The 57068-nt window shown below is 41.9% G+C and carries 64 protein-coding genes (1 of these 64 running past the window's edge); 43 read left to right on the forward strand and 21 right to left on the reverse strand.

From position 1 onward, the window contains the following. Both WC841_00005 and WC841_00010 read left to right on the forward strand, forming a co-directional pair. A partial coding sequence (locus WC841_00005; GenBank protein ID MFA5827730.1) for a MopE-related protein occupies positions 1 to 3566 on the forward strand: 3566 nt, incomplete at its 5' end. Continuing rightward, the gene (locus tag WC841_00010) at positions 3538 to 4149 is read left to right on the forward strand and encodes a sortase (GenBank protein MFA5827731.1); all 612 of its coding nucleotides are present in this window, start codon (positions 3538 to 3540) and stop codon (positions 4147 to 4149) included. The genes WC841_00005 and WC841_00010, both read left to right, overlap by 29 nt. 3 nt (positions 4150 to 4152) lie before the next feature. On the opposite strand, the gene WC841_00015 is transcribed toward WC841_00010, so the two are convergent. Together WC841_00015 and WC841_00020 are read right to left on the reverse strand one after the other, a co-directional pair. Further along, on the reverse strand, positions 4153 to 4791 hold the full coding sequence (locus WC841_00015; GenBank protein MFA5827732.1) for a SurA N-terminal domain-containing protein: 639 nt from the start codon (positions 4789 to 4791) through the stop codon (positions 4153 to 4155). 587 nt (positions 4792 to 5378) lie between these two features. Further along, positions 5379 to 6188: a hypothetical protein gene (locus WC841_00020; protein MFA5827733.1), complete on the reverse strand. Its 810-nt coding sequence runs from the start codon at positions 6186 to 6188 to the stop codon at positions 5379 to 5381. An 83-nt stretch (positions 6189 to 6271) separates the two neighbouring features. On the opposite strand from WC841_00020, the gene WC841_00025 reads away from it, so the two are divergent. From WC841_00025 to WC841_00035, 3 genes are all read left to right on the forward strand, one after another. Continuing rightward, positions 6272 to 6721, forward strand: a complete 450-nt coding sequence (locus WC841_00025; protein ID MFA5827734.1) for a GreA/GreB family elongation factor — start codon at positions 6272 to 6274, stop codon at positions 6719 to 6721. 29 nt (positions 6722 to 6750) lie between these two features. Next, positions 6751 to 7350 (forward strand): hypothetical protein, encoded by a 600-nt coding sequence (locus WC841_00030; protein MFA5827735.1) that lies wholly within the window; start codon positions 6751 to 6753, stop codon positions 7348 to 7350. A gap of 179 nt (positions 7351 to 7529) precedes the next feature. Further along, a complete protein-coding gene (locus WC841_00035) occupies positions 7530 to 8720 on the forward strand; it encodes a DEAD/DEAH box helicase (protein ID MFA5827736.1) in 1191 nt (396 codons plus the stop codon). Between the two features lie 78 nt (positions 8721 to 8798). Here WC841_00035 and WC841_00040 read toward each other — a convergent pair whose 3' ends face one another. The 5 genes from WC841_00040 to WC841_00060 are packed head-to-tail and all read right to left on the reverse strand — an operon-like array spanning position 8799 to position 10934. Beyond that, a complete protein-coding gene (locus tag WC841_00040; protein MFA5827737.1) occupies positions 8799 to 9479 on the reverse strand; it encodes a phosphatase PAP2 family protein in 681 nt (226 codons plus the stop codon). A gap of 19 nt (positions 9480 to 9498) precedes the next feature. After that, positions 9499 to 9756 carry a DUF4342 domain-containing protein gene (locus tag WC841_00045; GenBank protein MFA5827738.1) on the reverse strand — a complete coding sequence of 86 codons (258 nt, stop codon included), beginning with the start codon at positions 9754 to 9756 and terminating at the stop codon, positions 9499 to 9501. A gap of 1 nt (position 9757) precedes the next feature. Then, positions 9758 to 10180: a hypothetical protein gene (locus tag WC841_00050; protein MFA5827739.1), complete on the reverse strand. Its 423-nt coding sequence runs from the start codon at positions 10178 to 10180 to the stop codon at positions 9758 to 9760. Between the two features lie 6 nt (positions 10181 to 10186). Further along, entirely contained in the window at positions 10187 to 10375 is a 189-nt protein-coding gene (locus tag WC841_00055; protein ID MFA5827740.1) for a helix-turn-helix transcriptional regulator, read from the reverse strand. 4 nt (positions 10376 to 10379) lie between these two features. Beyond that, a complete protein-coding gene (locus WC841_00060) occupies positions 10380 to 10934 on the reverse strand; it encodes an AAA family ATPase (protein ID MFA5827741.1) in 555 nt (184 codons plus the stop codon). 111 nt (positions 10935 to 11045) lie between these two features. Here WC841_00060 and WC841_00065 point away from each other — a divergent pair, with 111 nt between their 5' ends. Genes WC841_00065 through WC841_00075 form a run of 3 tightly spaced genes read left to right on the forward strand, consistent with a single transcriptional unit; the run spans position 11046 to position 12934 of the window. Continuing rightward, on the forward strand, positions 11046 to 11417 hold the full coding sequence (locus WC841_00065) for a hypothetical protein (protein MFA5827742.1): 372 nt from the start codon (positions 11046 to 11048) through the stop codon (positions 11415 to 11417). Positions 11418 to 11431: 14 nt separating this feature from the next. Next, positions 11432 to 12415 (forward strand): amidophosphoribosyltransferase, encoded by a 984-nt coding sequence (locus WC841_00070; protein MFA5827743.1) that lies wholly within the window; start codon positions 11432 to 11434, stop codon positions 12413 to 12415. Between the two features lie 9 nt (positions 12416 to 12424). Continuing rightward, positions 12425 to 12934, forward strand: a complete 510-nt coding sequence (locus tag WC841_00075; protein MFA5827744.1) for a hypothetical protein — start codon at positions 12425 to 12427, stop codon at positions 12932 to 12934. Positions 12935 to 13007: 73 nt separating this feature from the next. Here the strand turns inward: WC841_00075 and WC841_00080 are convergent, their stop codons facing one another. Further along, positions 13008 to 13349 carry an RNA-binding protein gene (locus WC841_00080; GenBank protein ID MFA5827745.1) on the reverse strand — a complete coding sequence of 114 codons (342 nt, stop codon included), beginning with the start codon at positions 13347 to 13349 and terminating at the stop codon, positions 13008 to 13010. Positions 13350 to 13473: 124 nt separating this feature from the next. Continuing rightward, positions 13474 to 14364: a hypothetical protein gene (locus tag WC841_00085; protein MFA5827746.1), complete on the reverse strand. Its 891-nt coding sequence runs from the start codon at positions 14362 to 14364 to the stop codon at positions 13474 to 13476. 66 nt (positions 14365 to 14430) lie between these two features. Here WC841_00085 and queA point away from each other — a divergent pair, with 66 nt between their 5' ends. From queA to amrB, 4 genes are read left to right on the forward strand one after another with little or no spacing between them, the layout of a single operon-like run. Further along, the gene (gene queA, locus WC841_00090) at positions 14431 to 15501 is read left to right on the forward strand and encodes a tRNA preQ1(34) S-adenosylmethionine ribosyltransferase-isomerase QueA (protein MFA5827747.1); all 1071 of its coding nucleotides are present in this window, start codon (positions 14431 to 14433) and stop codon (positions 15499 to 15501) included. A 55-nt stretch (positions 15502 to 15556) separates the two neighbouring features. Then, the gene (locus WC841_00095) at positions 15557 to 16087 is read left to right on the forward strand and encodes a PDZ domain-containing protein (protein ID MFA5827748.1); all 531 of its coding nucleotides are present in this window, start codon (positions 15557 to 15559) and stop codon (positions 16085 to 16087) included. Between the two features lie 8 nt (positions 16088 to 16095). Then, complete coding sequence (locus WC841_00100; GenBank protein MFA5827749.1) at positions 16096 to 20928, forward strand: Ig-like domain-containing protein; 4833 nt, start codon at positions 16096 to 16098, stop codon at positions 20926 to 20928. Continuing rightward, positions 20891 to 21514 (forward strand): AmmeMemoRadiSam system protein B, encoded by a 624-nt coding sequence (gene amrB / locus WC841_00105; protein ID MFA5827750.1) that lies wholly within the window; start codon positions 20891 to 20893, stop codon positions 21512 to 21514. The genes WC841_00100 and amrB overlap by 38 nt, the downstream gene beginning before the upstream one ends. Here amrB and WC841_00110 read toward each other — a convergent pair whose 3' ends face one another. After that, a complete protein-coding gene (locus WC841_00110; GenBank protein ID MFA5827751.1) occupies positions 21515 to 22129 on the reverse strand; it encodes a hypothetical protein in 615 nt (204 codons plus the stop codon). Positions 22130 to 22153: 24 nt separating this feature from the next. On the opposite strand from WC841_00110, the gene WC841_00115 reads away from it, so the two are divergent. After that, a complete protein-coding gene (locus WC841_00115) occupies positions 22154 to 22582 on the forward strand; it encodes a hypothetical protein (protein ID MFA5827752.1) in 429 nt (142 codons plus the stop codon). Here WC841_00115 and WC841_00120 read toward each other — a convergent pair. Genes WC841_00120 through WC841_00130 form a run of 3 tightly spaced genes read right to left on the reverse strand, consistent with a single transcriptional unit; the run spans position 22579 to position 25027 of the window. Next, entirely contained in the window at positions 22579 to 22878 is a 300-nt protein-coding gene (locus tag WC841_00120; protein ID MFA5827753.1) for an OB-fold domain-containing protein, read from the reverse strand. The two genes, WC841_00115 and WC841_00120, sit on opposite strands and share 4 nt — an antisense overlap. Beyond that, complete coding sequence (locus tag WC841_00125) at positions 22875 to 23990, reverse strand: thiolase domain-containing protein (GenBank protein MFA5827754.1); 1116 nt, start codon at positions 23988 to 23990, stop codon at positions 22875 to 22877. Before WC841_00125 ends, WC841_00120 begins: the two co-directional genes overlap by 4 nt. Then, a complete protein-coding gene (locus tag WC841_00130; GenBank protein MFA5827755.1) occupies positions 23987 to 25027 on the reverse strand; it encodes a hydroxymethylglutaryl-CoA synthase in 1041 nt (346 codons plus the stop codon). The genes WC841_00125 and WC841_00130 overlap by 4 nt, the downstream gene beginning before the upstream one ends. A 65-nt stretch (positions 25028 to 25092) precedes the next feature. Between WC841_00130 and WC841_00135 the strand changes: the two genes are divergently transcribed. Beyond that, positions 25093 to 25554, forward strand: coding sequence for a hypothetical protein (locus WC841_00135; protein MFA5827756.1), 462 nt, complete (start codon positions 25093 to 25095; stop codon positions 25552 to 25554). A 74-nt stretch (positions 25555 to 25628) separates the two neighbouring features. Continuing rightward, positions 25629 to 26231, forward strand: a complete 603-nt coding sequence (locus tag WC841_00140) for a ribonuclease H-like domain-containing protein (protein ID MFA5827757.1) — start codon at positions 25629 to 25631, stop codon at positions 26229 to 26231. Here the strand turns inward: WC841_00140 and WC841_00145 are convergent. After that, positions 26228 to 26821: an HD domain-containing protein gene (locus WC841_00145; protein MFA5827758.1), complete on the reverse strand. Its 594-nt coding sequence runs from the start codon at positions 26819 to 26821 to the stop codon at positions 26228 to 26230. The genes WC841_00140 and WC841_00145 overlap by 4 nt on opposite strands. 21 nt (positions 26822 to 26842) lie before the next feature. Next, positions 26843 to 27724: a PD-(D/E)XK nuclease family protein gene (locus WC841_00150; protein MFA5827759.1), complete on the reverse strand. Its 882-nt coding sequence runs from the start codon at positions 27722 to 27724 to the stop codon at positions 26843 to 26845. Positions 27725 to 27732: 8 nt separating this feature from the next. On the opposite strand from WC841_00150, the gene WC841_00155 reads away from it, so the two are divergent. The 9 genes from WC841_00155 (at position 27733) to WC841_00195 (ending at position 35713) form a co-directional block, all read left to right on the forward strand. Continuing rightward, positions 27733 to 29217: a hypothetical protein gene (locus WC841_00155; GenBank protein MFA5827760.1), complete on the forward strand. Its 1485-nt coding sequence runs from the start codon at positions 27733 to 27735 to the stop codon at positions 29215 to 29217. Then, positions 29207 to 29917 carry a pseudouridine synthase gene (locus tag WC841_00160; protein MFA5827761.1) on the forward strand — a complete coding sequence of 237 codons (711 nt, stop codon included), beginning with the start codon at positions 29207 to 29209 and terminating at the stop codon, positions 29915 to 29917. The genes WC841_00155 and WC841_00160 overlap by 11 nt, the downstream gene beginning before the upstream one ends. Positions 29918 to 29933: 16 nt before the next feature. Beyond that, the gene (locus WC841_00165; GenBank protein MFA5827762.1) at positions 29934 to 30743 is read left to right on the forward strand and encodes a patatin-like phospholipase family protein; all 810 of its coding nucleotides are present in this window, start codon (positions 29934 to 29936) and stop codon (positions 30741 to 30743) included. Positions 30744 to 30766: 23 nt separating this feature from the next. Continuing rightward, positions 30767 to 31651, forward strand: a complete 885-nt coding sequence (locus WC841_00170) for a DUF4349 domain-containing protein (GenBank protein ID MFA5827763.1) — start codon at positions 30767 to 30769, stop codon at positions 31649 to 31651. Further along, the gene (locus WC841_00175) at positions 31648 to 32847 is read left to right on the forward strand and encodes an MFS transporter (GenBank protein MFA5827764.1); all 1200 of its coding nucleotides are present in this window, start codon (positions 31648 to 31650) and stop codon (positions 32845 to 32847) included. Before WC841_00170 ends, WC841_00175 begins: the two co-directional genes overlap by 4 nt. Before the next feature lie 154 nt (positions 32848 to 33001). Beyond that, positions 33002 to 34189: a replication-associated recombination protein A gene (locus tag WC841_00180; protein MFA5827765.1), complete on the forward strand. Its 1188-nt coding sequence runs from the start codon at positions 33002 to 33004 to the stop codon at positions 34187 to 34189. Between the two features lie 6 nt (positions 34190 to 34195). After that, positions 34196 to 34585: a hypothetical protein gene (locus tag WC841_00185; GenBank protein MFA5827766.1), complete on the forward strand. Its 390-nt coding sequence runs from the start codon at positions 34196 to 34198 to the stop codon at positions 34583 to 34585. Continuing rightward, the gene (locus WC841_00190; GenBank protein ID MFA5827767.1) at positions 34563 to 35063 is read left to right on the forward strand and encodes a hypothetical protein; all 501 of its coding nucleotides are present in this window, start codon (positions 34563 to 34565) and stop codon (positions 35061 to 35063) included. Before WC841_00185 ends, WC841_00190 begins: the two co-directional genes overlap by 23 nt. Next, the gene (locus WC841_00195) at positions 35060 to 35713 is read left to right on the forward strand and encodes a peptidase E (protein MFA5827768.1); all 654 of its coding nucleotides are present in this window, start codon (positions 35060 to 35062) and stop codon (positions 35711 to 35713) included. The genes WC841_00190 and WC841_00195 overlap by 4 nt, the downstream gene beginning before the upstream one ends. Here WC841_00195 and WC841_00200 read toward each other — a convergent pair. After that, positions 35710 to 36390: a M48 family metalloprotease gene (locus tag WC841_00200; protein ID MFA5827769.1), complete on the reverse strand. Its 681-nt coding sequence runs from the start codon at positions 36388 to 36390 to the stop codon at positions 35710 to 35712. The two genes, WC841_00195 and WC841_00200, sit on opposite strands and share 4 nt — an antisense overlap. Before the next feature lie 95 nt (positions 36391 to 36485). Here WC841_00200 and WC841_00205 point away from each other — a divergent pair, with 95 nt between their 5' ends. The 3 genes from WC841_00205 (at position 36486) to WC841_00215 (ending at position 38263) form a co-directional block, all read left to right on the forward strand. Continuing rightward, on the forward strand, positions 36486 to 37085 hold the full coding sequence (locus WC841_00205; GenBank protein MFA5827770.1) for a transposase: 600 nt from the start codon (positions 36486 to 36488) through the stop codon (positions 37083 to 37085). Positions 37086 to 37224: 139 nt separating this feature from the next. Further along, entirely contained in the window at positions 37225 to 37830 is a 606-nt protein-coding gene (locus WC841_00210; GenBank protein MFA5827771.1) for a Type 1 glutamine amidotransferase-like domain-containing protein, read from the forward strand. A gap of 7 nt (positions 37831 to 37837) precedes the next feature. Then, positions 37838 to 38263, forward strand: coding sequence for a pyridoxamine 5'-phosphate oxidase family protein (locus WC841_00215; GenBank protein MFA5827772.1), 426 nt, complete (start codon positions 37838 to 37840; stop codon positions 38261 to 38263). Between the two features lie 40 nt (positions 38264 to 38303). On the opposite strand, the gene WC841_00220 is transcribed toward WC841_00215, so the two are convergent. Continuing rightward, on the reverse strand, positions 38304 to 39452 hold the full coding sequence (locus WC841_00220) for an MFS transporter (protein ID MFA5827773.1): 1149 nt from the start codon (positions 39450 to 39452) through the stop codon (positions 38304 to 38306). A gap of 315 nt (positions 39453 to 39767) precedes the next feature. Here WC841_00220 and WC841_00225 point away from each other — a divergent pair, with 315 nt between their 5' ends. Then, positions 39768 to 40514, forward strand: coding sequence for a DNA alkylation repair protein (locus WC841_00225; GenBank protein ID MFA5827774.1), 747 nt, complete (start codon positions 39768 to 39770; stop codon positions 40512 to 40514). Here the strand turns inward: WC841_00225 and WC841_00230 are convergent. After that, positions 40507 to 40833, reverse strand: a complete 327-nt coding sequence (locus WC841_00230; GenBank protein MFA5827775.1) for a hypothetical protein — start codon at positions 40831 to 40833, stop codon at positions 40507 to 40509. The genes WC841_00225 and WC841_00230 overlap by 8 nt on opposite strands. A 266-nt stretch (positions 40834 to 41099) precedes the next feature. On the opposite strand from WC841_00230, the gene WC841_00235 reads away from it, so the two are divergent. The 7 genes from WC841_00235 to WC841_00265 are packed head-to-tail and all read left to right on the forward strand — an operon-like array spanning position 41100 to position 46690. Next, positions 41100 to 41357, forward strand: coding sequence for a GIY-YIG nuclease family protein (locus WC841_00235; GenBank protein ID MFA5827776.1), 258 nt, complete (start codon positions 41100 to 41102; stop codon positions 41355 to 41357). A 10-nt stretch (positions 41358 to 41367) separates the two neighbouring features. Then, positions 41368 to 42042: a response regulator transcription factor gene (locus WC841_00240; protein MFA5827777.1), complete on the forward strand. Its 675-nt coding sequence runs from the start codon at positions 41368 to 41370 to the stop codon at positions 42040 to 42042. Beyond that, positions 42035 to 43009: a HAMP domain-containing sensor histidine kinase gene (locus tag WC841_00245; GenBank protein MFA5827778.1), complete on the forward strand. Its 975-nt coding sequence runs from the start codon at positions 42035 to 42037 to the stop codon at positions 43007 to 43009. Before WC841_00240 ends, WC841_00245 begins: the two co-directional genes overlap by 8 nt. Before the next feature lie 29 nt (positions 43010 to 43038). Continuing rightward, positions 43039 to 44265 carry an efflux RND transporter periplasmic adaptor subunit gene (locus WC841_00250; GenBank protein MFA5827779.1) on the forward strand — a complete coding sequence of 409 codons (1227 nt, stop codon included), beginning with the start codon at positions 43039 to 43041 and terminating at the stop codon, positions 44263 to 44265. Between the two features lie 2 nt (positions 44266 to 44267). Further along, positions 44268 to 44972 carry an ABC transporter ATP-binding protein gene (locus WC841_00255; protein ID MFA5827780.1) on the forward strand — a complete coding sequence of 235 codons (705 nt, stop codon included), beginning with the start codon at positions 44268 to 44270 and terminating at the stop codon, positions 44970 to 44972. Beyond that, on the forward strand, positions 44969 to 46189 hold the full coding sequence (locus tag WC841_00260) for an ABC transporter permease (protein MFA5827781.1): 1221 nt from the start codon (positions 44969 to 44971) through the stop codon (positions 46187 to 46189). The genes WC841_00255 and WC841_00260 overlap by 4 nt, the downstream gene beginning before the upstream one ends. Positions 46190 to 46246: 57 nt before the next feature. After that, positions 46247 to 46690, forward strand: a complete 444-nt coding sequence (locus tag WC841_00265) for a DUF5666 domain-containing protein (GenBank protein ID MFA5827782.1) — start codon at positions 46247 to 46249, stop codon at positions 46688 to 46690. 4 nt (positions 46691 to 46694) lie between these two features. Here the strand turns inward: WC841_00265 and WC841_00270 are convergent, their stop codons facing one another. Both WC841_00270 and WC841_00275 read right to left on the reverse strand, forming a co-directional pair. Next, positions 46695 to 47192 carry a hypothetical protein gene (locus tag WC841_00270; GenBank protein ID MFA5827783.1) on the reverse strand — a complete coding sequence of 166 codons (498 nt, stop codon included), beginning with the start codon at positions 47190 to 47192 and terminating at the stop codon, positions 46695 to 46697. 69 nt (positions 47193 to 47261) lie between these two features. Then, entirely contained in the window at positions 47262 to 49028 is a 1767-nt protein-coding gene (locus WC841_00275) for an ABC transporter ATP-binding protein (GenBank protein MFA5827784.1), read from the reverse strand. A gap of 129 nt (positions 49029 to 49157) precedes the next feature. Between WC841_00275 and WC841_00280 the strand changes: the two genes are divergently transcribed. Together WC841_00280 and WC841_00285 are read left to right on the forward strand one after the other, a co-directional pair. After that, positions 49158 to 50837, forward strand: a complete 1680-nt coding sequence (locus tag WC841_00280; GenBank protein MFA5827785.1) for a 2-oxoacid:acceptor oxidoreductase subunit alpha — start codon at positions 49158 to 49160, stop codon at positions 50835 to 50837. Further along, positions 50834 to 51439, forward strand: a complete 606-nt coding sequence (locus WC841_00285; protein ID MFA5827786.1) for a thiamine pyrophosphate-dependent enzyme — start codon at positions 50834 to 50836, stop codon at positions 51437 to 51439. Before WC841_00280 ends, WC841_00285 begins: the two co-directional genes overlap by 4 nt. Positions 51440 to 51454: 15 nt before the next feature. Here the strand turns inward: WC841_00285 and WC841_00290 are convergent, their stop codons facing one another. Next, positions 51455 to 52210 (reverse strand): methyltransferase domain-containing protein, encoded by a 756-nt coding sequence (locus tag WC841_00290; GenBank protein ID MFA5827787.1) that lies wholly within the window; start codon positions 52208 to 52210, stop codon positions 51455 to 51457. A 43-nt stretch (positions 52211 to 52253) separates the two neighbouring features. Between WC841_00290 and WC841_00295 the strand changes: the two genes are divergently transcribed. The 6 genes in view from WC841_00295 to WC841_00320 are tightly spaced (at most 4 nt apart) and all read left to right on the forward strand, a layout consistent with a single transcriptional unit that may run on beyond the window. Further along, entirely contained in the window at positions 52254 to 52979 is a 726-nt protein-coding gene (locus WC841_00295; protein MFA5827788.1) for a hypothetical protein, read from the forward strand. A gap of 1 nt (position 52980) precedes the next feature. After that, entirely contained in the window at positions 52981 to 53616 is a 636-nt protein-coding gene (locus WC841_00300) for a DUF1648 domain-containing protein (protein ID MFA5827789.1), read from the forward strand. Then, positions 53606 to 54007 (forward strand): pyridoxamine 5'-phosphate oxidase family protein, encoded by a 402-nt coding sequence (locus WC841_00305; protein ID MFA5827790.1) that lies wholly within the window; start codon positions 53606 to 53608, stop codon positions 54005 to 54007. Before WC841_00300 ends, WC841_00305 begins: the two co-directional genes overlap by 11 nt. Next, a complete protein-coding gene (locus WC841_00310; protein ID MFA5827791.1) occupies positions 54008 to 54970 on the forward strand; it encodes a DUF362 domain-containing protein in 963 nt (320 codons plus the stop codon). Between the two features lie 4 nt (positions 54971 to 54974). After that, complete coding sequence (locus WC841_00315; GenBank protein ID MFA5827792.1) at positions 54975 to 55895, forward strand: NAD(P)-dependent oxidoreductase; 921 nt, start codon at positions 54975 to 54977, stop codon at positions 55893 to 55895. A 3-nt stretch (positions 55896 to 55898) separates the two neighbouring features. Next, positions 55899 to 57068, forward strand: the 5' portion of a protein-coding gene (locus WC841_00320; GenBank protein ID MFA5827793.1) for a bifunctional UDP-sugar hydrolase/5'-nucleotidase. The gene runs 294 nt beyond the window's last position; the window shows 1170 of its 1464 coding nt (coding positions 1–1170); the start codon lies at positions 55899 to 55901; its stop codon lies off the right edge, out of view.

The raw sequence follows: 57068 nt of genomic DNA on the forward strand, positions 1-57068 counted from the left end.
CTCAATCGTGTATTGCTCCGGTTGGATATGTCAGCGACCCCACCGATTGTAATGATCTAGATGCGGCAACCCATCCTGGTGCCATAGAAATATGTGACGGAATTGATAATGACTGTGATCAGGAAACAGACGAAGGTTGCAGTTCTGTCTGTGGAAATGCAATTACTGAAGCAGGTGAACAGTGTGATGACGGCAACCTCCAAAACGGTGATGGCTGTTCATCCGCTTGTCAAACTGAATCTCCACAAGTTGAGATCTGCGATGATGGATTCGATAATGATGGTGACGTATCCGTTGATTGTGCCGATTCTGATTGTTCCAATGATCCGATTTGCGCTACCCCGACAAATACTCCGACCCCAACCTCAACCCCGACTCCCGGTCAGTGTAATCCCGGGTGTTTCTCGGTTTGGATTGGTGATCAAGAATGTGATACTGTCTGCAATGTCGAGGTCTGTAATTATGATGGCGGTGACTGTAATGTTGCTCCCACCTCTACTCCAACCACGCAACCGACGTCTACTCCAACCCCGACCAGTACTCCCACCTCTACTCCAACCACGCAACCGACGTCTACTCCAACCCCGACAAACACCCCAACCAGTACTCCCACCGCCACTCCGACTCCTTCCTGTACCCCCACCGTCGATGTCTACGAAAAATCAAGTGATTTCTCCGATTCAAAGGTAATCATTGATTTCAAAGATGGCGATCGTGCTATCACAGTTAGTGCAAAAACCGGTTATTTGATAACCAAAGTTTGGCTAGATGTTGATGGTGATTTTTATTCGGGAAACCACCTATACTCCACCGGGCCTCTAACGAATTTCAATCCCCTGATCGGTGGCGACATCAATAAAGCCAAAGTCGAAGTTACCTCAGACTGTTCTGTCTGCGTTCCAACTTCAGAAACATACGAAAAAACAGCCGATTTTGAAAATGAAAAAGTCTATATAAATTTTTCCGATAGTGATCGGCATATTACCGTCTCTGCCAAATCAGGCTATCAGGTTGACAAGGTTTGGTTGGATGTTGCCAGTGATGGTCACACTGGTTATTATCAATATGCTACCGGGCCATTAAATAACTTCGACCCCAGTCCCGGTAATGATATTGACAAGGTAAAAGTTGAGCTGACTTCTCTCTGTTCGGATGTTACTCCGACTCCGACTTCATGTCATCCGACGGCCACTCCTACCCCCACCTCATGTCGTCCGACAGCCACCCCGACCACAGAACCCACCACCACTCCAACACCGACAAACACTCCGACCGTACAACCAACGTCGACTCCGACCTCAACCCCGGCTTTGACGTCCACGCCTACACCCACCGTTATGCCTACCGGTTCTATCTCCGGCTACAAATTCAACGACCGCAATAGCGACGGCCTTTGGTGGGATGTTGGAGAAGAGCAGCTCGGTGGTTGGACCATTTACCTTGACAAAAATGGCGACGGTTTATTAACCGGCGGTGAAACTTCCACCATTACAGCCGTCGATCTTGATCCGGTAAACGAAAGGAAATATATTTTCACTGGTCTTGTTGAAGGAATATATTCTGTTTGTGAAGTTCCCCAGGAAGGGTGGATCAACACCACTTTCCCTGCCGGCGCCAACTGTATCTCCGTCGGTGTTTTACCCGGGCGCGAAACTACCGATGTAAATTTCGGTAATACTCAGATTGGCACTGTCAATGTTACAAAATATGAAGATTTAAATGCCAACGGTATTAGAGACGATGGTGAACCGACTTTGACAAATTGGACAATAACTCTCGGTACTCAAACCAGTGAAACCAATGCTTCCGGGTCAGTAACTTTTAAAGCAATTTCTGGAAAATATAATTTATCCGAGACCTTACAAGATAATTGGTATCAATCCGCCATCACCTGCGGTGATTCAAATGACAATCTCACTGAAACCGGAAGTTCAAAAGAAGTTACCGTCACCGCCGGGCAGACTCTTAATTGTCAAATTGGTAATGTAAAAATCCAACCAAAGTTAACCATTGCCAAATTTAACAATCGATGGCCAAACAATCAATCCCATGGGAATTTGGTAACCTACACCATTATCATCAATGTCCTGGGAAACGACTTGAAGGATGTTACGGTCATTGATCTACCTCCCTTTGGCTTCAAATACGTTGCCGGAAGCTTTTATGCAATGGCCAATGGTTCAAGCTTTGGTATTGCCGATCCTGCTTATGCCTCTCCGGGTAAGTGGTATTTGGGCGACCTCAAAAAAGGTGATCAGGTAATTTTGACCTACGATACAACTATCAATGATAGTGTTAAGCCGGGGCTTTACAAGGATCTTGCTTATGCCTACGGTTGCATAAAAACAGAAGATTGCCAAATCACTAGCAGCGACAAAGTAACTGCCCAGTCGGTTGATTCGGGCAAACTTGATTCGGGGGTAATGTCGGGAATTTTTGTCGGTACCAAAGTTGCTCTTGCCACCAATCCGGAGGATCCAAGGGGTGTAGACATCGAAAACGAAGTCGGCAGTGTCCTTGGTGCCACTACCGAGTTACCTTCCACCGGTGCCCAAACTTTCTGGCTTTTGATCTCCGCTCTGTTATCTGGAGTCGGATTATCGTTAATATTGTTTGGCAAAAAAATGGCTAAATTCATTACTATTCTCATTCTTGCCCTGGTCGTTTTAAGTCCGCTCTCAGTTCGGGCTGCCCAAAGCGATAATATTTTCGTTCGTCTTGAAGATCCAAAAACTCCCACCGGTGTCAACAGATTTACACTTGATTTTGTGGCCATGGATCAGCTAAACCGAACATTAACCGTCAAATGTTTTGTAATCAAACCCGATGCTTCGGTTATTCAACTAGACAACGACATCAGCCTTCAGGCAGGTGGCAACTCCGGTCAATGCACCATGGAGAATTTTAATCTCTCTGAGGACACCAAGACTTATCAGTTTTACGCCGTTGCCGGCAATGGTGGAGAAGAATACAAAAGCGATACGGTATCGGTTCTGTTCGACTCTTCCTCTCCTGACTCACTCCATGATTTTGGCAAAGAAAAAATAAATAATTGCCAATACAAGATCAAGTTCAAAGCCGCCAACGACAGTCAGACTATCAAAGTTATGATCTATCGTTCTGACAAAACTGAGTTTACCGCCGATAATAGCACCAAGGTCGGTGAAGTTGGTATCAGCCCCGGCCAAGAGGGAAGTTACACAGATATTATCTCAGGGGATTGTAACAAAGATTATTACTACGTTGTCCGCGCTTTCGATGATTCCGGCAATGGTAGCGGTGCTGTCGGAGATTCGGTCACCGTTCATATCGGCTCTGTCCAAGGTACTTCTGCCACCGGCCAGCCAGGTGCCGTTCCCGTCACCGGTGTATATCTTTCAGGAGAAACCACCACCACTACTACCGGCCAGGGAGAATCGTCTCCGGTCGATTCTGATGGCTCTATTTTAGGTGAAAAAGAAGCTACCGAGGAAGCTGCCAAAGCCACCACCCGATGGGCTATAATCTCCGTTGTTGCCGGTCTTCTGATCATTGGCTATGGCCTCAAAAAAAGATCTGAAAAATAAGCTAAATTACCTGCCCATTATTTTTGGGTTAATTTTATTGGCCGTCGGTCTTTTCATTCCGGCTACCATCTATTTTCCTGTGGCCAAGGCAGAAGTTATATATCAGCTAAAATCAAACTCCCAAATTTCATTTCCTTCCGTCGAGCCGGTTGATCGGGATTTTTCCATCGTTATCCCAAAGATTGGCGCCAATACCAAAGTTATCAAAAATATCGACCCCCATAACCCCAAGGAATACCAGTTAGCTCTCACTAGGGGAGTTGCTCATGCTCTAAACTCCGGCCTACCCAACGAGCAAGGGAATACCTTTATTTTCGCCCATTCCGCCGGAAATTGGTATCAGGCCAACCGTTACAACGCCGTTTTTTATCTATTAAACAAACTCGTCGAGGGTGATGAAATTATTGTCTATTATCAGAACAAAGATTACCACTACTTCGTCACCGAAACCAAATTGGTCAACGGTTCGGAGATAAGTTATCTCAGAAACACCTCTTTCGGTCACCAATTAACCCTCATGACTTGCTGGCCACCGGGAACCACCCTAAAAAGGCAAATAGTTATTGCCAATCTCTCGCCCTAAACCCTATTTATAGGTAATTTTAGCGTTTTTGTTCAACTCCGCCAGCCATTTGCTGATAGCCTCATTTCCTGCCTGGCTCGTCAATTCCTCCTTGGCGGTACTCTGCATTTCTTCCTTAGTCGTTCCCTTTGGAAACTGATCCTTATTCTTTTCAATAAAATCATCAATCTGTGCCTGAGTTACTTCAGCATTGGCGTTTGCCATCACTTCTACCATTTTTTGCATTCGGATTTGGTCTTCCAGTTGGGCTCTGGTTATACCCTCAGCTTTCAGCGCCTCGTCCATCGTTTGCCCCATTGCCGTTATTTGAGTTTCAATTTTTTTAATTTCCTCATCTATTGCCTGCTGTTGGATTTGCACCCCTTTCTTTTTTGCCTCACTCCGGACCAGAGTTTCCTGCACCATTCTGTCGAGTACGGCCTTTCCGCCCTGTTTTTCCATTGTTTGGATATAAGCAATTCTGGAAATTGGTTGCCCATTAACTATTGCCACATTCCAATATCGGTAATAACCATATCCTAAAGCGGCCAAAACTAACACCAAAAGTGCCAGGTAAACCGACACCGCTTTATTTATATTTTTTTCAGAAATAGTCACCTTTTCAACAGTTTCTATCTCAGGTTTTTTTATCTTTTTTTTCATTTTTTATTAAAATTTATTGTAACAAGGCAAGTATATCATCTCACCCCTTCAGTTTACCTTCAGAAACGATCACTAAAATCCTATTTAAGCTAATTTAACTCAACTTAGCTTATAAAAGCGCCCGGTTCCACCTGCTGGGCGTTTTTGTTTGCCTGCTCTACATCTCAACACTCGACAAACCAATGTATTATAATGAGTCAGAAACAATATGGCTGCAAATATTGAAGTGTGTCGATGTGATCAGAAATTATGCATTAAAACTTTGGTCGGGCGACGTGAAATAAAACTTGATGATGATGCTTATTACAACGGGCCAAATTTTCGCGATACTTGGACCATGCATCCTGACTGTCCGCTTCGGGTTGCGTCTGCCGATTCTAAACAAATTTCACCTAGAGGTAGGAATTCATCGGGCTAAATATCTACTCTTGTCCTAGTCTCTGGATTGTTGCCACGATATCCCGAAATACCACCCAATCAACAGCAAAAAAAACAATCATAATTTTAACTACCCACCCCTTTTTCCATATCATCATAAATCACTATAGCCCGAATAAAACCCGAATGTCAATACTCAAATTCCGTCTCTAATTTCCACACTTCACGATCACTTCATGAGTTTTTGCATTACCCAATTTTACTTCTGTTGTTTTTCCAAGAAGCGATTGCCCGTCATATATAATATCCGTCATTTCCCCGGGTAAATTGTAGCTTCGTGATAAATTTAAAGCCGACAAATTAATCTCTCCGCCCTTGGTTGCATCCAGTTTAAAGCTCAATCCTGGCATTTTAGCCACATCCTGCCCGCCGGTGGCAATAGCACTTCCCGGTAGTCTTAGCCCCGGAATATTAATAACCTGTTCAGTCAATGGTTCAATTGGCCGACACCCCACATTTTTAATGGTAATTTCCACCGCCTTGCTGTTCAAAAGTCCCGCTACCGCCACAATTCCTGCTGCCGCAATTGTTAGAGCCCCCAATGGCCCTTTGGCAGTTGCCACTATTTTTCCCACTCTTACCACCTTTTCTCCTTTGCTAATTTCAGACACCCCCTCCGCCCCGGCCAACGCCGTCTGAAGCCCGCTAATTCTTTTCACTTCGCCCGCAAGTCCGCGATAATTTCCCAAAAGTAATAACAACATTTTCTTGTACCTCTTTTGTTTTTTCGTCTTTTCCGGAATTTTTTCCAAGCTCAAACTGATTACATCTCCGGCCTTAACCTTTTGTATTTTTTCAATAACTTTAAAAGTGGCCTCCAGCTGTTTGTCTATTACCGGGTTAAATCCTTTAATCAGGGCTGAAATTTTTTGAAATTTATCAAGACTGGTTGTCTCCTCACACAGTAATTCCAATCCTGTCTTAATTTTTTCTTTTTGTTCCGGTGTTAGTTTTTTCATATACCTTGAATATATCAGATTTTCAAATATTCTTCGTCTGGCCGGTGTCAAAGACATTTTATAATCTGGTATCATAAAAGCTCATGATTACCAAATTAGGCAAGCAAAAACTAGAAAAACACATCTTTGATCTGCGCCAAGAGCTAACCCGCACCGTCGAAGAGCGGGCCAAGGCTGCCTACGAGGGCGATCTGAAAGAAAATTCAGCCTATATTTTTCTTGGTGAACGTGCCGAAGTATTACGGTCTCAGATAGTAGAGGCCGAAGGAGACCTGAAAATGTCTATAATCCAAGACATGCCCCTAAACACTGATTCCGTTAACTTCGGTCATAGCGTAACCATCCGCTACGAGTTAGACAAGAGGGAAATCACGATTACTTTGGTCGGCAAAAACGATGCCCGGCTTAAACCGGGTTGGATTTCAGTTGAAAGCCCGGTGGGTTTGGCTCTCAAGGGCAAAAAAATAAATGAACAGGTGACTGTCAACGACCAATTAGTCACCATTCTTCATATTTCTCAGGGGGATTTGTAACCAAAGTCAATTTTGTGTCATACTTTTCCATGTCCGCAATTCTTAAATATGTTTTAGGAAGTTTACTGACAATCGACCTGCTGATTCTCAATTATGGATTCGTCCGCTCGCTTGAAAATCCCAAGGTTATTCCTCTAAAAACCGAAAGTATACCCACTCCCACCCAAATCCAAAAACTCACTCCAACCTTAATCTCACAGCCGGCAAGTACCGCCACCCCCACCAAACCATTACCCAAAAAATTATCCAGTCCAAAGGTTAAAACCGTCGCTTATGTTCCGATTCCTGGTAGTGGCAGCATCCTCAATCCCCAGTGGACCGATATCCCCGGCACCGAGTTTAGTATCAACACCGATGATTACCCAAATCTTACCGATGCCCGGTTTGAGGCCAATATGAAGCTCTTGAACGGAAATGGCAAAGCTTTTCTTCGGCTTTTCGATACCACCGTTGGCATTGAGGTTTGGGGTAGCCAAATCGAAACCGGTAGCCAAAATTTTACCTTTGTAACTTCGGGTGAAATCTATATCCGCCCCGGCAATCATCTTTACAAAATTCAGGCCAAAAGCCTGACCGCCGACACTACCGTATTAAATTCCGCCCGGATTAAGATTGTCTCCGAAAACTAGTATCATTGGTTAATCAAATTGTGTATCAGCAACATCCGTGCTATACTCCCATCTGATTTATTTTAGGCAATAGAATCGTTAAAACTGCCCTCCGCACTCTGATTGTGCATAATAAAATTTAGGGCAATATTAAGATCCCGCCTTATAGGCCACGGATTTTGCCACAATTTATTTTTATTATGTACTACAACAGCAAGTTTTCCCGTCCCTCATATCCCCGTCACGCTAATTTTCGTGGCGGCTTCAAAAGTAGGCCCAGAAGTTTTGCCAACCGTATCGATGTTTCAAAATATATCAGAAAATCCGAAGACTTTATAAAGATAGAAGAAACAGAAACCCAAAACAGTTTCGAGGACTTTGGTTTTAGCGACATCTTATTTCAAAATATCAAAGCCAAAGGTTACATCAAACCTACTCCGATTCAGGATCAGGTTATCCCCCAAATCATCGCTGGTCGCGACATTTTGGGTTTAGCCAACACCGGTACTGGCAAAACCGCCGCTTTTGCTCTGCCTCTAATCGAAAAGATTCTCAAAAACCCTAACAAACGGATGATAATTCTAGCTCCGACTCGCGAATTAGCCATGCAAATTAAGCAGGATATCCGTGATTTTACCCCAGGCTTAAGAGTCTTTTTGGCTCTAGCCATCGGTGGTGCCTACATTCGTGATCAGATTATTGATATTAGACGTGGTCCCCACATTATCATTGGTACCCCCGGCAGAATTAAGGATTTATATGAACGACGGATTATTGATTTTTCCAAAATGGATACCGTAGTTTTGGACGAAGTCGATCGAATGTTGGATATGGGATTTATTGATGATATCCGAATGATTCTGGACAAAATCCCCAAGACCCGTCAAACCCTGTTTTTTTCCGCCACCGTCGATAAAAAAATCGAAAGCTTAATCGATACTTTTCAAAATAATCCTGTCAAAATTTCCGTCAAAACGGAAAACAGCTCTTCCCATGTTGACCAAAATATCGTTCGGGTTGAAAGAAACAAAAAAGAAGATACTCTTTGTCAATTACTCTCCGGCGATGATTTCAAAAAAGTTTTGGTTTTTGGCGCTACCAAAAGAATGGTCGAGAAATTATCTATCACCTTAATCCAAAAAGGTTTCAATGCCGGCGCTATTCATGGTGACAAAGCCCAGCACCAAAGACAGCAGGTCGTTAAGTTATTCAAAGAAAGCCGGATCAAAATTTTAGTCGCTACCGACGTTGCCGCCCGGGGTTTAGATATTGCCGATATCACCCACGTTATCAACTATGATCAGCCAAACACCTACGACGATTACATACACCGCATTGGTCGTACCGGCCGAGGCAACTGCAAAGGCTTTGCCTTAACTTTTGTCGAATAGGTTAAAATTACATTTGTTTTTCAAACCAGTTTAGTTCCCCTCCTTTTTCAAAGCCTGCCCGCCTCTGGAGGGGAGGGGTTAGGGGTGGATTTTAACTCTAAATACCCTGTAGAAATACAGGGTTTTTTCTATCACCATGGTCGCTAGAAGCCAGGCAAATCCGGCCACAAAACCCGCCGCCACATCCGACGGATAGTGAACCCCCAGGTACACCCGGCTCAATCCGACCAGAGACACAATAGAGATTGCTATTGCCAGATATTTCGACAACACATACTGATTTTTTGTGAAACGATAGGAAAAATATGCCAAAGTAAAATAAAAAACAAACGAATTCATGGCGTGGCCTGACGGAAAGCTTGTTGTTTTTTCTTCCACCAGGGGAGACAAGTTGGGTCGGGGCCGGTCAATAAAATGTTTCAGGGTCAAGTTTAGTCCGGCACAAACCAACAGACTCAGCCCGAACAATAGAGCCGGCCTGGTATGTTTTTTATACATTAGATATCCTATGGTCAAAACAGCTATTGTCCCTAACCAATAACCGGACCCCAAAAAGGTAACAAATTTCATCACCTCCGTCAAAATCGGGTTTCGGAAACTATAAACAAACCAGGACATTGTTTCGTCAATATAAATCATGTTTGCCCTAAAGATCCGTTCCGAAAATTCATAAAAAACTCTGATGGATGCCAAAGAAATCACCAAGCCCGCTCCAATCTCCCCCAAAATTACCAAAATGACCCTAATGTTTTTCCACATCACTTAATTCTAATACATCCTATTTTTCTTTTCTCTCTACCTTGATGGTGCATTCGGTCAACAGGGCGGCCAATGTCCCCACCACCGCCAAAATCGGTACCAATACTGCTCCCACCACTCCCAGTGTCAGCGGAAATATCACTACAGTCTTACCATTCTTATCAAGAATCGAAATTTGCCGGACATTTCCTTCGCGGATTATCTCTTTAACTTTTTTTAACAATTCTTCACCCTTGACTTCAAACGTATCATTTTTTTTTGTTTTTTTAATTGCCATTTTATTTATTCCTTAAATATATATGAGTAATGGTTTTAACAATCATCGCTCCACCCAATGCTATCATTATTACCGGGTCAATTTCATTTGTTTGTTTGATAATTCCCATTGCTGTCTGGTAAGCAATACCTATCGTCAACGCCCCGATCATAAACCACATGGCGTTTCTTTCTGCCTTCGCCTCATGTATCGTTTCCCTCTCATCCTTTTTCATCCGGATCATTATGTCAATTAAATCGACCGAGAAAATCAACGCCCAAGTGAAAGTTATTCCTGTTTTCAGTGATTCCGAAACTGGCACTATCTGCAAAAGAAAAATAGGAGCGGCGACCGCCAATATATAAAGCCACCCCTGGAGGCAATTTGGGGTAACCCCCCAGCCGCCGTATTTTCTGATACTAAACCATTTTGGGTTTCCGATCATAATTTTTTAAAAAATAAATAACTCATCAATTTTTGTTTTAAGCGCTATTGCCACATCATGGGCCAACTTCAAAGAGGGAATATATTTCCCCTGTTCTAGAAACACGATAGTTTCCCGCCTTACTCCCACCGCTTCGGCCAATTGTTCCTGAGTTAGGCCGTGTTTGGCTCGCAGTTCTTTAATTTTGGTTTCCATCTAGCTATATGTTAGAACTATCTAACATATTTGTCAAGCACTTCATAATTCCATCATAATTCACCTTCTCAAAATCCGTTGTATCTACTTCAATTAATTCTCCGACGCCCAAAGGTCCCGCTTTTCCGGCCATAAGTACTTTTTCCTGTTCCGAATAGCACAAACGGTCCACATGCCCGGGGTGGCGAAGACCACTTTCTGCCCTTTTTTTAAATCTCTCAAACAATATTTTTCCATCAGCAAAACACAATATTTCAATCACTCTAAATGGATACTTTTTCTGTAAATCCAAAAGCATTTGTCTGTCAATTTCCGGTTTAAAATTACTTTCCAAGACGAGCGATCGTCCTGTCTTCAATAAATTTTCCGTAATTTGGTACAAGATTTTATAACTTACTCCTCCCATTTTTTTTGACCAATCTCTGTCCGAATACCCCAATTCATCAAACAACAATTCCTTAAACATGTCCTTACTAAAATAGGGGATAGAAAATTCTTTTGAAATTTTTCCCGCCAAAGTCGATTTTCCGGTACACGAAAGTCCCGAGACTACAATCATAGTTGGTATGCTCACATTTATCATTATCCCTCAAAGCAGGACTTTAAACCACTCCAATCTCGACTAAGCCAGTCATATTGCACTTTCCAAAAATTAACCTAAGATGTAACCATGTGTGGAATTTTTGGAGTTTATAGTAAAAACCTGGAAGCCTCCAGACTGGTTCATAGCGGTCTGTGGGCCCTTCAACACCGCGGACAAGAGGGTTCAGGCATTGTTTCCTCTGATGGCAGAAAATTACACGTCCATCGGGGTATGGGCTTGGTTGCTTCCGTTTACAACGAGGAAAACCTTCTCAGCTTACCCGGTCCCATTGCCATCGGCCACAATCGCTATTCAACTTCCGGCGGTGCCGGATGTGATCACTTACAGCCGGTAATTAGAGAAGATCGGATACTCGCACTAGCTCATAATGGTAACCTTCCGACTACTGATAAATTAAAATTGTTCTTAACCTCGAAAGGGATCAATACCAACTCCTGAACGACTCGGAACTCATGAGAAAAGCCGTTGGTTATTACCTGGTCAAGGGCATGAGTTTGGAAAAGGCGGTTGAAAAATCATACCCATTATTTACCGGAGTTTTTTCCTGTCTTTTGATGACCGCCGACAAAATCGTTGCCATCCGCGACCGTCATGGAGTCAGACCTCTGTCAATAGGCACCCTGGAAGACGGGAGCACCGTCTTTTCATCAGAGACATGTGGTCTCAACATAATTGGTGCCAAATGGAAACGCGACGTTCTGCCCGGGGAAATGGTTTCAGTTGATCACCATGGCCTCGAATCACAGCAGTTGGTCTCCGGCAAAGAAATGATCGATGTCTTTGAGTTTGTATATTTTTCCCGGCCCGATAGCAATATTGCCGGGAAAAATGTTAATCAAGTCAGAAAAAATTTAGGACGCCAATTGGCTCATGAAGTTTCAGTTAAGGCCGATTTAGTCATCCCCATCCCTGATTCGGCCATCCCCGCCGCCATAGGTTTCTCAGAAATATCAAAAATACCCTTCGACATGGGTATCATCAAAAATCGCTATATCCACCGGACCTTTATACGCCCTGCCCAAAACATTAGGGAAGGCGACATAAAAATTAAACTTAATCCTCTCTCTTCAATAATCAGCGGCAAAAAAATAGCCCTGATGGACGATTCTATCGTCCGGGGGACTACTTCCCGGGAAATTGTTAGCCTGCTTCGCCAAGCCGGGGCCACAGAAGTCCATTTTTTAGTCAGTTCCCCTCCGGTCAAATACCCGGATTTTTATGGTATCGATACCCCGCGCCAGGATCAGCTTATTGCTGCTGTCAAAAATATCAAAGAGACAAAAGAATATATCCGCGCCGATAGTTTAAACTACTTATCATACAAAGGTATGCTAAAAGCCGTTGGTTTACCCGAAAATCACCTCTGCACCTCATGTTTTTCCGGTCAATATCCGATTAGTATTGGTTCTCGTCTAAACGATATTAAAATAATATAATAATCCAAGATGAAAAAAATAATTTTTATTTTAGGCATTAGTTTTATGTTAGTCGGTTGTGGACAGACCCCCATCCCTTCTTCTTCCGGTCTCTCTGGTCCCACCCAACCTCCCAAAGATATTTTTACGACTATCAAAGATGCTGTCCAAAAACAATTAGTTTTAAAATGCGAATATACCGACGAAGATGGTAGTAAAACCCAGACATATATAAAAGGGCAAACCGTCCGAATGATCGGTCAGGGAGACGACAATAAAAAATTAAATGGTCTGATGAAAGACGGTAAATTTTATATCTGGAGTGAAGAAAATATGCAGGGAATGGTCATAGACATTGGCAAAATGGAGGGTGCCTCAATGGGTAAAACTCCTATCAACAGTATTGACGATGTCATTGGTGTCTTAGAGTCCCAAAAAGATAAATGTATTGTCTCTCCCGAAAGTACGGGCCTTCTGGATCTTCCCGCCGATATCAAGTTTACCGATAGCGGCAGTATTTTTGGTGGAACAGAAAACTAGGTTTATCTCGATTAACCCAAAAACCCCCCTTCGATAAACTCAGGGGGGTTTAAGTTTACAAAATCAAAATAGCTTAGTATCTTGAGCTTCCGCCGCGATAACCGCCGCTTCCGCCTCGTGAATCATGACCGCCGCTGGAATAGTTGTCTCTTCGTGGCGCTCTTTCTTCCATTGGTTTGGCTTCGTTAACTTTTACGCTTCGACCATCCAATTCTTTGTCATTCCACATATCGATTGCTGCTTGAGCCTGTTCATCGGTCTCCATTTCTACAAATCCGAATCCCTTGGACCTGCCGGAGAATTTGTCCATGATAATAATTGCGGATACCACGGTTCCCGCTTGAGCAAATGCTGCTCTCAAAGTGTCCTCGGTTGTCTGAAAAGACAGGCCGCCGACATACAATTTTTTTGCCATTTTTGGTTAAAAAAATTAATAAATGTAGCGACCTTCTGATCAAATTTACTTGACTGACATCACTCTACAGTAGGTATTATACCTTATTTAACAAAAAAAATGTCAAGTAGTCGGGGGCTACCGGTTACGACATCGTCCGGGTCATTATCCACAAAACCATGCATCGGGCGAGATAGTAGGCATTTTCCGGTACCGAAGGAATTTTGTTTACAATTCTTTCCCACCATCTATACTTTTTCGGTAGACTTTGTTCCCATACGAGGTATTTATTTTTTATCCTTTCCACAATTTCTTTTGGCTCCATGTCCGAATAATTCAAAATTGACTCTCCCTCAGAAAAAGTCACTCTGCATTGCGGCATTATCATTGAAACTCCCGGAATTAATCTAAAATAATCCCACTCCGATGTCCCCGAAAGATGCGCCATTATTATTTTGGTTTTTCGGTTAGTCATGGCACTTTTAATCAGATATCCGATCCCCGAAAACCACTTTCCCTTTTTCCCGCCACCTCCCGGAAACATCGAAACCATTCCACCGTTTTTGACTATCGAGGCTGCTTTATTAATACTTTCTATATTTTTCAGGTGGGATACTTCCTTCGGAAGACTCTCGCTCGAGTGGATTTTTCGGAAAATTCTCAGCAATAAATTATTTAGCTTGTCTCTGTTGTCGAGCAATCGGTAATTTATATGAACCGGAATCAAGTGGTTATCAATATTGGACAACATCCCCAAAAAATTTGAGCTAATTATAAGAAAGCTGTCTTCTCTCGGTTCCTGTGCTGCTGTCAACACCACCACGTCCGTCATCGCCGGGTGATTTGACACTACAATCACCGGCTCACTCTTAAGAATGGATTTCAGCCGTCTATTTTTATTAAATACTTTCAGTTTTGTGCCTGTTGCCGTCAAAATCTCGCGCATTATCCCCTGATAACCCAACTTTAGTGATTTCTCGTTAAAATCTCTTACTATTTTCCCCACCAAAGGCAAACAGTCCAATTTTTTCACCATTATTATAATCTATCATTCTTTGTTTGCCCCCATCAAAGATATTTTTATAATGTAAAATACATACATATGTCGGTCAATCAGGCTAATTTTAACTATTATCTCCCTGCCGAGTTGATTGCTGCCGCTCCATCAAATCCCCGTGATAGCTGCAGGTTAATCACTCTAAACAGGCATACCGGTTCAATAAATCAGACTTATTTTTATAAATTGATCGATCAATTAACCGAAAATGATGTTTTAGTTCTTAACCAGAGTAAAGTTTTCCCGGCCCGAATTTTTGGCAAAAAAGAAACGGGCGGCCGGATAGAACTATTATTACTGCGATCCCTCAGTGACTTCACCTGGACAGCTATCTCAAAGCCGGGTGCCAGAATCGACACCCAACTTATCTTCCCACGGAATCTAAAAGGCAAAGTAGTTAGCCGGACTGTCAGCACGGGAGAGATAGACATCGAATTTAACCAGAACAAAAATGAATTATTAAAAACATTACACGCAATTGGTCACACCCCCCTTCCTCCATATATTAGCTCAAAAGAGCCAGAAGCCGATCTTCGCCGCAACTACCAGACTGTTTTTGCCACTGATGTCGGTTCTGCGGCTGCTCCCACCGCCGGGCTTCATTTTACCCAAAAGCTTTTAAAAAAAATAAAAAGTAAAGGCATCCAATTGGAATATCTTACTCTCCATGTCGGACTTGGAACTTTTCAACCGCTTAGGCAGGAAAACATTACCAATAAAAAGCTTCATCTCGAGTACTACGAAATTGCCCCGGACGTGTTAGCCCGACTCAATCAGGCCAAGAGTGCCGGCAAAAGAATTATCGCCGTCGGCACAACTTCGGCCAGAGCTTTGGAATCAGCTTCAACTGATCAGGGCGTACTTATCCGCGGAACTTCTGCTACCGATATTTTTATCTTTCCACCATACAAATTTAAATTTGTCGATAGTCTTATTACCAATTTTCATCTCCCGGAATCAAGCCTATTAATGCTAGTTTCTGCTTTTGTGTCATTCCCCAACACGGTTTTTCAATATAACGACTTTTTGACATCATCTATCGGACAGGTATATTTAAAAGCCATCGAGAGTAAGTATCTTTTTTTCAGCTTCGGTGACGCTTGTTGGATTTATTAACGCCCACTTTCCACATAATTGAATTTTTTTACAATCCGTATATCATTAAATTATTATGAAAAAGCGCCAAACTCCCAAAACCAAAAAAATACCTTCCGGTTCTTCCCTGTTACCTGTCCTATCTCAAGAGACAATTCAGTGGCAGAGACAAAATATCCCCCTTCTGGCTGGTTTTGTAATCATTGCCGCCTGTTTCGTTCTGACCCTGACAAAGCTATCGGCCGTCAAGCCCGAGCCAATTGCAGCCAACCCTTCGCCCCCAATCGACACCCAGTCGGTTTCCGACTGTACCCCCTCTCCGGATATCTTTTCCGGTATCGGTGTCAGGTTGGAGCAAGTTGAAAACAAAGTCCGTGTCCAAAAAACAATTCCCGGATCGCCTGCTGAAAAAAACGATATTTTGTCGGGTGATGTTATTTACCGGGTAGACGAAACTCCTGTTGTCGACGTAAACGACGCTGTTGCCAGAATCAGGGGAGAAATTGGCGTTCCTGTAAGAATTATTTTATATCGCAATAACCTCCGTCTGGACAAGACGATTGTCAGGGACAACATTGTCGACGAAGAAAACTTAATCTGCCGGTAGTTTTAAAAATGAAAAAGTCGACCAAGCTTTTATTTGTAATAATTTGTATTATTTTATTTCTATCCGGTTCACTGTTTCTTAGGCTAAAAATCAAAAAACCCGTCAACACAAGTGTTGTGCCAATGGATATCGAGTTTGCTGCCTCAAAAAAAAGTTCATCAGGGGTCGACCCCCAATCACCAATTATTATCTCCAGTAGTCAAACTCTTGATGCCCAAGCCATTTCTCAAGCCATAAAAATTACCCCGGAAGCCGATTACTCGGTCAAAAAAATAAACGATAACTCAGCCGAGCTTAACTTTAGAAAACCTCTCGAAAAATCAACCGTCTATCAAATTAGTCTAAATCGCTCAAGATGGGCTTTTCAAATCGAGTCTCCCCTTGCCGTTACCGGTTCTTTGCCCGGCAACAAATCTACCGATGTCAACCCCAATACCTCAATAGAGTTTTATTTGAATAATCCTGATTTTCTTACATCAGCCAACCAATATTTTAATATTCAGCCATCCGTTTCCGGCCGTTTTGAAAAACATCAAAATTCTCTCGTGTTCATCCCCTCATCTCTTACCGCCGACACCTTATACACCGTTACTCTTAAAAAGGGATTTCCTCTGGCCGACAATTCCCAAAAATTACCCGATGATTTTTCTTTTCAATTCGAAACAGGCAATACCGACAAAACTCAAGTTTCGCGTTTTGATTTTCAAAAACCCATCTTCGAGTCATCTCCCGACAAACCTCCTATCGCCATTATCAGCAATTGGGATCCGCCCTCTCAAAAAGTAAAAGCCAAGCTTTATCAATTCAACAGTACTGATTTCCAAGACTGTCTGACCCAAAAGATTGCCCTTCCTTCCTGGGCTCGTCATAGCCGATATTATCGTTGCCAAACTACCGGGAAATCAATTTCTGAGTTTGAGTTGGACACAAAATCCCCCACAGAATATGGCTCGAAATACCTGGAACTTCCTTCAAAATTACCCATCGGGTATTATGCCCTTGAAGTCATCAACCCCGACACCTCAATCAGCCAAACATTAATTGAAGTATCACCCCTTTCATGGTTTTATTGGATAGGAGTCGATGATTCTTTGTTTTGGGTAAACGATTTGGTTTCTCAAAAACCACTTGCCGACGTTAAACTCTTTCTCGGCTCAAAAGAGCTTGGTGCTTCAAATACCGAAGGATTAGTCAAGCTCACTACCCACAGCGATTTAAAATCCCGTCAAAACCAAATACTAACCATAAAAACCGCCCTCTTTACCGCCTATAATCTCATTGAATATCAGAATACCTATGGCGGCTATTTTGCTTCTTCCGAAGCCGAAATAGAAAAAAACAAATATTGGTCGTATCTGTACACCGATAGAGCGATATATCTTCCTTCCGACAAGATTAGTTTTTGGGGCATCGTAAAATCACGAGCCATCCAATCCCAAGAGCCAATTACCGTCGAGCTCTCCCGGAATTCTTACTCTTATTGGCGAGAGGAAAATTCTTCGGACAATATAATCAAAAAAATAGAAATCACCCCATCCAATCATGGCACATTTCAGGGGGTCTTTGATTTCTCCAACCTAAACCCGGGATATTACAGTCTCATTGCCAAAAAAGGGGACACCTTTATCACCCAACAAGGTTTTTCGGTTGAAACTTTTAAAAAACCCATCTTTCGGATTACAGCTAAACCTCAAAAACTTGTCATCTGGGCCGGTCAGCCAAACAAAGTTGATCTTTCGGTAAAATTTTATGACGGCACTCCTGTTTCCGAGACCCCAATAGTTTGGAATATGTACGATAGCACCGGAAATAAAAAAGGTGAAATTATAACCGACAAGGCCGGAAATGCTAGCCTTGAGATCCCAACCGTTTACGACTCAACAAAAAATTATTGGCCGCAAAATGTCTCGGTCAACTTCCGACCCAAGGGTATGCAGGAAGCCGACATCGACACCTACACTTCCTTCTTTGTGTTTGGGCCGGAATATAATTTGACCGTAGATTCGGAAACCATAGACAGTCAATCCCGGATCACTGTCACCGTAAGAAAAAATGACCTAAGTTTATTAGAGAAATCTCCCTGGAAGAATGAAGGAAACCCGGTGGCAAACCAGTCCGTTTCTGTCAAAACCGAACGGGTCTGGTACGACAAAGTAGAAACCGGAGACTACTACGATCCTATCAACAAAATCACCTCAAAAAGATATCGGTACGATAAAAAAACCGAAGGTGTGTCCAGCCAAAACTTAATCACCGATAGCAACGGCAAGGTCACCTATTCTCAGCCGGTTATCTCCGGTCAGCAATACGAAATTTTCGTCACTGCAATTGACTCCCAAAATCGGCCTACCAAATCCACTATCTATATTTCCGGCTCCAACTCGTCATCATTCGCTGATTTTTATGCCAAAACTTCAAAAGACAAGTATTCTCTCGGAGATCAAATAGAAGTATCTCTTAATTACGGCAATGATCCGGCTCCGACTTCCGAACCCAACAAATATCTCATTTTCTTTGTCAGAAATGGAAAAATTTATAACACGACCGTTTCCGAAAATAATAAACTTAGTTTTCAATTCGGAAACGATTACGTTCCAAATATAATTTTGAAAAGCGTTTGGTTTAGTGGTTCTACCTACAAGATCAGCAACAATGCCCGTAGCTTCTTGACAAACGGCCTCAACCTCACCTTCGACACCTCATCAAAGGAGCTGAATATTGATGCAAAAACCGACAAGTCAAAATATCAACCAGGGGAAGAAGCCCTGGTTGAATTATCTGTTAAAAATAACGCCAATCAGCCTCAACCCAATACCAAAGTCCTTCTTTCGGTGGTAGATGAGTCACTCAGTGATATCGGCGGAATCTCTTCTTCCGGCATCCTATCAGAATTATATTCTTCACTCGGTGAAGGTCGATTGGTAGATTATTACTCAAATCAAGTACCCGAAAATGGTGGCGGGGCCGAAGGCGGTGGCGGCGGTGGAGAGAGCCGTTCAGTATTCAAAAATACTGTTGCTTTTACCGAACTCACCACCGATGCCACGGGGGTCGCTAAGTACAAACTAAAATTTCCCGACAATATTACCTCCTGGCGGGCTACCATGCTAGCCGTCGGGAATGATCTCTCGGCCGGAGATGGTCAGTTACTTATTCCTGTTACCAAGCCGCTTTTTGTCGACATAGTGACCAACGACGAATTTATCATCACCGATAAACCAAAAATTACTGCCATCAGCTACGGCGAGGGCCTCGACACTGATTCGCAAATTAGTTATTCTCTTAACTCTCCCAGCTTAGGGATAAACCTCAAAAATATCTCCCAAAAAGCTTTTCTTCCGCTCGAATTTGATTTAGGTCAATTAGTCCCCGGGAAGCACCGCCTCGAGGTCAAGACTTCCTCCGGCAGCTTCAACGATATCCTGATTAAAACCATAGATGTGGTCAAAAGCCGAAACCTATTGCCAAAACAGGAAATAATAAGTTTAGACAAACAGTACAAGCCAATCTTTACCAGCCAACGCCCGGTGTACTTTACCTTTATCGACAAAGGCCTGAACTCCCTCTACTCAAAATTAAAACAATTTACCGGCCTCAACTCCTATGGTCTCAATGAGAGAGTAGACCGCCTAGTTGCAGAAAATATTTCTGTCGGACTTTTATCCCAATATTTTTCCGAAGATACGGTGGAAACCGAAGAAAGCTTTAGCCGGTATATCCACGAAAAAGGTGTCAGTCTCATGCCCAACTCCGATGCCGATCTGGTATTGACAGCCAAGTTCGCCGCCGCCAATCTTCCGCTCGTCAGTAAATCTCAGCTTTCCTCCGCCCTCTCGACCTACTTTCGTCAAGAAACTTCCATTGAGCGGGCCAGTGCCGCTCTTTGGGGTCTTTCGGAAACCGGCAAATCTCTTCTTACCTCCATCGATATCTTATCGAAAGAAAAAAATACTCCCCGGGGCCAAATCTATCTCGGGCTAGCTTTAGCTTCCCAGGGTGATCAAATTTCCGCCGGGAAGATCCTGAATGAAATTATTGCCAAATACGGCGTAAAACAGGATCCATATCTTTTCATCAAAGTCGACAACAATGAGCAAAATACCCTCGAAAATACAGCTTTGGCCATGATCTTATCGGCCAAAGTCGGCTCCATTGAACTGCTTGATAAACTGTGGTCATATCTTGATATTGCCAAATCAGAAGAACAACTTTATGTCTTGGAAAAAGCCATTACCATAAAATCGTCCATCGCCTCATACCCATCATCACTCTCCGAGTTTGAATATCAGTTATTGGGTCAAAAGTTTACTAAAAAATTATCCGACGATAAAATCCATACAGTCGTGGTTCCTCAAAACGAATTATCCACTTTCTCTGCCACCCCTATTTCCGGTTCAGTCGATATTATTGTTCGCTGGTGGGAAGATTTTGACTTATCTCAAGTTACGGTTAACCAAAATATTTCTCTCGATGTTTCTACCGCTCCCATATCCAAAATATCCGGTTCTGAATACATGGAGTTTATCGTTACCCCCAAAATTTCCAAAAACACCACCAACGAATCATATTTAGTTTCCGTCAATCTCCCCTCCGGGCTCAGACTAATCGACAATCCCTACTTCTATAAAACCCTGAGCGGGAAAAATGAATTTTTCAGTTTCCCATCATATATTGAAAATAACCGGCTCATTTTCCGATCAAATTTTACCTATCCTATTCGCTTTTTAGCCCGACCAATCAACAAAGGTCAATTTTCTTTCGAGCCGTCATTTCTTTATTCGTCAAGCACTATTAATCAGCTAAATGTCTCGAAACCTCATCCTGATATCACTATTAATTAGTTTTGCCGTTGGAATCTTTGCCTATACCCGAAAATCAGCCGACGGTTTTACGGTTCTCTTGGTTCCCCACAACCATATTTTTCAGCCCAAGATAATGGAGTTTATGGACAGACAATACCACCCAAATATTAAAAATATCATAATCCTGGGAACCAATCATGCCGATGCCGGTCCTGTGATTCTAAAAAGTGACGACGATTACAGCATCCAAAATATTGTCCCAGTTGTCAAAAAAATGTATCCAACCGCCAACATAATGCCTTATATTTTTCGTCCCGGCCACGATCTTCTCCAAACTCTATCCTTTTCCGAGGATATCAAAAAAATCTACCACCCCGACAACACGGTTATTATCGCCTCAGTTGATTTCTCTCACTATACCTCCTTGTCGCAGGCAGATGTCTTTGACCAGGAAACCATTACTGCCCTTAGAAACAGGGACTACAACCAATTAATCACCTGGGGGCCGGAGCACACTGACTGCCCGGACTGTTTAATCGTATCATCGAATTTAGGCGACAGCTTCTCCCTTACCGGCAGAGAGTATCTTGACGGGACTAGCTATATTTTTGGTATTTTCCGCTGATTACTCCTCATCCTCACCGATTTCCTCAAAGTCCGAATTACCATAATCAGAGGTATTTGTCGCTCCTTCGCTTACCGGTTTATCACTACTTTCCTCAGGAATAACCATCTTAAATGATTCAATGATTGTTTCAAATACCTCTCCCATTCTCGGTGATGTTAAAAAATTTCCTTCGATGGTAAACAAAATCGCCTCGTCGATTGTTCCCACCACCGTTTTCCCGTCATTGAAAGTAATTTTTTTCGCCTTTAATCCCGACAACAAAATATCTTCAACCTTTCCGCCAACAACCGCTTTGTCGCTCTTCACCCAGGCGTCAACCTTGGCATATTCTGTATCCTTTGCCATTATCAATATTTCTCCACCATTTTCTTGGTCACTAATTTTCAGATTGGCATAATTGACTTTATCGTCAGGGTGGTTGTCAATCTTTAGTCTTTCGGGATATTCAAAAACAAATCCGGCCGGATCCTTCCACTCCACCAATTTATCTACGATTACGGTAGGTGACGGCGCTATTTCTGTCGGGGTTACCGATGTCTCAGTTTTCTTGCATCCGCCCAAAATTGCTGTAAAAATCATGGCAATTATTATCAATCCGATTTTATTTTTCATAATTGTAGGGTATCATAACTCATTATGAAAAAGAATATTCCTTGCCTGATTTTTGTTACACTGGCGACATTGATTTTTTTTACACCTGCCTCTGCTCAGGCAGCAAAAAAAAGGGTATTTAAATCAGGATCGTCTGGCTCTAATTTGTCTACCGGTACACCCGCCGTCTATCTCAGCCTCCGCCGCGACCGTCTGGCCCTAAACATGTCCTTCGTCAACCTCAAGGCCACCAAATCGGCCACCTACGAGTTAACTTATCAAGGTAGTGGCAATGATCAGGGGGTATTTGGGTCTGTAAAACCAACGGAGTCGGGCCAGCGCACCCTATATTTTGGTACCTGCTCGCATGCCGTTTGTAACCCCCACAAAAATATCCAAAATATGAGATTGTCAATAAAATATACCCTAAATAATGGTAAAACCATTTCCAAAAGGTATAAAGTAAAAGTCTAAGACCGAACTTTTTTTATCTTAATCCCATACATTATTATCCCTTTCCCGTCGGTATCTGCGATTCGTCTAAATACACACTTTACTTTATCTCCGATTTCCAAAAGCTCGTTATCAACACCCATTAATTCCCGGCATTCGTCCCCAAATCTAACCAGAGAAAAGGTATACGGGGCCATATTTTGCAACATCAAGGGCGGCACTCGGATAGTCGTCGTCGCCACCACCTCTCCCTCTTTACCTATTATTTTTGCCCACCCCTTGTTGGCTCTCCAATATTCTGCCGGATATCCTTTCACTTTTTACCTCCCAATATATGAACTACTGCCGTTGCGCCGCTGCCACCCACGTTCTGTGCCAGTCCGGTTTTTATTTTTTTATCTAAAATCAGCTGCGATAAATAAGCAATTTGTTTTATGCCGGTTGCCCCCACCGGATGTCCGTTGGATTTCAACCCTCCCGAAGGATTAATTACAACTTTTCCTCCATATGTAGTTTTCCCCTCAATCGTTGCTTTCCCCCCCATCCCTTTTTTAAAAAACCCCAGGTCCTCGATTGCCAAAATTTCCGCAATAGAAAAACAATCATGAATTTCTGCTGCCCCAATATCGTCTGGCCCTACGCCAGCCATTTTGTATGCGATCTTCGCCGCTTTTACCCCGGCCTCGATGGTGGTCAGTGAATTTCTTTTTGCCAAGGACAAGCTGTCCATTCCTTGTCCAAACCCAATAATTTGCGGGCAATTTAATCCATATTTAGTCGTCAAAATCACCGCGGCCGCCCCGTCCGAAATAGGGGAGCAATCAAACAATCTAAGCGGGGCAGCAATGATTTCACTTTCATTCACTTCCGCTATAGTTATTTCTTTGTGGAATTGTGCCAGTGGGTTCAAAAGTCCATGTTTATGGTTTTTAACACTAACCGCCGACAGCTCATCCCTTGTCGTTCCGAATTCCTTCATGTGTTTCTGAGCCATCAGTGCATATAACCCCGGAAACGTGCTTCCGTATTCCATCTCCACGTCCGCCGCCCCCACCAAACCTTCTGTCGCCGTCGGGTTTGATACATCAGTCATCTTTTCTGCTCCTACCACCATTACAGTTTTATATCTGCCCGACAATAGAGCCAATTCTGCCGCAATCATTGCCAAACCGCCCGAAGCACAGGCCCCCTCAATTCTCATTGCCGGTGGCTGATTTTTTAGTATCTGGCTTGCCATTGCTCCCAAATGAAGTTGCCCGTCAAATATTCCGCCGGCCATATTTGAAACAAAAATTGCTTCAACTTCTTTATCATCCAAATTAGAATTTTTTATCACTCCCTGTACAGCTTCAGTCAGCAGATCTTTTAAACTCTTCTCCCATAATTCCCCGAATTTAGTAATGTATGATCCGGCCACAAATGTCTTCATTTTTCCGTCCTTTTTCTGTATTCACTATAACTTATGAAACGATTACCAATCTGGCTTGATAGAAAATTGTTCCAGTCAGCCTTCCTCTCCTGCATGTTCTCAGCACAGTTAAAAGCAAAACAATCAGATCCGGCCCCCGATCCGTATGAAGCCATAAAAATTTTCTCTCCCCCCTTCGCCTGGTCAAGTACATTAGTCAGCGCCATCAAGCTAGCGGCTGCATAGGTATTGCCAATCGTCCGGACGACCAGGCTATGTTTAATTTGGTCTTCCGAGCAGCCCATTGTTTTTGCCACCGCTTTTGGGAATTTCCCGTTTGGTGTATGAAAAATACAATAGTCAAAATCACTGATTTTCATATCCAGGTCAGACAAAAGTTTCCTACCGGCAGTCAGGATATGGTTAAAATATGCCGGTTCCCCGGAAAATCTGCCTGCATGTTCAGGAAATTCCTGCCTCGGCCGTCTCCAGAAATCAGGCGTATCCGTTGCCACCGATACCGTGCCAACCATTTCTGCCAGTAAATTTTCCCTGCCGACAAAAAATGCAGCTCCGCCTGCTCCAGCAGTATATTCCAACACGTCACCAGGCCGCGACTGAGCTGTATCTACCCCTATTGCCAGGCCAAAATCTGCCATCTTTGACTTTACATAGGCAAAACACGCCTGCAAACTTTGGGTTCCTGCCTTACAGGCAAACTGCATATCTGCCATGGCCATATATTTCTGCAACCCCAGGGCCTGAGCCACAATTCCCGAAGTTGGTTTTACCGCATAAGGATGGCTCTCGCTCCCCACAAATATTACCCCCATTTTTTTCTCCAAAAACTCTCTTTCTGTCAGCCTTAAATATGCCTGATATGCCGCCTCTACGGCAATAGTTGTACTGTCTTCGTCTATTCCTGGTACAGTTTTCTGTTCCACTCCCAAAACCGGCCCCATATCCTTACCGTTGTGAGCCTGGGCAATTTCACCGCTTTTGATTACTGATTCCGGAATATACGCGCCATAAGACACAATTCCGACACTTTTGTCCATGTAAGTATTATGTCGACTCACTCTCCAAAATCATTCTCCTAGTGTTAAAATTATAATTCAACTCTATGATCAACTTAAAAGATGCCATTCATTGGTATAGAAAACTACCAGAGAAAAAGCTCTATCTCGAATCTATCAGCGCTTTACTGACTATCCCGGTCTTGGTTACAGTCATCCTCTCAAATGTCATCAATCTTAAAAAAACCGCCCTATCAACTGCTACACCCATTACCTCTTCGCCGACGGTTATCCCCACTCATGTGGATACTGTATCTCCGACACTAGCTCCGGTTGTTACCGTCCAAATCGTTTATGTTACTCCTACCGGCGTTTCGACGATAGTTCCAACTAGCACAATAGTTCCTACCCCCACCGCCACCTTCACCCCCACCCACACCTCGACACCCTCTCCCAGCCCTACCACGATCCTCAATACTCCTACTCCTAGTTCAACTTCTACCCCGACTCCCACAGCGGCATTAATACCATCGGACACTCCGACCGTTCAACCAAGCCCGACTATTTGATTTCTTCTCTCCTTCCCCGCCCCCCCCCCTCAGGCTTGTTATTTTTCCCCCTCTCCCTATAATAATTATTACCCATGAAAACCGAAGTAATCTTTGATATTGAAACCAAAAAATTATTTGAAGATATCAGTTCGTTTAACCCCGCCGACCTTGGTGTTTCTATCGTCTCTTTGTATTTCCGCCAGGTAGACGAAAATTTAATCGAAAAGGAGGGCCAAATATATAGTTTCTGGGAAAACGAATTTTCGAATATGTGGGATTATTTTTCCAAGGCGGATCGGATAATCGGTTTTAATTCCCTTGGTTTTGACATACCGGCGCTAGTTCCGATCTCCCCTCTGAATTTTAAGAAACTGCCCCATTTCGATCTGATGGACAAGATTAAGCAAAATTTGGGTTTTCGCCTTGGGCTCGACGCTGTTGCCAAAGAATGTTTAGGGCATGGGAAAACGGATATCGGCACCAATGCCGTAGTTTATTGGAACGAAAATACCGCCGAAAGTCTGGCAAAATTAAAAAAATACTGTGAAATGGACGTGTTTGTTACCAAAGATATTTATGACTATGGTCTCAAAAATAAACATTTAAAATACAAAGATAAATGGAACACATCCCGGGTTTTCCCCATAGACTTTTCTTATCCGCAGTCAGAAAAAAATCAGATTAGTCTTTTTTAGCTATTCATGAGTATGGATGTCTCACCCTGAACCCTTTTCAAAACTGCCGCCATTTCTTCAGATATTTTACTATATGATCTTTTTTGAAGAATTTTAAGTATTTCCCCATAAAACCAAAATAATTTGTTTGATGCAACTCCCATTTTATTCCACAATTCCTTGCCCGTTGTTTTCATCGAGTTGGAAATTACCGTCAGGGTTACAATCTTGTCTGCTGCGCAAATCAACATTGCCTCCTGGCTCATCGTCTCTGCGTGTTGAAGGTACTTATTTTTTCTTTCCTCCCACGATGCCTGTCCCTTCAATTCGGATCCGGCCTCTTTGTCCTCGCTCACATCGAACACCATGGCCATAACCAATTCTCCAAAATCATTTTTAATATCAACAAACGAATAATCATCAACATTGTTTACCACGTTATGAACCAAACCGGCCACAATTACATTTTCGTCATTCGAATAATTAGAGAGTACCCAGGCAACCTCAAGTAAGTGCACGATAAAAGGTAAATTATCACCCTGGCGGACTTGCCCGGCATGTTTCTCTGCCGCAATCTTAATTGCCTTTTGAATTTTCGGTGTTAATTGCATTACTTATATTTAAACATGAATCTAGAGAATTTTACTGTCAGCCTCGTTCTTCTGAATTACTTCAAGGATATAGGTATCAGCCCCATATTCATCATTTCCCACAAACCGACCCTCTCCATTCAAAATTCTTTCAAACGGCAGACATTCCCGACATCCGTCCCCTTGCGGACATTTAAAAATTTGCATTTTTCTGGATAATTTTATCTTTCTGGCAATTTTGAGGATTTTACTCTTTGACACCTCCAAATCGGGCAATGGTTTGGGTGTTAGCTCATCATTCTTTTCCAGATACCAATAACTTGCTTTTGTAGTCTCCCGTTTTTGGCAATTAGCCACCAACAATCGGTAAATGGGAAGTTGCAGCGACTCGGCCCCCTCTTCATTTTTACTGGTTTTAAAATCAATAATATGGACACTGTCCGTCTCCGGCAAATATTCAAGCCAGTCAATCTTTCCGCACAGGATTATATTATCTTCTTCGGATAGCCAATAATATGGTAAATCCTGGTTTATTTTTCCTGCTAAGCCTGCAATTGGCCCCGGGTTTTTCATCACCCGCCGTATCATTTCTTCACCCCGACTTTTATATTTATACTCTGTTTCGGCATCACCAAAACCACCTTTTTCTGCCGAAATATTTATCCAAGCTCGCTCATATTTATCCAAAAGTGATTCCTTAAATCTGCTGCTCACCGGCAGCACTGATAGTGACTCTATAACTTGATGAACCGCTTGCCCCAAAGCCAGAGGAGGGGACATAATTTTAATTTTATGGCCGGTCTTTGGGTCCTTATAAACATTTTTAAGATAATACGATCGGGGACACGACTGAAACGCACTGATTGATGAATGCGACACCCACACTGCGCTATATTTATCCTTGGTCACACCTCTATGATACACTAATGACTATGTCTAGACCTGAAGCAGGAAACGCCTTGCTACTAGTTGGTCCTCAATACTTTGACAATAGACTCCCTATTAGCTCTATAAGCCGTAGAGTTTTGGAACGAACAGATCCTTTGGGGATAGGAATTGTTAGCGCCGTTTTAAAAAAACATGGTTTAAAAACCCATCTGGAAATTATGAGACCGGGCCATATTAACGATCTACAGTCTTATATTGAAGCCGCCGGTTCTGTTTTTATCTCTTCCAGATTCTATGATACAAGTTCAGCCCAAGAGGCTATAAGAATTGCCAATAAAGCCGGAAAAACAGTGATTACCGGCGGTTACGGTCCCACCCTCGACCCCGCTTCTTTTGATCGCTCAACCGCCATTGTCCAAGGTGAGGCGGAACCGGTATTAGATCAGTTAGTTGATGACTTAAAAAGTGGTCATCTGGAACCGGTTTACGATTCTACTAAACTTCCTCCGTTTGATCTTGACCAGTATATTTGGCCGGATAGAAGTATTTATCCAAGACCTGGTTTCGGAATTCCCAAAAAACACTCCCAGGAATTGGCTAGGGGCTGTGAAGAAGGGCACTGTATCTTTTGTTCCGGAGTACAATTGCAACGGACGTTTCGCTCAAGAGATTCCCGAGATACAATCGCTGAAATCGAGTCAATGGGAATTAGAAAAAGTGATTTTTTATTTTTTGTCGATTTAAACACGTTTTCTGTTCCCAGGGAAAGGTTGGTACCCCTTTTTACTTACTTAAAACAAAACAGAATCAAGTGGATATCAGAGGGCACGGTTGCCCCGTTATTGGCAGACTTAGAACAGTGTGGGAAAGACGACAGCCTTCTTGCACTCATGTCTCCTCAGGATGGGCTAGGTGGCTGTTATTCATTTTTATATGGCGCCGATGATCTAATCAGTACCAGAGTTAAAGGTTCCCGTGACAAGGAAAAGACAATGTTGGCACAAACGGTTAAAGTTTTCAGTGAATTCGGGATCCCCCTAAATCTTTCTGTAGTTGTTGGTTTAGACAACCATACTTTTCCTGATTCATTCTTCCAAATAGCCGATACCCTGAGGGAAATACGGGCTCCGTATACTTTTTTTCACATTGCCACTCCATACCCCGGTACTGTTTGGGGAGACAAAGTGTCGCAGCAAGGTAGAGTCACTGATTTGGATTCCACCCATTTTAACCACCGCAGAGTCGTTGCTGCCCCCAAAAATATGTCGGCCGATGAACTACAACAAGGTTACTTTTGGTTACAGAGAAAACTTTACAACCCGGGAGAAATTGCAGAAACGTTTAAAGCACATCATAGAAAACGGTCACCCAACGTTGTTCTCGATGCCTTTTCATCCGGTCTCCCTTTTGCTGTTGACACATTTTTAAGCAATCTTGAATTAGACGCCAGGGGATTCGTAGACCATAGGGCTTTAAGAAATCTGGACGAGGGATATACTAGATGGAAGAGTGCCAGTCATGAGAATTAACAAATATTTATCCTCAATCGGAGTTGCCTCGCGACGGGCTGTTGATAAACTTATTTCTGAGAATAGAGTCAGGATAAACAAAAATTATGCCCGGCTAGGGGATCAGGTTGATCCCCAAAAAGATGGAATAGAAGTAGACAACAAACCGGTCAGCAAAACAAACCCCTTTTTTGAGTACATTATTTTAAACAAACCCGAAGGAGTAATTTCCTCTACCGTCGACACTCACGATCGCCAAACCGTTCTCGATCTGGTCCCAAACAAATCACGCCTATACCCCGTAGGCCGCCTGGATTACGATTCCTCTGGGTTAATCTTGTTGACCAACGATGGTGATCTGGCGTTAAAGCTCACTCATCCCCGATTTCATTTACCAAAAACTTATCACGTCACAGTCACTGGGTTAGTTGATGACCGAAAAATTAATAAGCTCAAAAAAGGGGTAGATCTGGAAGACGGTAAAACTCTCCCCTGCGATATTTCCATCATCACTCGTCACCCGGGCAATACAGTTTTAGAAATTATCCTGTATCAGGGCAAAAAACGTCAAATAAGACGAATGTGTGAATCAGTTTCGCTAAAGGTCTGGAAATTGCATCGGGTAGCCATCGGCCCGATCACAATTGGCGAGCTTAAATCGGGAAAATATCGTCATCTTAAAAAGGATGAAATCTCCCGTCTAAAACAAATCAGCATTTAATGTAATATACTTTTTTATGTTTTCGATATTCAAAAAACCGCCGGTAATTGGCCTTGCTCTTGGAAGCGGTGGTGCCCGTGGACTGGCGCACATTGGGGTTATTAGATCTCTTTTAGAAAACGATATTTATCCCGGAGTTATTACCGGTTCTTCAGCCGGTGCCCTAATCGGTGGGCTATACTCCGCCTTTGGGAGGCTTAACGAAATCAATAAAATCGTTGATTCTATTGATTACCGTTTTATTCTAAAACTCATACTTGAGAGGCCAAGCAAGCAGGGAGTTGTCCGTGGTAATAAACTCGAGTCTTTTATAAACGAACAGGTGGGCAGTTTATCCGTCGAAAACACAAAAATACCCTTTTACGCGGTTGCTTCTGATCTGGTCTCCGGCCAGCCTTACGTTTTTAAAAAGGGCCCTCTCTCGATCGCCATTCGGGCATCAATATCGATTCCGCTATTTTTTTCCCCGGTTAAACTAGCCAATACTATTTTGGTCGATGGCGGTGCTTCCGTCCCCGTCCCGGTAGACATTGCCCGACAAAACGGGGCGGATTTTGTAATCGGTGTAAATCTTTATAAGTCATATTTTCCTCTTCCCCACGAAAAAGTAGACAAATCTAATATTTCAAAACTAGCTTTTTATTCCTCCCAAATAGTTCTAAATAGTCTATCGCAGGAAAACAATTCCCACGCCGATTTCCCTCTGGATCTCGAGATTCCCATCCAAAATACTCTTGATTTTGTCAAGGCCAAAAAATTTGTTGATATGGGTTATGAACAGACTCAATCAAAAATCCGGGATATTCTAAAAAAACTTTACAAATAATCAACTGTGATAAAATTAACCTAATGATAAACTGGCTAAAGAAAAATTGGGCATTGGCTATTCTTATTATTATTGTTTTGAGTTTTCTAAAAGAGCGATTTTTGGGCTCAGGAAATCTTTCTCTTCGTAATTCTGCCTCATATGACATGGCTATGGGAGGTGTTGCCCCCGCCCCAGCCGCCAAAATATCATCCCTGTCAAGCCGCACTGATTTTGTCCCTGAGTCAATTGCTCCCTCCGATGCGGTTGACCGCATGGTTATACAAGATACTAGCTTATCGCTTGTTGTAAAGGATGTGTCTACTGTAATTTCTCAAATCGAAACCGCCGCCAAAGGTTTTGGGGGCTATCTTGTTAACTCTTATCTGTCAAAACCTGAAGCCGCCGCAAGCGGCAACATAGTTATTCGTGTCCCCGAGGGAAAACGCACCGAAGCTCTAAGCGCCTTAAAAGGATTTGCTATCAAAGTCGTTTCCGAATCAGTCTCCGGCACCGATGTTACCGACGAGTATGTTGACCTTCAGGCCCGTTTGGATATTTTATATAAAACCAAGGCAAAATTCGACGAAATCTCTGCTAAAGCCTATACGGTAAATGATCTTCTGGAGGTCAATCGTGAGCTAATCAATGTTCAGTCGCAAATTGACTCTATCAAAGGTCGGCAAAAATATTACGAACAATCTGCAAAACTCAGCAAAATTACCGTCTATCTGTCGACCGATGAAATGTCTCTGCCCTACGCGCCCACCAACGAATGGCGCCCGGCCGTCATTTTTAAAGAAGCCGTCAGATCCCTGGTTGGTGCCTTGAGAAATATTGGGACACTCGCCATTTGGCTTGTTGTTTTCTCTCCGGTAATTATCCCTGCTGTCTTGCTCTATCGGTGGTACAGAAGTAAAAAGAAATGAACCGTCGGGCAATTTTTACGATCTTTACCATCGTCCTCACTGATCTGATTGGTTTTGGAATAATTATTCCTATCTTGCCAGCTATTAGTCAAAGTATGGGTGTCAGAGGTTTTTGGTTGGGCTTGTTGATATCCTCTTACGCCATTGCCCAATTTATTTCAGCCCCGATTCTGGGAAATCTATCTGACCGTTACGGCCGCAAACCGATTTTGGTAATCAGCAAACTCGGTACGGTCATTGCTTATATAATCTTTGCCTTTTCGAGAAGTTTTTCTGTCCTACTAATTTCCCGCCTGATTGATGGTTTTACCGGGGGGAATATCCCTGCCGCCCGTGCCTATATAAGTGATATCACCACCAAAGAAAACCGCTCTCGTGGTATGGCAATCATTGGGATTTCTTTCGGGTTAGGCTTTATCATTGGCCCGGCCCTTGGTGGTATTTTTTTTACAATCGGAAAATCACACACCCTTCCTGCCCTTGTCGGAGCCCTGCTTAGTTTTATTTCTTTGGTACTCACTCAAGTCTTTCTGGATGAATCACACCGCCTCAGTAAACCGGTTGTTTCCCGTACTTTTTCCATAAAAAACTTTCTAAAAGTGTTTGAAAACAAAACTATCCAGCAGATACTTATAATTCAATTCATTATTATGACGGCCACCTCAGGTTTTCAAACCACTATTTCCTTTTTTACGGATAAAATTTTCCGCTACACTCCTCAACAAAATAGCCTCATGTTTGTGTATTTCGGGGTACTCGGATTAGTAGTTCAGGGCTATCTTGCCAGCCGTCGTGGACCAAATGTTCACAGGATGATAAAAATTGGAATTATCGTTAATGCTGCCGGTATTATTTTTCTCTCTCTTAGCCCCACCTCCTCGCTATTTCTAGCTTCAATTGCCTTAACCTCGGCCGGTGGTGGTTTAATCGGGGTATTTTTACCGACTCTACTTTCAACTGTCGACAGCAAAGATCCGGAAGGGGAAGTTATGGGTGCATATGAGGGTATTGGCAGCCTTGGTAGAGTCATTGGTCCGGCCATTATCGGCAGTCTTATTGTAATTTTTCCCAGGCAAATTTATTTCACTTGCGGAATAGCAGTTCTTGCTACTATATTCTTTCTAAAAAAAATTAACCTAAAACCGCAATATTCCAAACCCTATCAAGGCAGTCACGATCAGATATATTCCGATTAGTGTCGACAACAACTTCGGGTTCAAAAGAATCAAAATCCCAAATATTAAAGACATTATCGGGCTTAAATTTTTTAGTATCATAAAAAATAATATCACTTCCTTGACATTTTTGTCCAATATTTATATCCTTTCAATACCCAAACAAAACCCAAATATGACTCTTTCCCAACCACTGGCTTCAATTCTTCGACCCAAAAATCTCGCCGAATTTATTGGTCAGTCACACCTTGTCGGTCCCGGCAAGCCGCTTCGTTTAGCCATAGAAACTCGTCAGCTTTTTTCTATGATTTTTTGGGGGCCGCCGGGGGTGGGAAAAACTACCTTAGCCCGGATTATTGCCAAAGAATGCGGGGTTGAAATATACGATCTTTCCGCCGTATCAGCCGGTAAAGACGACATCAAAAAAATCATCGGTTCTTCGGCTCCGGACCTTTATCAAAAAGTATTGTTTCTTGATGAAATTCATCGTTTCAACAAAGCTCAACAGGATTTCCTTCTGCCCTACGTCGAAAGTGGCAAGTTAACCCTGATCGGCGCCACCACCGAAAATCCCAGTTTTGAAATTATTTCTCCTCTCCTTTCTCGTTGTCGTGTTTTTGTTTTAAAGGAACTTTCTGCCGATGAAATGAATCAAATAATTGAACGGGCCCTGCCCGTCATTGCGAGGAGCTCCGCAACGAAGCAATCTATAAAAATTAACCCTCCCACTCGTGAATGGCTGATCAACATGGCCAATGGTGATGCCCGTCAATGCCTAACCATGATTGATAATGCCTTCACCCTTTATGGCAAATTAACCATCGATACCCTAAAATCTACTCTGCAAAATTCTTATCTCCGTTTCGACAAAAAAGGCGAGGAGCACTACAACACCATTTCCGCCTTTATAAAATCTATGCGGGCCTCAAACGTTGATGCCGCGGTTTATTATTTAGCCCGGATGATTGAAGCCGGTGAAGACCCAAAATTTATTGCCCGCCGCATGGTTATCTTTGCCTCCGAAGATATTGGTATTACCAACTCCTCGGCTCTAATGTTGGCCAATCAGGTCTTTCAATCAGTTACCTTAATTGGCTACCCAGAATGCGCTATTAATTTAGTCCATGGTGTAGTTTATTTGGCCAAATCCGCCAAAAATAGATCAGCCTACGATGCCCTCCGCTCCGCCCAAACAGACGTCAGACAGTTGGGTAATCTGCCGATTCCCCTCGAACTCCGCAATGCCGAAACCAAGTTAATGGAAGATTTAGGTTATGGCAAAGGCTACGAAAAATATTCTCAAAAAGATCTGCTTCCTGATAAACTAAAAGGTAAAAAATATTTTAAAGATTTAAAAAAATAATCCAATATGAAAACAATACTTGTGGATGCAGTTGGGACTTTTGTTATTGAAGGTGAGGGTGTCAATCAGCCAATGTTTGAACTACTCGAAAAATATCCGAACAAGAAAATAATTTTAACCAATGCCAATGATGAGCAGCTAGTCCCATTCAGCTTAGTTAATCTTCCTTATGAAATGTTTACTATGAAACACAACCCAGATAAGGTTGAGCCGGTATATTTCGAGACCATGTTAAAACAATATAATCTAACCGCGGACGATGTGATTTATTTTGAGCACAATCCAGATGCAGTCAAAAGCGCTGGGTCTGTTGGTATAAAATCGTATTTTTATGACTCGGAGAAAAAAGATTTAGATGGATTAAAATTTTTTCTTGATAACAATGGAGGAAATTGAGCGAAAATTTTTAGTAAAACAATTACCCGATTTATCCAGTATTCAGGTCGTAAATTATGAACGATATTATCTATTTGTTGGCAATGGTATTGAACTTAGAATACAGAGAAAGAATCATAAATATGAATTAGAGCGTAAAGTCACTACTGGTGATTTGACTCGCACTGGTAATTCTTGTCCATTGTCTCCTGAAGAGTTTAATTTGCTAAAACAATTATCAAGTAAATCAATTATTCGAGATGCTTATCGACTAAGTGAGTCTCCTAATGTATCAATAAAGATTTATCATGGAGATTGTGAGGGTCTAGTTCGGGCTGAATTTGAATTTGAGTCAGAGATCGAGGCAAAATCATTTATCCCACCTGAATGGTGTGGTGACGAAGTAACAAACACGGCTTTGGGTCGTGACTCTCGACTCTTGGCATTATCTAGGCAAGATTTATTAAAAGAACTAAAAGTAGTTGAGTCGAAGGTATGAAACTACTCTTAACTTCTGCCGGATTATCAAATCTCTCAATAGTCAAAGCCATTGAAAGGTTGTTGGGGAAATCTGCCAAAGGGGTTAAGCTGGCCTTTATCCCCACTGCGGCCAACGTTGAGCCTGGTGATAAAAGCTGGATGATTGAAGATTTGAACAATTTCCAAAAAACTGGTTTTGAGGTAGATATTGTTGATATTTCAGCTCTACCGAAAGAGATATGGTTGCCAAGAATTGAGAAAGTCGATGTATTGGTCTTTAGCGGTGGCAATACTTTTCACCTGATGTACTGGCTAAGAAAATCTGGCTTAAACCAACTGCTCCCAGAACTACTTAAAAGTAAAGTTTATGTAGGGATTAGTGCAGGCAGTATGGTTGTTTCAAAAAGTATTTTTCTAACCTCTGACAAACCAATTTTTGGTGAAGACAGATTGGGTGTGGCTGATGACAGAGGTCTGGGTCTTGTCAATTTTTACGTTCGCCCTCATTATAATTCCCCACTTTTTCCAAAGGCAAAAGAAAATGTGATTGCAAAGTCGGCCAAAACAGTCACCGAGCCAGTTTATGCTCTGGATGATAACGGTGCCATTGAGGTTGCGGACGATAAAATCGAAGTCGTTTCAGAAGGGGAATATAAGATATTTAATTAATTTTTACTTCTTCTCTCAATCTCTTTGTTCGCCATTTCAATTCTCACATGATACGGTGTACTTCGATATAAAACTGGCCAAAGCGGGCTGTAATCATCTAGAGGTGGAAAGTGAGCATTTCTGAACTTTTCAGTCACCGTAATCATCCCTTTGGGGTCGGTTATATGACTTACTGCAAATCTGTCAGCCTCGTACTCACTTCGCATTGCATACTGAATATTAAAAAGTCCCAAAGCAATCCCAATTATAGGAATAATATACAAAGGTAGCTTGCGAACAATAAAACAAGAAATTATAAAAAAGGTTATAAAAAATATCAGTTCTTTAATAGTATGGTGTAATTGATAGTGGCCAGTTTCATGAAGAACTACATACTCCTTTTCACTGTCGGTAAAATCTTGATTAAGTTGGCTTGATAGCATCATGAATGGTTTATTGGGAATTCCAATCATTACAGCATAAGGTCGAGGGGAGGCAATAATTCTAAAAGAACTTAGCAATAATCCAGTCTTCGATTGGATTAGGGTGATAAGAGGCGACTCCTTGATTTCTGTCAGTAACTTTTGTTTTTGTCCAATGCCCGTCAAATATAGGTTTATACCCATCCACTGAGTTACATATCCCATGACCAAAAATAAAAGAAGATAGCGCACCAATGGCTTAAAGCGAGTAAGCATATCAAAATTATATCCCCATCCGTCAGTTTGAGGTAGAATACCCCTGAACCTTCGATACCACGAAGTAAAAAATATTTTAAAGAAGTGAAAAAATAATGGATAGATTTGCGGAGAAGTATTCGACAAAATCGTCCCGCCTTTTTAATTACAATTATTCATCTCCGGGAATTTATTTCATCACCATTTGTACTCTACGCCATAACAATTTTTTTGGAAAAATTATTGACAATAAAATCAAATTTACCAAAATGGGAATAATTGCCAAAGATGAATTGCTAAAAACAATTATAATTCGTGATAATTTAACAATTAACCCGTGGGTGATAATGCCCAACCATATTCATTTACTAATCACACTTCCGAACACCCATGTAGAGACGCCCCGCGGGGCGTCTCTACATAAAAATCAAATATTTCCGCCAATTATCCCATCGCATAAAAACCACCCGGAATATTTTTCCAGACTAAATGTCAAGTCAAACCAGGAAATCCCAAAATTAATCAATCAATTTAAATCAAGAGTTACTATAATCTGTAGAGAAAACAAGTTATTTTTTGCCTGGCAACCACGGTATTACGATGAAATTGTGAAAGATCAGGGAAGATTCAAAAAAATTAAAACTTATATAATTAATAACCCCTTAAATTGGCAAAAAGATAAATATTATTTTAATAATTTAAAAAATAATCTATGAAAGAAAGAATAATATTTCAAAATTCCCGCTTTAAAATATCATTTGCTTGGTATGATCTTTGGATCGGGCTATTTGTCGATACAAATAAAAAACGGATTTATTTTTGTCCAATTCCGACGTTATTATTTACAATTAATTTGTGAAGCTCTTTTTAACTTCTACCGGTCTCTCCCCTCAAGTTGCTCCATTCTTTCTAAAGTTAATCTCAAAACCACCAAAACAATTCAAAGTTGCTTTTATTCCAACCGCTGCCGATCCTTACGATGATAAATGGTTTATGGAAAAAGATATCCAAACCCTTTCTGATTTTGGTTTTCCGGTTAACATTGTTGACCTTAAGGCTGATATCACTTTTATCCGCTCTCAGCTTGAAAAAAGTCAAATTATTTTTGTTGGTGGGGGAAATACTTTTTATTTACTTCACTGGATTCGTCAATCAGGAGTCGATAAATATCTTTCTCAACTTCTGGAAGACCGTTACTATATCGGTGCCAGTGCCGGTAGTGTTTTAGCCGGTCCCGATATTGCCATATCCGGCTGGGATCCCTCTTGGGATACCAACGACGTTAAGTTGCAAGACACTACCGGTCTCAATCTTGTCCCCTTCGCTGTTTCTCCCCACTATACCGAAAAACATAAAGAGATCTTAGCTATCAAAAGTCGGGAAGTTAATTACAAAGTTATTCCGATTACTGATACTCAAGCTGTTTATTTTAACAATGACAAATACATAATTATTAATTAATTAATCCATGATCGACAAAAATACCGTCTTTCAGTTTATTAAATCTCAGGACCTTTGCATCCTATCTACCGCGTCAAAATCCGGCAAAACCGAATCAGCTGTCATGGCTTTCGCTGTCGACGACAACTTTGTTATTTATATGTCTACCGAAAATACTACCCGCAAGTTTAAAAATATATTAAAAAATAATTTTGTTTCTGTCATCGTCGGTGGTCTTAAAAGCGATCCTTCAGTCCAGCTCGACGGGACCACCATAATATTAACCGATACCGAAATTGCCGCGGCCAAAGATTTTATGCTTTCCCTTCACCCTGAACTTAAAGACTATTTCAACACTCCAAACTCAATGTTTTTCACTGTCACTCCCTCCTGGCTTCGTTATTCCGATTTTTCACAGAATCCACCCGAAGTTATCGAGTTATCTCAATTCTAATAACCAAGTCCGGATACTGGGAGATATCCAGCCTTGGTGCTTAATCTTTCTGCTTCAGCGTCCAGATCGCCACTAATAACAGAATCACTGCCGATATTGTCCACACTTCCTGTGGGGGGAATATTTTGGTTAGCAATCCCGATATTATCAAACCGCTGGCCGCCCCGATCGTTCCCGATGCACTGCGGAGTGAGTTAACTGTCGACCGGACATGTGGTGCTATGTAGCGGTTGCTGTAATTAAACACCGCCAACGGCCACATTCCCCGGCCCAATTCATGTAAAAAGAACAAGGTCATAATCACCCATAGATTCACCAAAAAACCTGTTCCTACCATTGGCACCCCTATAAGGATTATCGGAATGGCCAATGTCCTCAACCCATCTCTGATCTTTGTCGACAACTTCGCGCCAAGAGCGGAAAATACAGCCACTCCTATCCACACGCTGCCCATCCACTCCGTTTTACCTCCGGCATCACTAAACACTATTTGCCAAAACATGTTGAAGGGCATCACACAAGCAGATACTAACGCATACAAAACGACCACTTGTCTTAATTTCTTATCTTTGGCAATAACTTTCGCCATGCTCCACACACTTGGGACGGGTTCACTTGGGTAGTTGTCCGGTTTTTCCGGTACATTTCGCCCTAAAAACCAGATTAACCCCAAAGCCAGAAACGATGAAATTCCCGCCAAAAGCCACGGCCATTGCAAGCCATATTTAGCCCCAATCAACCCTCCGAGTATCGCCGCCGGTATGGTGGCTAGTTTTGCCCAAAGTTGAGCCTTTGCTTGAGTTCTTTTGGTTACCTCTTCGTCTGTGTGATTTCGTAACCAGCTTTCCAGCGCTTCCGATTGCAGAGCATGCCCGATAGCGCCTATCCCCTCAGCTAGGGCAAACATCCAAATCGTCCGATTTAGCCCGTATATCGTCATTCCCACCCCCCAAAAAAATAGTCCCGATAAATAGACTCGTTTTTGTCCGATTCTATCAGCCAGGTTACCCGTAAATGGGTCAAAGATCGTTGAGGTGGTCATAAAAATCACATTCAGGATATTGACCTGGAGGAGTGTCAGGCCGGTTGCCGTCAGAAACAGCACGTATGTCCCAAAAAACCAGGCACTCGCCGCTTGCTCCAACACCTTTGCTACCAGAAACAAATTCACAATCCTCTTGTTCATCATTGCCTCCTTTGAACTTAAATTTTTAACGTACCGACCTAAACTGCTCCCAGTCTTGTTAAGTCGGTTAAACTTCCGAAAAGATCACTAAAAAAGCCTCCTTTCGGAGGCTTATCTGATTTAATAAAATGTTTATTTAAAAGTTAGATGTTACCTCCATGTTGGTTTCAGGGTAAATAGACCAAAGCATTACCCCGCCGTTTTTACCGGTTTCCGCCACAACAGGTGTAAAATAACATCTGTAATTTTTCATAACCCAAACATATTACACCTTATAGGATATATTTGTAAAGTACCCAAATTCGCTATAATGTTTCTATGAAAAATACCACCTCAATTTATCAGGAAATAAATAATAAACTGGATAGCCTCGGTAACAAAGGCACCCCGAAAGACCGAGCCTGGGTGCAAAAATATCTTGGTTCTGACAAGACCACTCTGTGCGTCAAAACCGGTGATATCAAAAAAATTGCCAAGGATATTTCCAAAAAATATGACTTTGACAAAAATTCGCTCGTAAATCTTCTGGACTTAATTTATTCAAAAGCTACCACCTTTGAAGAAATGGCAGTTGCCGCAAGTTTGTTGGGTGCTCTTCCAAAAATTAAATCCCGTCTCGACCCCGAAAGCCTCGATAATTGGCTTTTATTTACCGTTGGTTGGGCCGAAACAGATGTTCTATGTCAGTCAAACTTTACTGCCGATGATCTTTTAAACAATTGGCATAGGTGGCAAAAATTTTTAAGATATTTGGCAAAATCCGATAATATCCACAAAAGACGGGCTTCAATGGTCCTTCTTTGCAAATCGCTGCGCCAATCGGACGATCCAAGATTGATGAATTTTGCATTCGAACAAATCGAGAAACTAAAACATGAAAAAGAGATTCTTATCACCAAAGCCGTTTCCTGGTTGCTTCGTTCTCTGGTTAAATTCCACCCCCGCGAATTGTCTGAGTATTTAAATAACCATCAAACCACTTTGCCAAAAATCGCCTACCGTGAAGCCAACAGCAAACTACTGACAGGCAAAAAATATGTCAACAAATCCAAAAAATTTAATTAACTTTTTCCGGGAATAGTTTTCCTTTTGGTTTATGGAGCTTGTCACCAATTTCAAATTTATCCCACATTTCTTTGGATAAGCCAATTTTTCTGTCTCGCCCTACCGACATTTTAACTACCAAAAAATAAAAATGGTTGACTTTGTGGTTGTCATCAAAATCCCGGGTCTCATTGTGTTTTTTGTCAATTACTTCTCCTGTCCATTCTTCATTTTTTGATTTCATAACCAACTTAACAATAAAGCCCAAAAAGGCCAGTATCAAAACTAAAAAAACTCCAAAAAACAAGATCATCGGTCCGAAAACTACTGCTTTTTCCATAATTTTATGTATGGTTTATATAAATTAATAATGTTTTCAATAAATTTTTGATGTCCGGGGATTAGTCTGATAATCGAGTAATGAACACCTATAACCATAAAAGTTGCCCCTATCGGAATCAAAAAAAAGCCAATCAGTATTGGTAACAAAAAAAATCCCAACATAAGCAAAACAAATCCGATAATCGTGTATCTATTCGGCGCAAAAATAAATTGTAAAATAGTCATTATCATAGGGTGAGCAAATAATTATATCACCGCTCAGTTATGTACTATCTTTACATCTTAAAATGCGCGGACAAAACCCTGTATACCGGCATCACCACCAATCTGGATCGAAGGCTCAAAGAACACAACTCATCTGCCCTGGGCTCAAAATATACTCGTACTCGGCGGCCGGTTGTCCTCATCTATTCACAAAAATTCCCCGACCGTTCCTCTGCCACAATTGAGGAATCGCGGATAAAAAAATTATCGAGACGGGAAAAACTAATCTTCAGCCAAATTTCAGCTTCGGGGGTATAATAAGCCCTGTATGAGAATTTTAGTAGTCGAAGACGAGCACCGGATAGCCAACTCAATTAAAAAAGGTTTGGAACAGGAAAAATATGTCGTCGATGTTAGCTATGACGGTGAAGAAGGTTTTGACCTTGCCTCCTCCGAAAGTTATGACCTACTAATTCTTGATTTGATGCTTCCAAAAATGGACGGCTTGCAGATTTGCAAAAAGATAAGACTTGGCGGTAACCATGTCCCGATTTTAATTCTCACTGCCAAAAGCCAGATCGAAGATAAAGTGGGTGGGCTAAATAGCGGCGCCGATGATTATCTGACAAAACCCTTTGCTTTCGAAGAATTACTAGCCAGAATTAGAGCCCTGACAAGACGCCCGAAAAATATAATGGACCCTACCCTGAAAGTAGATGATTTGGTCTTAAACACGATAAACTTCGAAGTAAAAAGGAATGGAAGATTAATAAAATTATCAAGCAAAGAATACACTCTTTTGGAGGTGTTAATGAGACATCCCCGTCAGATTCTAACCAAGGAACAAATTATCAGTCACGTTTGGGATTATGAAGCCGATGTCCTGCCAAACACCGTCGAAGTCTATATCAGAAACCTACGAAACAAAATTGATAAGCCGTTTTCTACCTCACTTATTCAAACGATTAGAGGTTTTGGTTACAAAATAGGGAAAAATGTTTAAAGCCGCCAGACTCAAGCTAACTTTGTGGTATTTGCTAATCATTATGTTTATAAGTATCGCTTTTAGTGGTGTCATTTATCGCCTAGTCAGTATCGAAATCGAAAGGTTTGCCAGATCACCCCGCTTTCGGCTAGATAATATGATGATCTACGAATCAATGATCGATGAAGCCCAAGGTAGAGTGGCTTTATCCCTGATAGAACTAAATGGGGTGATCCTGGTTGTTTCCGGCACCCTCGGTTACGTTTTAGCCGGTATTACCCTGGCCCCGATTCAAAAAATGGTCGAGGAGCAAAAAAGATTCGTCGGCGATGCCTCTCATGAACTCAGGACTCCTCTGACCGCCCTTAAGTCCATGTTGGAAGTCGGCCTAAGGGACAAGAAGATGACTCTAAAAGACGCCAGAAAGCTAATCAGAGAAGGCATAGAAGAGGGTGACAAGCTGACAAATCTTTCCGACTCGTTACTGGAACTGGCCAGGCTTGAAAGTAATGGTAACAAAATAGATTCCGTAAAATTAAAAGTCTCTGAAATCGTAGAAGAAGCCATAAAAAAAATCTCCCCCCAGGCCAAAAAGAAAAATATAAAAATCGTCAAACTGACAAACCATGTCCAAATTAAAGGCAATAAGGAAAAAATAACTGAACTCCTCTTGATACTGTTGGATAATGCCGTCAAGTACAGCCCTGACAATACGAAAATTACCATTCAAGCCAAACAGATCAAAAATTATGTAGTCATCAAAGTAATTGATCGCGGGATTGGTATAAGTACCACAGATTTACCCCACATCTTCGAAAGATTTTATAGATCAGATTCGGCCAGAAGCAAGACGGGCGAAGGTGGTTACGGGTTAGGTTTGGCTATTGCCAAAAAGATAGTCGACCAACATTCTGGTAGTATAGCCGTGATAAGCTCCGTCGGCCATGGCACTGAGTTCAAAATCACCTTACCACTTTTCAGCTAAATTTCAGTCATTATAAATAAACTCGGGCCATGAAAATGAACATAAAAATTAAGATTATACTAATAACTGCACTAATCATTACTGCTAGCCTTTTTGCATATAATAAATTCAAATCCGGTCAAATAGCCAAGCCCCAATATCAAACCGCCAAAGTTGAAAGAGGTTCCCTCATCGTATCCCTTGCCACTTCAGGCCAAGTTGCCGCTACCAACAGCCGAACCGTTACCACCACCGCCTCGGGTGTGGTAAAAAAGATATTTGTAAAAGAAGGGCAAACTGTCAAAACCGGTACTCCGATTCTGGAAATTGATCTTGATCTAAATGGCCGGCAAAAACTACAAGCCGCCTACTCCTCTTATCAGTCTGCTCAAAACAGTCTCAAGTCAGCCCAGGATAAAATATGGAGTTTGGAAAGCGATCTTGTTGGCGCAAAAAATGTTTTTGAAAATCAGTGGGCAAACCAATCTCCCGACGACCCGACCTATATTCAAAAACACAATGCTTATCTGACTGCTCAGGCAAGTTACGACAATCTCAAAAATACTATCAAGCAATCCCAGGCTTCTCTCGAATCAAGCCGTCTCTCCTATCAGTTGGCCGGAGCCACTGTTTATGCTCCGATTTCCGGCACTGTTTCCGCTATTTCTCTGACGCCTGGAATGATTTTAAATCCGACCAGTGATTCCGGTAATAGCAGCAACATCGAAAATAAAATTGCTATTGTTAAGACAAATGCTACCCCCGCCATCACTGTTAGCCTTACCGAAATTGACGTCCCCAAAGCCAAAGTCGGCAATAAAGCCACAATTACCATCGACGCTTTGCCTGACAAAACTTTTACCGGCAAAATTATCGCCATCGATACTGCCGGAATCGTCAGTTCAGGAGTAGTAAGTTATCCGACCACCATCCAGCTTGACTCAGAAGCCCCCGGGGTTTTGTCAAACATGTCCGCCTCAGCTAATATTATTACTAATTTTAAAGATGATGTCCTTATTGTTCCAAACAGCGCGGTTCAGGGAAGTGGTGGTGACACCGCTGTTAGAGTTATGGTCGGTGGTGAAGTTCAAAATAAAACTATCGAAATTGGAATTCAATCCGAAAGCCAGACAGAAATAATCGCCGGTCTAAACGAAGGAGAGGATGTTGTAACCTCGGTCACAAATTCAACCACGAATACTACCACCTCAACCACCACCTCTCCGTTTGGCAATATTAGAGGCGCCGGCGGCGGAATGATAATGAGGCGGGATTAGCTATGAACCCAGATTCGATCATCAAAGTAACCAAGCTCTCAAAAACTTACCGGAATGACTCGGTGGAAACCGTTGCCCTCAGAAATGTTTCATTCGAAGTTAAAAAAGGGGAATTTGTCGCCATCATGGGGCCATCCGGCTCCGGAAAATCGACCTTGATGCATATTTTGGGGGCTCTCGATACCCCGACTTCGGGCGAATATATTTTAGACGGCGAAAATGTTGGCATTCTGTCAGACGACGATCTGGCCACCATTAGAAACAAAAAAATTGGTTTTATTTTCCAATCTTTCAATCTCTTACCACGCACCACCGCTCTCAAAAATGTCATGTTACCCATGGCCTATGCCGGAGTCGACAAGGATGTCCGGGAAATTATAGCCAAAAAGTATCTTAAACTGGTCGGACTTGAAGACAGAATGCAACACACCAGTAACCAGCTTTCCGGTGGCCAACAACAGCGGGTTGCCATTGCCCGTGCTCTGGTCAACGATCCGGCCATGATCTTAGCTGATGAACCGACTGGTAATATCGCCTCCGACCAGGCCGAAGAAATAATGAAAATATTTCAAAAGCTAAATTCCGAGGGCAGAACCGTAATTCTAATTACTCACGAGCCCGACATCGCCCACTATGCTAAAAGGGTTATCGTCATTAAAGACGGAAACATCGTCCAGGATCGGCTTAATGGAAGGAAAAAAATATGAAACTTTGGGAAACAATTATCGAAAGTATTAGCACTTTAAGTTTAAACAAAATGAGAACCGGTTTGGCGGCTCTGGGAATTATCATCGGTATCGGCAGTGTCATCGCTCTGGTTTCCATTGGTCAGGGGAGTCAAAAAGCCATCGAAACCCAAATTCAATCACTCGGTGCTAATTTGCTGACAGTCATGCCGGGTAGTCAACGCAGCGGAAATGTCCGGACATCTTCCGGCAATACTACCCTTACCCTTGAAGATGCCAATGCCATTATGTCCTCTTCGCAGATCACCGCCGTCCAGAGTGTCTCCCCCGAATTATCCAGAAGATTCCAAATAATTGCCGGTAAAAATAATACCAATACACAGGTATATGGAGTATATCCTGCGTATTCTCAAATCAGAAAGGTAAATCTGACCAGTGGTGTTTTTATCAGTCAAATGGATGTAGATTCACTGTCCAGAGTAGCTGTTCTGGGGCCTACTACTGCCACCAATCTTTTTGGCGAAGGTGTCGATCCCCTCGGCCAAACTATCCGAATCAACAAGCAGAGCTTTAGAGTTGTCGGTGTTACCGAAAGTAAGGGCGGCAGCGGTTTCAACAATCAGGACGACATCATTTTTGCCCCGCTTTCTACCGTTCAAAAACAGTTGGCCGGAGTTGACTATCTTAGCTCTATCGCCGTTGAAGCCAAATCACAAAATCTGATGACTGAAGCGCAAAATCAAGTCGGCTATTTCCTGTTGGAGCGTCACAAGTTAAGTGATCCTGTTGATGCTGATTTTTCTATTATGTCTCAAAGTGATATTTTAAACACCGCTTCACAAGTCACGGGAACTTTTACCACCCTTTTAAGCGGTATTGCGGCCATATCCCTACTGGTTGGGGGAATCGGCATTATGAATATCATGTTGGTTACCGTTACCGAACGGACTCGGGAAATTGGTCTCCGCAAAGCCTTGGGCGCCAAACGGAAAACAATTATTACCCAATTTTTAGTCGAATCAGTTATTTTGACCTTCTTCGGAGGATTAATCGGGATGATTTTCGGTATTGCAATATCGCTTATCCTTTCAAAGCTTTTAAATTTTCCCAGCGCTATTTCTCTGTCCTCAATTCTCCTGGCTGTCAGCGTCTCCGGATTTATTGGCATTGTTTTTGGTTGGTATCCGGCCCAACGAGCTTCAAAACTTGCTCCGATTGAAGCTCTCCGTTATGAATAACTTTTAAGCTTCACTTCAGTTTCAAACAATATGATTAATTATTAACAAAAAAAAACTATGGCAAAACAAAACAACATAATTTGGGTTCTTTTAATCGTTTTATTTACTGGGGCTGGTTTTTTTGGTGGCACAAAGTATCAACTTAGTAAAATCGTTTCCCAAAGGGGTCAATTTGGTGACCGGATGTTATCCGGAGCGGTCGGTAATAATACTCAGGCCAATAGAATGCGTCTCGGTGGGGGGCAAATAGTTGGTGAAATTTCCGCTCAGGACGAAAACACCATAACAGTAAATTTACCCGACGGTAGCTCAAAAATTATTCTCCTATCCGAAAAAACTGCCATCAACAAAGCTAGCCAGGGTTTATTAACTGACCTAAAAGTCGGCGAAAAAGTCGCTATTTTCGGTTCAGTAAACACCGATGGAAGCGTTACGGCTCAAAACATTCAGCTCAATCCTATTGTCGGGAATACCCAAATTACCCCCCCGGTTCAACCTTAATTTTTTATGCACTCAAATTTTGTTGCAGTTTCTTTCGTACAGCATCAGCCTCGGTTTTAGTCACATAAGAGAATTCATTTACCAGGTGTGTCATTATGGACTCCAAAATTTCCTGATCACTTCTGGAAAAAGTCTCGTTCATTTCTTTCTTCTTGAGCCACAAAGCTTTCAAAAGCGGTAACGTCTTTACGGGATCGTTTAGGCACAGTATGTCCTTATAAAGTTTATAGTCAATAACTTCCAGAGGGCTCGTTTTTTTTATCGTTTTCATAAATGCTTCTATTTCACTTTTCGACATTAATTTCCTCAAGCCCGCCTTCTGCGCATTATTGGTAGGGATTGCTCCGGTCATCCTGGGCCCCGAATTATTTAGAGGTTTGTAATAGAGATATTCACGGCTTTCAGAGGCAGATATTTTCTGGTTTTTAATCTCGTAAACCAAATAAATATGATCCGAATCAATTATTTTTTCTCCAACCTTAAACATACCAGTACTCTTCATATATAGAAACAAGCTCGGTCAAAAAATAAACTATCTCAAATCTTGTGACCTATTATACCATTTTTCCGCTCAATTTGGCGTCATCAGCCCCCCACTTTCCTGTTCTAGTTTTCCTCGAGCCTGAAGTTCCCACAACTTCCTATATATCCCATTGTCAATTTCCAGTAATTCCTGATGCGTTCCTGTTTCCGCAATTTTCCCTTTATCCATGACAATAATTTTATCTGCCCTTCTGATAGTTGAAAACCGATGGGCAATTATCAAAACCGTCCTGTTGGCAGCCGTTTTCCATAAAGCGTCCTGTACTAGACCTTCTGATTCTGAATCCAGGTTACTGGTCGCCTCATCAAAAATTAATACTTTAGGGTTAATAAGCATGGCCCTGGCGATGGCCAATCTTTGTTTTTGTCCCCCCGAGAGCTTGATTCCTCTTTCTCCGACCTGAGTCTCATATTTTTCCGGTAGCTCCTCGATAAATTTATCCAAATTAGCTAATTTTGCCGCCGCTTTAATAGAACCAAGGCCGACATCTTTGTTTCCATAACCGATGTTAAAACCGATGGTATTATTAAACAATACAGGCTCCTGCGGAACCACCCCCATAAACGATCGCAAATAACTCTTATCCATGTCTCTGATATCTATTCCGTCTAGCATTATTTTCCCGGAAGTCAGATCATAAAATCTTAATATCAGTTTAACCAGTGTGGTTTTCCCGGCTCCGGATCTTCCCACAAAAGCCACCGACTGTCCCGGCTCAATCAATAAATTAATTTTTCCCAAAACCTTCTTTTTGTTTCCCGGATATGAAAACTCGGCATCTTCGAGTTCTATTTTTCCTCTCACAAGCTCGATTTTTTTTGATACACCGGGGTCTTTAACGATAATGTCATCGTCAAGAATATCAAAATATTTTCCCAAATCAATAAAACTCTTGGCGATATTTCTAAACTGGAAAAATAGTCCGAAAAATCGATAATAAAACCCGGATACGAAACTGGATACCATCACAAAATCGCCAAGGCCAATCTGTTGTTTAGTCAACATTCTCACCATAACTGCCAATATTACAAATAACCCTAGGTTGGAGATGGTGCCGATTGATATATCCATCAAACGGAAGCTATTACTAAAGCGCCACATTTTAATAAACCAGTCTTTGAATTCAGTCCTCAATCGGTTTTCCTCCTGATCTTCCTGGGCAAAAAATTTTACAGTTTCGTAATTTATTAAATTATCGGTAATAATGCCGGAAATTCTGTCTTCCGAATCATTAAATTCCTTTCTTGTTTTAAGATTAAACTTTATCAGCAAACTCATCACCGCGACATTAATTACGAATAGTCCGAGCATTACAACCAATATTACCGAGTTGATTTTTGAAAAGAAAAAAAGTACCACCCCCAGGCTGACTATGGTTTTTAATACCTCGTGGTGAAAGTTCTGGAACAGATTAAAAAACGCCCCGTCGCCTCTTTTAAAAGCCGAGATCAGTGATCCGGTATTTTTATTTACATGAAAAGCAAAGTCCAAATCCTGGATTTTTTTAAACACCGCTATCCTGGCATCCCTTGCCGCCGGTATCTGAATTTTATCGCCCAAATAAATCGACAATGCATCGATAAAGTTCGATGTTATTCTCATCCCAACCAGCCCCAAAAGTAAGCCAAAAAGTACTTCAAAGTTTCCTTTACTGGCGTTATCAATTAACAGCTTTAATATATATGGGCTCAGGTTTTCCAATATCCCCGACGCCACCAAAGTGACTATAAAAACCAAAAAACTGGTTTTATATCTAAAAATAAATTGGTAGAATTTAACAAAAGTTTTGGCCATAAAACCCCACAAAAACTCTTAAATGGGCAAGGAAAATTATAATCCCAAAATCATCCAATACAATAGGCAAATTATAATCAAAAAAAGTTATTTTGTGTTTTAACAAAATCCATCTAGTACAATAGCATTATGCCATCGCAAGTCTTTACCATAAAAATTGCCGCTCCGGCCGGGCTTGGGGTCAAGTCCGGCGGCCAGCTTCTATCAAAAGCGTTGGTCGCTCATGGATTTAACATCAAAGACTACAATGAATATCCGTCGTTGGTTCGGGGTGGCCACAATACTTATCAGGTCAGCGCTTGTATTGACAAAATCTATGCTCCCCATTTTTCCGTTGACCTCTTTTTCTCCGTCCAAAGCGGCCATTGGCAGCCACATGTAGACGAATTTCACGATGATTCCTTGATCTTTGGGGACGAACCATTTGAGAATACTTCCACCAAAGGTCATTATATTAATCTCCCCATTAAAGAACTATCTACTTCGGTAGGAAACAATTTGGTGGGCAATACTATTTGTTTGGGAGTGGCGGCTTTTCTTTTAGGTCTCAGTACAGAGATTGCAAAAAATAGTATTACGAGTCAATACGGCAAAAACGCGGAGATAAATCATCAGGCTTTTAATGTCGGTTACACTTACGCCAAAAACAATTACTCCCAATTTGTTCAAAAATTAAATTTACCAAAGGTAGATAATAAAAATGGTCTAATCTGCGACGGCAACGAATCACTCGGATGGGGTTTTCTACAATCAGGCGGGAATTTTTATGCTGCTTATCCCATGACTCCGGCCACAGGGATTTTGCATTTTCTGGCCGAAAAACAAAAAGATTATAAGCTGACTGTACTTCATCCCGAAGATGAGATTGCCGTTGCCAATATTGGAGCCGGTGCCGCCTTTGCCGGTGCCCGTGTTGCAGTTGGAACATCGGGTGGGGGATTCGTCCTTATGGATGAAGCCATCAGTTTTTGCGGCATTGCGGAAATTGGCATGGTTTATTATTTGGTTTCCCGCCCGGGCCCGGCTACTGGTTTGCCCACCTGGACTGCTCAGGGCGATTTGCTCCATGCCATTTATGCCGGTCATGGCGAATTTCCAAAAATTGTTTTAGCCCCGGGAAGCCATCAGGAATGTTTTGATTTTTCTGCCCTGGCTTTGAACCTTGCCGCTCAACTACAAACGCCGATTATCGTCCTAAGCGACAAATATCTTGGTGAGTCCTGTAGCAATGTCGCTGATTTTTCAAAATCAAAGGTAGCTATAGAAGAGGGTTCTGTCGTCAAAGCTCCGGACAATAACTTTCGCCGATATTCCCTAAAAACCCAAAGTGGAGTTTCCCCATTAACCCTTCCGGGTACGGTCAACGGTGAATTTCTAAGCAATAGCTATGAGCACGACGAAAGAGGTTTTTCGACAGAATTACCTGAAATGTCCAAGCAAATGATGGAAAAAAGAATGACAAAACTAAAAACTGCTCTGGATCTTCTTCCCGGCCCCATGCTTTATGGCAACACAAACGCCAAGAAACTAATAATAAGCTGGGGGTCAACCACACAGCCGGTTCTTGAGGCTTTAAAGAACTTACCCGATTATGCCTTTTTACAAATCCGCAGTCTTTGGCCGATTGGCCAAGAAGTCTCAAATATTGTCGAAAAATATCAATCTGTCGCCGTCATTGAAGCCAACCAAACCGGTCAGTTAACCACTCTTTTAAAATCTCAATTTAATTTTCATCCCACCTCTCAAATATTAAAATTTAACGGCCGCCCCTTTTACCCCGAAGAGATAGCCAAACTTTTAACTTTATGAACTTTAAAACAAACATAATCCCCACCTGGTGTCCGGGGTGCAGCAACTACTTACTTTCTTCGGGAATTCAGCAAACTCTAACAAAGCTTAATGTTTCGACCTCTGACTTGGTTATCGCCTATGATATCGGCTGTGCCGGTAATATGGCTGATTTTATTAATTCTTTTGGTGCCCACACCCTTCATGGCCGGTGCATCCCTTTCGCAATCGGTGCAAAAGTTGCCAATCCGTCACTGACCGTTTGTGCGGTTGGGGGTGACGGAGGAATATATGGTGAGGGGTTAAATCATTTAATCGCTGCTGCCCGGATGAACATAGACATTACCGTTTTTGTCGCCAATAACCATCTTTATTCATTAACCACCGGCCAGACCAGCCCCACTACCGCCAAGGGGACCAAAACTAAATCAACTCCACTTGGTGCTCCCGGCGTTCCACTTGACCCGGTTAAATTAGTCAAGGCAGTCAACCCGGAAGTTTTTGCCGAAACTGTTGATTCAAAAGATGTTGGTAAACTAAACGAATTAATCGAATCAGCCATGAAGTTCAGGGGGTTCTCCCTTCTTGATACTGCCCAATTTTGCCTTGCCTTCGGTAAATAGCCAACTACCCGAATCCTATTTTATAATTCTTGCCACAATCGCCATAAATAACGGTATTTCCATCCTCGCCTTGTCTTCAGTTTTTGCCATCCCACCCTCACTTTTTTTATCCGATATCCACTCCTCAATTTTTTCTATTACGAATCCATTGTCCGATAGCATTTCGCAGTAAGCCGATAGGGGATAGTGAAAAGTATAGGTCAGTTGGTTATTTTTTTTATCAAAGGGGCTACTCTCGATGGGGATTTCCAAGGGCGACATATAAGCCTCGATTTTCCGGTACTGGATACCCCTTTCTTTGTCTACCCCCCATCCACTGTGTTGGGGTATTCGGAAAGCCGGATGGTTTAAAACTATGAAAAAACGTCCATCTTTTTCGAGTAATCTACTGGCGTTTCTTACCACTCTAAAAGCGTGTTTAATGTTTTGTAAAGCCAAAATTATGGCGACGTGGCTAAAGAAACTATTTAATTTTATCTCCTTTGAAACATCCTCGACAAAATATTTATGGTTAATATTTTTATCAAGCTTCACCGCCTCTTGAATTAAATTCTTTGCCGCATCCAGCCCGATATATTTTGGCCCAACCGGCAAATACCTGCCCAAAATTCCCTGCCCGCAAGCCAAGTCAATCACCCTATCGTTTGTTTTTAGGTCCATCAGCCTCAAAAGGTTTGGCAAAATCACGTGTTGGTGATAATAATGCCCACTTTCCGAAACCAACTCGGAATACCACTTTCCGACTTTCTGCCATGAAGTATCTTTATTCATAAATGTTATAAAATACATTAATTATCAACACACATATTTTACTATGAAAGGTTTTATCAGATTTATATTAATCGTTTTAGTTCTTTTAATCGCTACCCCCATTCTGATTTTAGGCTATCTTGGATTTATTCCAAAATTATCCTCTGTTCTGGGATCCGATAAACCCCGTAACTTAGGAGTTGTCTATACTGATTCCGATCTTAATTCTGTTGTCCAAAAAAACGGGATAGAGATGTCAGAAATGGCCACTTCTTCGGCCGAACCAAAAAATAGTATCAAATATTCCGGGAGCAAAACTGTCTCCGTTAGCCTTACTTCGGAAGAAATTACTGCATTAAGTAACAGTCCGACCTGGAAATATTACCCCGTCTCAGACATCCAAATAAAATTAAACAGTGATGGTTCCGGCGAAGCATCCGGAATCTTAATTCTTGATCGACTCACCGGTTATTTGGGCGCTATTGGTATCTCGCCCGATGTTGCCCAGACAGCGGCCGACTATCTAAAAATAAAAGGCAGCACTCCCTTTTATTTCAAAGGTATAGTTTCCGTCCAAAATAACAAAGTATCTCTTGACACTCAAAAAATAGAGATAGGTAAACTACCAATCCCTGTCAATTTAGTAAAAGAAAATCAGCATTACTTGGCTCAACTGGCTGAGATCAGAATCGACAGTGTTCCTGGTTTATCGGTTAAGTCCTTTAACCTGGTAGGCGGCCGTGTGAATTTTGAAGGTACTTTACCTGAAAAAATTAGCTGGTCCAAATAATATGAAGAAAAACATTCCAATTTTTATTATCGCCCTTTCTTTCTTGTTGGGTTTTTATTTTTACCCCAAGGTTCCTGAACTGGTTGCTACCCACTGGGGAGCCTCCGGCCAGGTCGATGGTTATTCCCCAAAGGCATTTGGCCTGTTTTTTATGCCAATTCTTTTAATTGGGCTATATCTGCTTTTTCGTTTCCTGCCATCGACTGATCCCTACAAAAAAAACTTTAAGCAATTCGAACATCATTTTAACAATTTTGTTGTTATCATCTTTATTTTTTTATTCTACTTATTTTGCCTTACTTTAATTTGGAATTCAGGTTATCAATTTAATATGGTTCAGTTTCTGGCGCCGGCCTTTGCCCTTCTTTTTTATTACACCGGCGTTTTGACTTCTGTTGCCAAACGTAACTGGTTTGTCGGCATCCGTACTCCCTGGACCATGAGTAGTGATATCGTTTGGGATAAAACCCATGCTATTGGCGGAAAATTGTTTAAGGCCGTTGGAGTAATATCTCTTGCCGGTATTCTTTTCCCCGGCTCCGCCGCTCTCCTAATTTTTCTCCCCGTTATTTTTGCCAGTATTTTCGTCTTCGCTTACTCATATTATCTTTATCAAAAAGAAAACCATGAATCTTAATGATCTAAAAGAATCAATCGAATCGTCGATTTTAGCCCTGGCTACTTCAACTCCCGACGGCCGGCCAAATTGTATTGCCGTTGCTTGTTGCAAGGTCATTTCAGACAATCAGGTTTTAATCTCTGATAATTTTTTCAATAAAACCCGGCAAAATTTATTAATCAACAGTCAAGTATCTGTTGCTTTTTGGGATCCAGAGGACAATCCGGCCGGGAATCGTGGTTATCAACTAAAGGGAGTTGCCCAATATTTAACGCAAGGCAAGTGGAAACAAATTGTAGACGCAGATCCCGACAATGAAGGTCTTGCCCACAAGGCCGCCGTTTTAGTAACAGTTACAGAAATTTGGGACCTGGCTAATCCAAAATTACTTTTTAAACAAGAGGTTTAGATGATTAAACTAGGATCAACTAATATTTCGAAAATTTTCAATCAATCCGGCATGGATGAGTTTGTCCTGAGTCTTGGGTTAACCTCAAAAAAGGTAATCATCAAACCGAATTGGGTGGACGGTCTGGAAGGTAGCCACACCGAATCAAAAGCCCTTGATATGCTCCTAACATCACTGAATCGTCCCACTGTCGTCGTCGAGAGCTACACTTTTTGGCGTACCGACAAAGTGTTTCGTAAAGAAGGTGATTATTTTTCTTCTAAAGAGGCCACCATCGAAACCGGAAAAATACACTGGGACTTTTTCAAAAAGCAGGATGAATGGTTTCTTGAAAAAGAAGGTATTGATAAAGTACTAAAAAAACATCAAGCAGAATATTTGAATATCACAAACGAAGTTTGGTCTGGCGATGTTGTCGATTCAGCAACTATCAAATCTATAGTTGAAGCAAGGTACCCACCCGTAGAATCTAAAGAGTTATATTCCCGTGTTCCTCAAAAACTTTTTGATCTCCGAGGTTCTAATTTTATTAGTTTTGCTAAAGCCAAAAAAGAACGAGAATACGGAGCCTCTCTGTCTATAAAAAATAATTTTGGGCTTATTCCCGATCCACACCGGGGCAAGTATCACGATGGTAATCAACCCGAATCAAAAGTTGCCATTTCTATCTTAGATATCAACAAAATTTATCAATCTCTCTTTAAATATCATTTTGTTATCGACGGTATTTACTCTGTCGGCGATATGGATTTTGATACTTTTACTTGTCAAAATTGCCAAAATTGGGGGGTCATCCTTGGTGGCTCTAATGGTTTAGAAGTTGACCACCTTGGTCTTGCTCTCTTAAATAGCCGGTTCAACGGGCCGATGATTGAAATGGCCAAAAGTTATAAATCAATTATTGGTAATTTTGACGAATCAATTCTTGGCCAGATCCCCCCGGAATTAATTATTAAAAATTAAACTAATGAAAATATATCTTCTTTCTCCTGTTGCTCAGACAATTTTTTCTTCTGACTTTATTGATCAGCTCAAGCCATTTGGTGAAATTATCATCGACAAAGATAGCAAGCCCGTTTCCCAGATCAAAGATATTACCACTAATGAAGAAAAAATAATTGCCCTCGACCCCGATTTTTGCAGTTGGAAACTAGACAAAACCGACCTAGAGTCAATCCCCAACATCAAAGCCATTTGCATTCAATCCACCTCATTTAGTTGGATAGATATAGCCTATTGCCAATCGGTTAACATTCCGGTCATTAATATCCGAAATTATTCTACCGAATCTGTTGCCCAATGGGCCGTCATGATGGCATTAATGGTTGCCCGAAAATTACCTCTTGTCATAAAAAATAATTGGATTGCTGATTTTTCCCTCCACCCCGGTTTGGAGTTAAAAGACAAAGTTGTTGGGATTATCGGTCTTGGAAATATTGGGAAAAGAATCGCTGAAATTTGTCAAGGTTTTGGCATGAAAGTAATATACTGGTCAAAAAACTCTGTTGATAGCCGTTTCCAAAAAGTCGAATTGACAGAACTTATGTCTGCGGCAGATGTTATCTTTCCCTGTCTAGCCCAAAATTCTGACACCCAAGATATAATTACAGACAACTTAATAATGACCATGAAACCAGTATCAATATTTATAAGCATTGTCCACAAAATTTACAACCATGAACTCTTGCTCACTCTGGTTTCTGACAAAAAGATTTACGGTTACGCCTTTGAAGAATCGGAGGGGAATTTTTCAAAATATGACGGTAATATTTTTGCTTCCCCCGAGCTTGCCTGGTGTACTTCCGAATCCCTGGAACGTAATTTAAAATTTTGGTTGGAAAATATCAAAAATGCAATTAACAATGATTTTTCTAATCGTGTAAATTAACCTATGCACACCAAAAAATTCACCATCATCCACTCAAACGACATGCATGGGGATTTTCTGGCTGAAGTACAGGGAAAAGAGGGGACCACCATTGGTGGCCTGGCCCTTCTTTCGGGTTATTTAAACAAAGTCAGGTCCGAAGAAAAAAACGTTTTGTATGTTATATCGGGGGATATGGTTCAGGGGTCGTTAATCGATACCGAATACAAGGGGATTTCCACCATGGAAATTATGAATTATCTTTCCCCTGACGTCGTCGCTCTGGGTAACCACGAGTTCGACTATGGCCTTCCGCACCTTCTTTTCTTGGAAAAAATGGCCAATTTCCCAATAGTAAATGCCAATCTTTATATCAAAAACTACAACAAGCGCCTGATGAATCCTTATGTAATTCTTAAAAAAGCCGGATTTCAAATTTTGTTTACCGGTATTATTACCGAAAAGGTAATCGATTCTATTTCCCAGGACAAACTTATTGGCTCCTTTGTCACTCTGGAAGACGCCTCCAAAGAAGTCGGCAAAATCAGTAACGCCTACAAAAATGATGACATCGACCTTACCATCCTGTTGACTCATATCGGTATCGAATCCGACAAGCAATTGGCCGGCCTAATAGATCCAAGTTGGGGAGTAGACATAATAATCGGGGGGCACTCTCACACAATTTTGGAAAAACCGGAAAAAATAAACAATATTCTGATTACTCAAGCCGGGACTTCTACCAATCAAGTCGGTCGTTTTGACATTACGGTCGACGACGATACAAATTCAATTGTTGACTACAAATGGCAAATGGTCGACATTACCTCTGATATCGCTTCGCCCGACCATAAACTTTTAGAGTTTATAGAATCTTTTAAAAACGAAGTCGATTCCAAATATAGTGCCATTATTACCAAGTTTTCTCAGAAACTTGTCCACCCGGAAAGAACGATTGAAACTCCTCTCGGCAACTTAATCGCTGATATTTTTGCCCAAAATGCCCAGTGCGATGTTATGTTTTGCGGTAGCGGTGCCGTCAGGTCAAAAGAACTGGGTCCGATTGTCACCTTAAGCGACATTATCAGTTGTTTCCCTTACAACGATTCCATTACCCGATATACTATTCAGGGCAGTAAATTAAAAAGAATCTTTTCGCATACAATGAGAATTGAAAACCGCGACGGAGAAGGC

Source organism: Candidatus Shapirobacteria bacterium (genome assembly GCA_041659325.1).
Taxonomy (GTDB): Bacteria; Patescibacteriota; Microgenomatia; order UBA12405; family UBA12405; genus JBAZYN01.

Bases quoted from the DNA above. Each gene is read 5' to 3' on its own strand.
- WC841_00010 (MFA5827731.1), top strand. From the start codon at position 3,538: ATGGCCTCAAAAAAAGATCTGAAAAATAAGCTAAATTACCTGCCCATT.
- WC841_00015 (MFA5827732.1), bottom strand. From the start codon at position 4,791: ATGAAAAAAAAGATAAAAAAACCTGAGATAGAAACTGTTGAAAAGGTG.
- WC841_00020 (MFA5827733.1), bottom strand. From the start codon at position 6,188: ATGAAAAAACTAACACCGGAACAAAAAGAAAAAATTAAGACAGGATTG.
- WC841_00025 (MFA5827734.1), top strand. From the start codon at position 6,272: ATGATTACCAAATTAGGCAAGCAAAAACTAGAAAAACACATCTTTGAT.
- WC841_00030 (MFA5827735.1), top strand. From the start codon at position 6,751: ATGTCCGCAATTCTTAAATATGTTTTAGGAAGTTTACTGACAATCGAC.
- WC841_00035 (MFA5827736.1), top strand. From the start codon at position 7,530: ATGTACTACAACAGCAAGTTTTCCCGTCCCTCATATCCCCGTCACGCT.
- WC841_00040 (MFA5827737.1), bottom strand. From the start codon at position 9,479: ATGTGGAAAAACATTAGGGTCATTTTGGTAATTTTGGGGGAGATTGGA.
- WC841_00045 (MFA5827738.1), bottom strand. From the start codon at position 9,756: ATGGCAATTAAAAAAACAAAAAAAAATGATACGTTTGAAGTCAAGGGT.
- WC841_00050 (MFA5827739.1), bottom strand. From the start codon at position 10,180: ATGATCGGAAACCCAAAATGGTTTAGTATCAGAAAATACGGCGGCTGG.
- WC841_00055 (MFA5827740.1), bottom strand. From the start codon at position 10,375: ATGGAAACCAAAATTAAAGAACTGCGAGCCAAACACGGCCTAACTCAG.
- WC841_00060 (MFA5827741.1), bottom strand. From the start codon at position 10,934: ATGATTGTAGTCTCGGGACTTTCGTGTACCGGAAAATCGACTTTGGCG.
- WC841_00065 (MFA5827742.1), top strand. From the start codon at position 11,046: ATGTGTGGAATTTTTGGAGTTTATAGTAAAAACCTGGAAGCCTCCAGA.
- WC841_00070 (MFA5827743.1), top strand. From the start codon at position 11,432: ATGAGAAAAGCCGTTGGTTATTACCTGGTCAAGGGCATGAGTTTGGAA.
- WC841_00075 (MFA5827744.1), top strand. From the start codon at position 12,425: ATGAAAAAAATAATTTTTATTTTAGGCATTAGTTTTATGTTAGTCGGT.
- WC841_00080 (MFA5827745.1), bottom strand. From the start codon at position 13,349: ATGGCAAAAAAATTGTATGTCGGCGGCCTGTCTTTTCAGACAACCGAG.
- WC841_00085 (MFA5827746.1), bottom strand. From the start codon at position 14,364: ATGGTGAAAAAATTGGACTGTTTGCCTTTGGTGGGGAAAATAGTAAGA.
- queA (MFA5827747.1), top strand. From the start codon at position 14,431: ATGTCGGTCAATCAGGCTAATTTTAACTATTATCTCCCTGCCGAGTTG.
- WC841_00095 (MFA5827748.1), top strand. From the start codon at position 15,557: ATGAAAAAGCGCCAAACTCCCAAAACCAAAAAAATACCTTCCGGTTCT.
- WC841_00100 (MFA5827749.1), top strand. From the start codon at position 16,096: ATGAAAAAGTCGACCAAGCTTTTATTTGTAATAATTTGTATTATTTTA.
- amrB (MFA5827750.1), top strand. From the start codon at position 20,891: ATGTCTCGAAACCTCATCCTGATATCACTATTAATTAGTTTTGCCGTT.
- WC841_00110 (MFA5827751.1), bottom strand. From the start codon at position 22,129: ATGAAAAATAAAATCGGATTGATAATAATTGCCATGATTTTTACAGCA.
- WC841_00115 (MFA5827752.1), top strand. From the start codon at position 22,154: ATGAAAAAGAATATTCCTTGCCTGATTTTTGTTACACTGGCGACATTG.
- WC841_00125 (MFA5827754.1), bottom strand. From the start codon at position 23,990: ATGAAGACATTTGTGGCCGGATCATACATTACTAAATTCGGGGAATTA.
- WC841_00130 (MFA5827755.1), bottom strand. From the start codon at position 25,027: ATGGACAAAAGTGTCGGAATTGTGTCTTATGGCGCGTATATTCCGGAA.
- WC841_00135 (MFA5827756.1), top strand. From the start codon at position 25,093: ATGATCAACTTAAAAGATGCCATTCATTGGTATAGAAAACTACCAGAG.
- WC841_00140 (MFA5827757.1), top strand. From the start codon at position 25,629: ATGAAAACCGAAGTAATCTTTGATATTGAAACCAAAAAATTATTTGAA.
- WC841_00145 (MFA5827758.1), bottom strand. From the start codon at position 26,821: ATGCAATTAACACCGAAAATTCAAAAGGCAATTAAGATTGCGGCAGAG.
- WC841_00155 (MFA5827760.1), top strand. From the start codon at position 27,733: ATGTCTAGACCTGAAGCAGGAAACGCCTTGCTACTAGTTGGTCCTCAA.
- WC841_00160 (MFA5827761.1), top strand. From the start codon at position 29,207: ATGAGAATTAACAAATATTTATCCTCAATCGGAGTTGCCTCGCGACGG.
- WC841_00165 (MFA5827762.1), top strand. From the start codon at position 29,934: ATGTTTTCGATATTCAAAAAACCGCCGGTAATTGGCCTTGCTCTTGGA.
- WC841_00170 (MFA5827763.1), top strand. From the start codon at position 30,767: ATGATAAACTGGCTAAAGAAAAATTGGGCATTGGCTATTCTTATTATT.
- WC841_00175 (MFA5827764.1), top strand. From the start codon at position 31,648: ATGAACCGTCGGGCAATTTTTACGATCTTTACCATCGTCCTCACTGAT.
- WC841_00180 (MFA5827765.1), top strand. From the start codon at position 33,002: ATGACTCTTTCCCAACCACTGGCTTCAATTCTTCGACCCAAAAATCTC.
- WC841_00185 (MFA5827766.1), top strand. From the start codon at position 34,196: ATGAAAACAATACTTGTGGATGCAGTTGGGACTTTTGTTATTGAAGGT.
- WC841_00195 (MFA5827768.1), top strand. From the start codon at position 35,060: ATGAAACTACTCTTAACTTCTGCCGGATTATCAAATCTCTCAATAGTC.
- WC841_00200 (MFA5827769.1), bottom strand. From the start codon at position 36,390: ATGCTTACTCGCTTTAAGCCATTGGTGCGCTATCTTCTTTTATTTTTG.
- WC841_00205 (MFA5827770.1), top strand. From the start codon at position 36,486: ATGGATAGATTTGCGGAGAAGTATTCGACAAAATCGTCCCGCCTTTTT.
- WC841_00215 (MFA5827772.1), top strand. From the start codon at position 37,838: ATGATCGACAAAAATACCGTCTTTCAGTTTATTAAATCTCAGGACCTT.
- WC841_00220 (MFA5827773.1), bottom strand. From the start codon at position 39,452: ATGATGAACAAGAGGATTGTGAATTTGTTTCTGGTAGCAAAGGTGTTG.
- WC841_00225 (MFA5827774.1), top strand. From the start codon at position 39,768: ATGAAAAATACCACCTCAATTTATCAGGAAATAAATAATAAACTGGAT.
- WC841_00230 (MFA5827775.1), bottom strand. From the start codon at position 40,833: ATGGAAAAAGCAGTAGTTTTCGGACCGATGATCTTGTTTTTTGGAGTT.
- WC841_00235 (MFA5827776.1), top strand. From the start codon at position 41,100: ATGTACTATCTTTACATCTTAAAATGCGCGGACAAAACCCTGTATACC.
- WC841_00240 (MFA5827777.1), top strand. From the start codon at position 41,368: ATGAGAATTTTAGTAGTCGAAGACGAGCACCGGATAGCCAACTCAATT.
- WC841_00245 (MFA5827778.1), top strand. From the start codon at position 42,035: ATGTTTAAAGCCGCCAGACTCAAGCTAACTTTGTGGTATTTGCTAATC.
- WC841_00250 (MFA5827779.1), top strand. From the start codon at position 43,039: ATGAAAATGAACATAAAAATTAAGATTATACTAATAACTGCACTAATC.
- WC841_00255 (MFA5827780.1), top strand. From the start codon at position 44,268: ATGAACCCAGATTCGATCATCAAAGTAACCAAGCTCTCAAAAACTTAC.
- WC841_00260 (MFA5827781.1), top strand. From the start codon at position 44,969: ATGAAACTTTGGGAAACAATTATCGAAAGTATTAGCACTTTAAGTTTA.
- WC841_00265 (MFA5827782.1), top strand. From the start codon at position 46,247: ATGGCAAAACAAAACAACATAATTTGGGTTCTTTTAATCGTTTTATTT.
- WC841_00270 (MFA5827783.1), bottom strand. From the start codon at position 47,192: ATGAAGAGTACTGGTATGTTTAAGGTTGGAGAAAAAATAATTGATTCG.
- WC841_00275 (MFA5827784.1), bottom strand. From the start codon at position 49,028: ATGGCCAAAACTTTTGTTAAATTCTACCAATTTATTTTTAGATATAAA.
- WC841_00280 (MFA5827785.1), top strand. From the start codon at position 49,158: ATGCCATCGCAAGTCTTTACCATAAAAATTGCCGCTCCGGCCGGGCTT.
- WC841_00285 (MFA5827786.1), top strand. From the start codon at position 50,834: ATGAACTTTAAAACAAACATAATCCCCACCTGGTGTCCGGGGTGCAGC.
- WC841_00290 (MFA5827787.1), bottom strand. From the start codon at position 52,210: ATGAATAAAGATACTTCATGGCAGAAAGTCGGAAAGTGGTATTCCGAG.
- WC841_00295 (MFA5827788.1), top strand. From the start codon at position 52,254: ATGAAAGGTTTTATCAGATTTATATTAATCGTTTTAGTTCTTTTAATC.
- WC841_00300 (MFA5827789.1), top strand. From the start codon at position 52,981: ATGAAGAAAAACATTCCAATTTTTATTATCGCCCTTTCTTTCTTGTTG.
- WC841_00305 (MFA5827790.1), top strand. From the start codon at position 53,606: ATGAATCTTAATGATCTAAAAGAATCAATCGAATCGTCGATTTTAGCC.
- WC841_00310 (MFA5827791.1), top strand. From the start codon at position 54,008: ATGATTAAACTAGGATCAACTAATATTTCGAAAATTTTCAATCAATCC.
- WC841_00315 (MFA5827792.1), top strand. From the start codon at position 54,975: ATGAAAATATATCTTCTTTCTCCTGTTGCTCAGACAATTTTTTCTTCT.